The 57,671-nt window shown below is 33.4% G+C and carries 51 protein-coding genes, 10 pseudogenes and 1 other annotated feature (1 of these 62 running past the window's edge); of the genes and pseudogenes, 15 read left to right on the top strand and 46 right to left on the bottom strand.

All coding sequences use genetic code 11. From position 1 onward, the window contains the following. The 4 genes and pseudogenes from JCM7501_RS01240 to JCM7501_RS13550 form a co-directional block, all read right to left on the bottom strand. Positions 1 to 231 (bottom strand): annotated as a pseudogene (locus JCM7501_RS01240) (sigma 54-interacting transcriptional regulator) (it extends 2,473 nt beyond the left edge of the window). A gap of 216 nt (positions 232 to 447) precedes the next feature. After that, positions 448 to 1,062 carry a DUF47 domain-containing protein gene (locus JCM7501_RS01235; protein ID WP_028991611.1) on the bottom strand — a complete coding sequence of 205 codons (615 nt, stop codon included), beginning with the start codon at positions 1,060 to 1,062 and terminating at the stop codon, positions 448 to 450. Between the two features lie 14 nt (positions 1,063 to 1,076). Then, positions 1,077 to 1,460 carry an inorganic phosphate transporter gene (locus JCM7501_RS13555; RefSeq protein WP_256200980.1) on the bottom strand — a complete coding sequence of 128 codons (384 nt, stop codon included), beginning with the start codon at positions 1,458 to 1,460 and terminating at the stop codon, positions 1,077 to 1,079. An 11-nt stretch (positions 1,461 to 1,471) separates the two neighbouring features. Further along, on the bottom strand, positions 1,472 to 2,074 hold the full coding sequence (locus tag JCM7501_RS13550; RefSeq protein WP_256200978.1) for an inorganic phosphate transporter: 603 nt from the start codon (positions 2,072 to 2,074) through the stop codon (positions 1,472 to 1,474). Positions 2,075 to 2,293: 219 nt separating this feature from the next. Here JCM7501_RS13550 and tlp point away from each other — a divergent pair, with 219 nt between their 5' ends. After that, complete coding sequence (gene tlp / locus JCM7501_RS01225) at positions 2,294 to 2,545, top strand: small acid-soluble spore protein Tlp (protein WP_028991613.1); 252 nt, start codon at positions 2,294 to 2,296, stop codon at positions 2,543 to 2,545. Between the two features lie 21 nt (positions 2,546 to 2,566). On the opposite strand, the pseudogene JCM7501_RS01220 reads toward tlp, so the two are convergent. The 5 genes and pseudogenes from JCM7501_RS01220 to leuS form a co-directional block, all read right to left on the bottom strand. Further along, positions 2,567 to 3,489, bottom strand: a pseudogene (locus JCM7501_RS01220) (pseudouridine-5'-phosphate glycosidase). After that, complete coding sequence (locus JCM7501_RS01215; RefSeq protein WP_028991615.1) at positions 3,486 to 4,589, bottom strand: PfkB family carbohydrate kinase; 1,104 nt, start codon at positions 4,587 to 4,589, stop codon at positions 3,486 to 3,488. The pseudogene JCM7501_RS01220 and the gene JCM7501_RS01215 overlap by 4 nt, the downstream one beginning before the upstream one ends. 131 nt (positions 4,590 to 4,720) lie before the next feature. Continuing rightward, positions 4,721 to 5,044: an AzlD domain-containing protein gene (locus JCM7501_RS01210; RefSeq protein ID WP_028991616.1), complete on the bottom strand. Its 324-nt coding sequence runs from the start codon at positions 5,042 to 5,044 to the stop codon at positions 4,721 to 4,723. Further along, on the bottom strand, positions 5,026 to 5,727 hold the full coding sequence (locus JCM7501_RS01205) for an AzlC family ABC transporter permease (protein ID WP_028991617.1): 702 nt from the start codon (positions 5,725 to 5,727) through the stop codon (positions 5,026 to 5,028). Before JCM7501_RS01205 ends, JCM7501_RS01210 begins: the two co-directional genes overlap by 19 nt. A 65-nt stretch (positions 5,728 to 5,792) precedes the next feature. Then, positions 5,793 to 8,242: pseudogene (gene leuS / locus JCM7501_RS01200) on the bottom strand (leucine--tRNA ligase). A gap of 64 nt (positions 8,243 to 8,306) precedes the next feature. Further along, positions 8,307 to 8,514 (bottom strand) — a binding site (T-box leader). Between the two features lie 198 nt (positions 8,515 to 8,712). On the opposite strand from leuS, the gene JCM7501_RS01195 reads away from it, so the two are divergent. Genes JCM7501_RS01195 through JCM7501_RS01190 form a run of 3 tightly spaced genes read left to right on the top strand, consistent with a single transcriptional unit; the run spans position 8,713 to position 11,207 of the window. Next, entirely contained in the window at positions 8,713 to 9,201 is a 489-nt protein-coding gene (locus JCM7501_RS01195) for an RNA polymerase sigma factor (RefSeq protein WP_003869901.1), read from the top strand. A gap of 3 nt (positions 9,202 to 9,204) precedes the next feature. Next, positions 9,205 to 9,597, top strand: a complete 393-nt coding sequence (locus tag JCM7501_RS13545; protein ID WP_019907291.1) for a hypothetical protein — start codon at positions 9,205 to 9,207, stop codon at positions 9,595 to 9,597. 20 nt (positions 9,598 to 9,617) lie between these two features. Then, on the top strand, positions 9,618 to 11,207 hold the full coding sequence (locus JCM7501_RS01190; RefSeq protein ID WP_256200977.1) for a TolB family protein: 1,590 nt from the start codon (positions 9,618 to 9,620) through the stop codon (positions 11,205 to 11,207). Between the two features lie 41 nt (positions 11,208 to 11,248). Here the strand turns inward: JCM7501_RS01190 and JCM7501_RS01185 are convergent, their stop codons facing one another. Beyond that, positions 11,249 to 12,004: an ABC transporter permease gene (locus tag JCM7501_RS01185; protein WP_028991620.1), complete on the bottom strand. Its 756-nt coding sequence runs from the start codon at positions 12,002 to 12,004 to the stop codon at positions 11,249 to 11,251. Further along, positions 12,005 to 12,727: an ABC transporter ATP-binding protein gene (locus JCM7501_RS01180; RefSeq protein ID WP_028991621.1), complete on the bottom strand. Its 723-nt coding sequence runs from the start codon at positions 12,725 to 12,727 to the stop codon at positions 12,005 to 12,007. 232 nt (positions 12,728 to 12,959) lie between these two features. On the opposite strand from JCM7501_RS01180, the gene JCM7501_RS01175 reads away from it, so the two are divergent. Next, the gene (locus JCM7501_RS01175) at positions 12,960 to 13,448 is read left to right on the top strand and encodes an ECF transporter S component (RefSeq protein ID WP_028991622.1); all 489 of its coding nucleotides are present in this window, start codon (positions 12,960 to 12,962) and stop codon (positions 13,446 to 13,448) included. 221 nt (positions 13,449 to 13,669) lie between these two features. On the opposite strand, the gene JCM7501_RS01170 is transcribed toward JCM7501_RS01175, so the two are convergent. The 15 genes and pseudogenes from JCM7501_RS01170 to JCM7501_RS01110 form a co-directional block, all read right to left on the bottom strand. Then, on the bottom strand, positions 13,670 to 14,632 hold the full coding sequence (locus JCM7501_RS01170) for an acyl-CoA dehydratase activase (RefSeq protein ID WP_028991623.1): 963 nt from the start codon (positions 14,630 to 14,632) through the stop codon (positions 13,670 to 13,672). A 6-nt stretch (positions 14,633 to 14,638) separates the two neighbouring features. Beyond that, a pseudogene (locus tag JCM7501_RS01165) lies at positions 14,639 to 15,734 on the bottom strand (2-hydroxyacyl-CoA dehydratase). Continuing rightward, positions 15,735 to 16,733, bottom strand: a complete 999-nt coding sequence (locus JCM7501_RS01160) for an acyl-CoA dehydratase activase-related protein (protein WP_028991625.1) — start codon at positions 16,731 to 16,733, stop codon at positions 15,735 to 15,737. It abuts the pseudogene before it with no gap. A gap of 48 nt (positions 16,734 to 16,781) precedes the next feature. Continuing rightward, positions 16,782 to 17,365, bottom strand: a pseudogene (locus JCM7501_RS15685) (TetR/AcrR family transcriptional regulator). Between the two features lie 326 nt (positions 17,366 to 17,691). Further along, entirely contained in the window at positions 17,692 to 18,855 is a 1,164-nt protein-coding gene (locus JCM7501_RS01150; protein WP_028991627.1) for a M28 family metallopeptidase, read from the bottom strand. A gap of 217 nt (positions 18,856 to 19,072) precedes the next feature. After that, on the bottom strand, positions 19,073 to 21,595 hold the full coding sequence (locus JCM7501_RS01145) for a transglycosylase domain-containing protein (protein ID WP_054644766.1): 2,523 nt from the start codon (positions 21,593 to 21,595) through the stop codon (positions 19,073 to 19,075). A gap of 163 nt (positions 21,596 to 21,758) precedes the next feature. Beyond that, positions 21,759 to 22,926, bottom strand: a pseudogene (locus JCM7501_RS01140) (iron-containing alcohol dehydrogenase). A 174-nt stretch (positions 22,927 to 23,100) separates the two neighbouring features. Beyond that, positions 23,101 to 23,526 carry an EamA family transporter gene (locus JCM7501_RS01135; protein WP_028991630.1) on the bottom strand — a complete coding sequence of 142 codons (426 nt, stop codon included), beginning with the start codon at positions 23,524 to 23,526 and terminating at the stop codon, positions 23,101 to 23,103. Positions 23,527 to 23,531: 5 nt separating this feature from the next. Further along, entirely contained in the window at positions 23,532 to 26,177 is a 2,646-nt protein-coding gene (locus tag JCM7501_RS01130; RefSeq protein WP_038001992.1) for a glycoside hydrolase family 38 N-terminal domain-containing protein, read from the bottom strand. A 382-nt stretch (positions 26,178 to 26,559) separates the two neighbouring features. Beyond that, a complete protein-coding gene (locus JCM7501_RS01125) occupies positions 26,560 to 27,309 on the bottom strand; it encodes a PTS fructose transporter subunit IIC (protein ID WP_256200973.1) in 750 nt (249 codons plus the stop codon). After that, the gene (locus JCM7501_RS16385) at positions 27,303 to 27,608 is read right to left on the bottom strand and encodes a hypothetical protein (RefSeq protein WP_218184418.1); all 306 of its coding nucleotides are present in this window, start codon (positions 27,606 to 27,608) and stop codon (positions 27,303 to 27,305) included. The genes JCM7501_RS01125 and JCM7501_RS16385 overlap by 7 nt, the downstream gene beginning before the upstream one ends. 14 nt (positions 27,609 to 27,622) lie before the next feature. Next, the gene (locus JCM7501_RS01120; RefSeq protein WP_028991631.1) at positions 27,623 to 27,946 is read right to left on the bottom strand and encodes a PTS fructose transporter subunit IIB; all 324 of its coding nucleotides are present in this window, start codon (positions 27,944 to 27,946) and stop codon (positions 27,623 to 27,625) included. A gap of 18 nt (positions 27,947 to 27,964) precedes the next feature. After that, a complete protein-coding gene (locus JCM7501_RS13530; protein ID WP_256200991.1) occupies positions 27,965 to 28,048 on the bottom strand; it encodes a hypothetical protein in 84 nt (27 codons plus the stop codon). Between the two features lie 40 nt (positions 28,049 to 28,088). Beyond that, the gene (locus tag JCM7501_RS01115; protein WP_256200972.1) at positions 28,089 to 28,418 is read right to left on the bottom strand and encodes a PTS sugar transporter subunit IIA; all 330 of its coding nucleotides are present in this window, start codon (positions 28,416 to 28,418) and stop codon (positions 28,089 to 28,091) included. Beyond that, a complete protein-coding gene (locus tag JCM7501_RS01110; protein WP_028991633.1) occupies positions 28,415 to 30,376 on the bottom strand; it encodes a BglG family transcription antiterminator in 1,962 nt (653 codons plus the stop codon). The genes JCM7501_RS01115 and JCM7501_RS01110 overlap by 4 nt, the downstream gene beginning before the upstream one ends. A 642-nt stretch (positions 30,377 to 31,018) precedes the next feature. Between JCM7501_RS01110 and JCM7501_RS13525 the strand changes: the two genes are divergently transcribed. The 7 genes from JCM7501_RS13525 to JCM7501_RS01090 all read left to right on the top strand — a co-directional run bounded on the left by JCM7501_RS13525 (position 31,019) and on the right by JCM7501_RS01090 (position 36,633). Then, on the top strand, positions 31,019 to 31,216 hold the full coding sequence (locus JCM7501_RS13525) for a PAS domain S-box protein (RefSeq protein WP_256200971.1): 198 nt from the start codon (positions 31,019 to 31,021) through the stop codon (positions 31,214 to 31,216). Continuing rightward, positions 31,198 to 32,421: a sigma-54 interaction domain-containing protein gene (locus JCM7501_RS01105; protein ID WP_256200970.1), complete on the top strand. Its 1,224-nt coding sequence runs from the start codon at positions 31,198 to 31,200 to the stop codon at positions 32,419 to 32,421. Before JCM7501_RS13525 ends, JCM7501_RS01105 begins: the two co-directional genes overlap by 19 nt. A gap of 455 nt (positions 32,422 to 32,876) precedes the next feature. After that, positions 32,877 to 33,182 carry an oxidoreductase gene (locus tag JCM7501_RS16380; RefSeq protein WP_256200969.1) on the top strand — a complete coding sequence of 102 codons (306 nt, stop codon included), beginning with the start codon at positions 32,877 to 32,879 and terminating at the stop codon, positions 33,180 to 33,182. 40 nt (positions 33,183 to 33,222) lie between these two features. Beyond that, positions 33,223 to 34,446, top strand: coding sequence for an oxidoreductase (locus tag JCM7501_RS16375; RefSeq protein ID WP_256200968.1), 1,224 nt, complete (start codon positions 33,223 to 33,225; stop codon positions 34,444 to 34,446). A 14-nt stretch (positions 34,447 to 34,460) separates the two neighbouring features. After that, positions 34,461 to 34,871, top strand: a complete 411-nt coding sequence (locus JCM7501_RS16370; RefSeq protein WP_256200967.1) for an FAD-dependent oxidoreductase — start codon at positions 34,461 to 34,463, stop codon at positions 34,869 to 34,871. Between the two features lie 15 nt (positions 34,872 to 34,886). Further along, entirely contained in the window at positions 34,887 to 36,176 is a 1,290-nt protein-coding gene (locus JCM7501_RS01095; RefSeq protein WP_006569267.1) for an aconitase X, read from the top strand. 13 nt (positions 36,177 to 36,189) lie between these two features. Beyond that, positions 36,190 to 36,633 (top strand): aconitase X swivel domain-containing protein, encoded by a 444-nt coding sequence (locus tag JCM7501_RS01090; RefSeq protein ID WP_028991636.1) that lies wholly within the window; start codon positions 36,190 to 36,192, stop codon positions 36,631 to 36,633. Between the two features lie 95 nt (positions 36,634 to 36,728). On the opposite strand, the gene JCM7501_RS01085 is transcribed toward JCM7501_RS01090, so the two are convergent. From JCM7501_RS01085 to JCM7501_RS01075, 4 genes are all read right to left on the bottom strand, one after another. After that, complete coding sequence (locus JCM7501_RS01085) at positions 36,729 to 37,232, bottom strand: PTS sugar transporter subunit IIA (RefSeq protein ID WP_028991637.1); 504 nt, start codon at positions 37,230 to 37,232, stop codon at positions 36,729 to 36,731. Positions 37,233 to 37,247: 15 nt separating this feature from the next. Next, positions 37,248 to 38,645, bottom strand: coding sequence for a PTS transporter subunit EIIC (locus JCM7501_RS01080; protein WP_256200990.1), 1,398 nt, complete (start codon positions 38,643 to 38,645; stop codon positions 37,248 to 37,250). Continuing rightward, positions 38,639 to 38,857, bottom strand: a complete 219-nt coding sequence (locus JCM7501_RS13240) for a hypothetical protein (RefSeq protein ID WP_218184416.1) — start codon at positions 38,855 to 38,857, stop codon at positions 38,639 to 38,641. The genes JCM7501_RS01080 and JCM7501_RS13240 overlap by 7 nt, the downstream gene beginning before the upstream one ends. A 137-nt stretch (positions 38,858 to 38,994) precedes the next feature. Next, positions 38,995 to 40,317, bottom strand: a complete 1,323-nt coding sequence (locus JCM7501_RS01075) for a 6-phospho-alpha-glucosidase (RefSeq protein WP_038001995.1) — start codon at positions 40,315 to 40,317, stop codon at positions 38,995 to 38,997. A gap of 181 nt (positions 40,318 to 40,498) precedes the next feature. Here JCM7501_RS01075 and JCM7501_RS01070 point away from each other — a divergent pair, with 181 nt between their 5' ends. Together JCM7501_RS01070 and JCM7501_RS12465 are read left to right on the top strand one after the other, a co-directional pair. Further along, positions 40,499 to 41,248 (top strand): MurR/RpiR family transcriptional regulator, encoded by a 750-nt coding sequence (locus JCM7501_RS01070; RefSeq protein ID WP_054644765.1) that lies wholly within the window; start codon positions 40,499 to 40,501, stop codon positions 41,246 to 41,248. A gap of 386 nt (positions 41,249 to 41,634) precedes the next feature. Then, positions 41,635 to 41,996, top strand: a pseudogene (locus tag JCM7501_RS12465) (IS481 family transposase); the annotation flags it as partial. Between the two features lie 777 nt (positions 41,997 to 42,773). Here JCM7501_RS12465 and JCM7501_RS01065 read toward each other — a convergent pair. From JCM7501_RS01065 to JCM7501_RS01035, 7 genes are all read right to left on the bottom strand, one after another. Continuing rightward, the gene (locus tag JCM7501_RS01065) at positions 42,774 to 43,454 is read right to left on the bottom strand and encodes a transaldolase family protein (RefSeq protein ID WP_054644764.1); all 681 of its coding nucleotides are present in this window, start codon (positions 43,452 to 43,454) and stop codon (positions 42,774 to 42,776) included. 137 nt (positions 43,455 to 43,591) lie between these two features. Then, entirely contained in the window at positions 43,592 to 43,972 is a 381-nt protein-coding gene (locus JCM7501_RS01060) for a PTS glucitol/sorbitol transporter subunit IIA (RefSeq protein ID WP_028991642.1), read from the bottom strand. Positions 43,973 to 44,057: 85 nt separating this feature from the next. After that, positions 44,058 to 45,062, bottom strand: a complete 1,005-nt coding sequence (gene srlE, locus JCM7501_RS01055; protein WP_028991643.1) for a PTS glucitol/sorbitol transporter subunit IIB — start codon at positions 45,060 to 45,062, stop codon at positions 44,058 to 44,060. 127 nt (positions 45,063 to 45,189) lie between these two features. Then, positions 45,190 to 45,738: a PTS glucitol/sorbitol transporter subunit IIC gene (gene srlA, locus JCM7501_RS01050; protein ID WP_028991644.1), complete on the bottom strand. Its 549-nt coding sequence runs from the start codon at positions 45,736 to 45,738 to the stop codon at positions 45,190 to 45,192. A gap of 70 nt (positions 45,739 to 45,808) precedes the next feature. Next, positions 45,809 to 46,192 (bottom strand): transcriptional regulator GutM, encoded by a 384-nt coding sequence (locus JCM7501_RS01045; protein ID WP_003871420.1) that lies wholly within the window; start codon positions 46,190 to 46,192, stop codon positions 45,809 to 45,811. Positions 46,193 to 46,243: 51 nt separating this feature from the next. Beyond that, a complete protein-coding gene (locus JCM7501_RS01040; protein ID WP_028991645.1) occupies positions 46,244 to 47,203 on the bottom strand; it encodes a sugar-binding transcriptional regulator in 960 nt (319 codons plus the stop codon). A 133-nt stretch (positions 47,204 to 47,336) separates the two neighbouring features. After that, positions 47,337 to 48,161 (bottom strand): SDR family oxidoreductase, encoded by an 825-nt coding sequence (locus tag JCM7501_RS01035; protein ID WP_028991646.1) that lies wholly within the window; start codon positions 48,159 to 48,161, stop codon positions 47,337 to 47,339. A gap of 243 nt (positions 48,162 to 48,404) precedes the next feature. On the opposite strand from JCM7501_RS01035, the pseudogene JCM7501_RS01030 reads away from it, so the two are divergent. Next, a pseudogene (locus JCM7501_RS01030) lies at positions 48,405 to 49,090 on the top strand (transposase); the annotation flags it as partial. A 65-nt stretch (positions 49,091 to 49,155) separates the two neighbouring features. On the opposite strand, the gene JCM7501_RS01025 reads toward JCM7501_RS01030, so the two are convergent. The 9 genes and pseudogenes from JCM7501_RS01025 to JCM7501_RS00990 all read right to left on the bottom strand — a co-directional run bounded on the left by JCM7501_RS01025 (position 49,156) and on the right by JCM7501_RS00990 (position 57,643). Further along, complete coding sequence (locus JCM7501_RS01025; protein WP_028991648.1) at positions 49,156 to 49,794, bottom strand: bifunctional 4-hydroxy-2-oxoglutarate aldolase/2-dehydro-3-deoxy-phosphogluconate aldolase; 639 nt, start codon at positions 49,792 to 49,794, stop codon at positions 49,156 to 49,158. Between the two features lie 124 nt (positions 49,795 to 49,918). Continuing rightward, the gene (locus JCM7501_RS01020; RefSeq protein WP_028991649.1) at positions 49,919 to 50,653 is read right to left on the bottom strand and encodes a sugar isomerase domain-containing protein; all 735 of its coding nucleotides are present in this window, start codon (positions 50,651 to 50,653) and stop codon (positions 49,919 to 49,921) included. Between the two features lies 1 nt (position 50,654). Next, a complete protein-coding gene (locus JCM7501_RS01015; RefSeq protein WP_028991650.1) occupies positions 50,655 to 51,392 on the bottom strand; it encodes a creatininase family protein in 738 nt (245 codons plus the stop codon). 17 nt (positions 51,393 to 51,409) lie between these two features. After that, positions 51,410 to 52,246 carry a phosphotriesterase family protein gene (locus JCM7501_RS01010; protein WP_218184415.1) on the bottom strand — a complete coding sequence of 279 codons (837 nt, stop codon included), beginning with the start codon at positions 52,244 to 52,246 and terminating at the stop codon, positions 51,410 to 51,412. Continuing rightward, entirely contained in the window at positions 52,213 to 52,401 is a 189-nt protein-coding gene (locus JCM7501_RS16365) for a hypothetical protein (protein ID WP_218184414.1), read from the bottom strand. The genes JCM7501_RS01010 and JCM7501_RS16365 overlap by 34 nt, the downstream gene beginning before the upstream one ends. A 57-nt stretch (positions 52,402 to 52,458) precedes the next feature. Continuing rightward, positions 52,459 to 53,760 (bottom strand): PTS ascorbate transporter subunit IIC, encoded by a 1,302-nt coding sequence (locus JCM7501_RS01005; protein WP_028991652.1) that lies wholly within the window; start codon positions 53,758 to 53,760, stop codon positions 52,459 to 52,461. A gap of 27 nt (positions 53,761 to 53,787) precedes the next feature. After that, positions 53,788 to 54,063 (bottom strand): PTS sugar transporter subunit IIB, encoded by a 276-nt coding sequence (locus JCM7501_RS01000; protein ID WP_028991653.1) that lies wholly within the window; start codon positions 54,061 to 54,063, stop codon positions 53,788 to 53,790. Between the two features lie 155 nt (positions 54,064 to 54,218). After that, positions 54,219 to 56,344: pseudogene (locus JCM7501_RS00995) on the bottom strand (BglG family transcription antiterminator). A 134-nt stretch (positions 56,345 to 56,478) separates the two neighbouring features. Further along, positions 56,479 to 57,643 (bottom strand): annotated as a pseudogene (locus tag JCM7501_RS00990) (pyridoxal phosphate-dependent aminotransferase). Positions 57,644 to 57,671: the final 28 nt, after the last annotated feature.

The following is a 57,671-nucleotide window of genomic DNA, read 5'->3' as shown; positions in this document are numbered from 1 at the left end:
ATCAGAAACCATATCAAGTTCTTTAACCTTATACAAAACTGGTTTGCCTTCAACTTTTATAACTTTTCCTTCTCTAAAAAGGGTATTTAAATCGCTGGAAGCATTTGTTCTTTGTATATTAAGAGCATGTGCAATTTCCATAGCTGAAACTCCAATTATTTCTCCTCTTTCAGCAAATTGCTTGCTACATAATTCTTTTACACAATTATAAACTTTATCAATTCTTTTCACATCACTCGCCCCCTTTACGATACATTTTATCATAAAAGACAAAAAAATAATACACTTTAAAACACTTAATTTTTATCTTTACTTAGAGTATCTACTTAAATTTACAACCACCTTAAAAAAAGATGAATGAAAATAAAAGCGCCCCAATGAGCGCTTTCAATCCGCAACATTTCCATCACCTTCGTAAAAACTCGCCCTATAACTTTACATTACACTTTACATCATTTTTACATAAATATGCCCTAAAATATCTCCTGCAAGGTCTATTTTGTCAGCACAGTTGCTTAAATGCCTGAAAATCTCTCGCATTTTTAAAATATATTTTATGTCATCATCTTCGAATAATTTCGCTAAATTTTTTCTGTATAAATTTTCTACTTCGTTCTCATATTTTTTTGCCTTTAATGCCTGTTCCATACCTTCTTTTTTATCTCTGTTAAGATTACATACTGATTTATAAATGAGGTCTGTGCTGTACTTTATCACCGTCACAATTTCCTGAAGCTCACCAGTAGGTTGCAAATTATATGCTTCCATTTCCTTCACAGTAGTGTTAGAATAATCTAATATATCATCAATAGCTTTAGATAAATTGAATATATCTTCTCTATCAAATGGAGTAATAAAAGTTTTATCGAGTTCATCTATCAACTCTTCTCTTTTTCTGTCTGCAATTTTTTCTAATCTATTTACCTCATGTCCATCTTCTATATTCCCTGTCATCATATATTTTTCCAAAGCACAAACTCCTTGTAATGTGAGTCTTGATTGCTCTTCCAGCAATTTATAAAAATCTGTCTCTTTGAAAAATAACCATTTAAATACATTCACTCTTTTCACCTCCCTCATAAAAGCTTAGTCAAACCGTAAATCAAATAAGAGATTATAAAAGATACAGGAATTGTTATAAACCACGCCATAATTATTCCCCTAGCAAACTGCCACCTAACAGCAGTAGGTCTTTCTTTTGCCCCAATACCTAAAATTGAAGAATTAATTAACTGAGTACCGCTGATTGGTGCACCAATGATTGCTGCTATACTTACAACTAAAAGGGAAGAAAGCTGTGCATTAAAGGAATGAAAAGGCCTTACTCTGTATATTCCTGCTCCTACATTCTTGATTATTCTAAAACCTCCTAATATAAGTCCAAAAGAAATCATTAAAGCCGATATGTATTTTACATCAAATGGTACTTCAAAATTATGAGTTTGTCCCTTTATCATCATTAAAATAACGATTAAACCATCCCTTTTTGGGCATCATTTGACCCATGTACTGCATTGAGAAAAAAGAGAGTAAAATATTGCAGTTTTTTAAGTATATTATTCACTGCCGGCGTTTGATTTTTCAATATTTCTGATAAAAAAAACGTTATTAAATATCCCGTAATAAATCCTATTATAGGAGACAGAAACAAAGGAAGAATAGCTCTAAATAGTATACCTTGTACATTTATTGAGTTAAAACCGTATTCTAAGACAAAAGGTCCTAGCATTCCGCCAATTAACGCATGAGAAGAACTAGAAGGTATTCCAAAATACCAGGTAATAAAGTTCCATATCATGGCACCAATTAAACCGCATAATATCAACAGACTGATATTGTAACCGCTTTTAAATAAATACTCATATTTTACAATATCCTTTGCCACTGTCTTACTGACATTAGTACTTATTATTGCTGTACCCAAAAATTGTGCAACAGCCGCGAGAATAAAAGCTTTTTTTGCATCTATAGACCTTGAAAATATAATAGTAGCAACAAGATTTCCTTCGTCGTGAAAACCAGTTACAAATATATAAAAAAATATTACTATAACTGCAATAAAATAAAAATCCATGACATCACCTCGAGTAAAAAAGCCATATTTAACTTTTATTTTATGCACAAATACTTAAAACAATTATATAAGTTATTTATATATACTTCAAATTTTTGAAAAACAAAAAGCATGTTTTAAAATTTTCCGCACTTGAGAACATGCTTTTTCTACAATACATATAAATATTTTTTATGAACAAAATAAATATGAGAAACTTCAAAATTAGGAGTGAGATTTATGGCAAAGGAAAATGATAAATACACAAAACCTCCAAAGCCGGATGACCGCTCAGACAATGTAGAAAAATTACAACAAATGATACACGATACTATAGAAAATTATAGAGAAGCAGAAGATTACCTAAAATTACACGCAGAAGAACTTTCTACTGAAGAAATAGAAAGGATTAAGCAGAAGAACAAAAATAGGCTGACAAGTATACAGAACATGAGAGAAGAAATAATAGATGAAGTACACGACAACGACTAAAAGCAAGTATAAAGAGGCGGATTACGCCTCTTTATACAATTTATTTAGTTCAATAGCAATTTTTGCGCCAACAAAAGCATTGTTTTTAACAAGTTCAATATTAGCTTTTAAACTTTCACCCTGTGTCAAATCTTTTATTTTATCTAACAAAAAGGGCGTTATTTCTTTACCTTTTATATTGCGTTTTTCTGCCTCATAAAGGGCATCTTCTATTGCTTTATCTATATAAGCCTTATCCAAGGCATATTCCTCTGGAATAGGTTTGCAATCAAAACCCCACCTTTTAAGCCTAAATCCCATTTTGTCTTTATAATTTTTGCAGCCTCTATTTCGTCATCAACTTTGTAATCCACTTTAAGTCCGCTTTCTCTTGTGTAAAAAGCTGGAAATTCCCAAGTTTTAAACCCTACCACAGGAACCCCAAAGGTTTCAAGGTATTCAAGAGTACGAGAAAGGTCAAGTATTGCCTTCGCACCTGCGCATACAACTGCTACATCTGTATTTGCAAGTTCTTGTAAATCAGCTGATATATCAAAGGTTTGTTCTGCTCCTCTGTGGACACCTCCTATACCTCCTGTAACAAACACCTTTATGCCCGCAAGATTTGCACAAATCATTGTTGCGGAAACTGTAGTGGCTGCACTAAATCCTTTTGCTAAAACTGCTGGCAAATCTCTTCTGCTGGCTTTTAATATTTCTTTTGAGGTAGCCATAAATTCGAGTTCTTCTTTGCTTAAACCTATTTTTATTCTTCCATTTATAATTGCAATTGTCGCAGGTATAGCTCCATGTTCTCTTATAATATTCTCCAAAGTTTTAGCTGTCTCAATGTTTTCAGGATAAGGCATTCCGTGAGATATTATAGTGGATTCAAGTGCAACAACAGGTTTTCCTTCCTCCATTGCTTTTTTTACTTCTTTTGACATATCAATGAAATTATTCATTTTCCTATCTCCTTTACTATATTTTTTAACTGATTTTCATTTAAAAACGGATTTACGGTATAAGGTGAGGATATCGTAAGAGATGCTGCAGCAAGACCAAATTTTGCTGATACATCCAGAGGATAGCCATTAAAAATACCATAGACCAACCCAGCCGTCAAAGCATCTCCTGCACCTGTAGCATCAACAATTTCGGCTTGATATGGTTCTATAAATTTTTCAACTTCTTCTGAAGAAATATATACCCCTCTTTCACCTAAAGTTACTATGACATTTTTGATACCTTTTTGTCTTAAATATTTAACTCCCTTTTTCATATCCTCATCGTTTGCTATTTTAACTCCAGATATCGATTCAAGTTCTTCATTATTTGGAGTTACATAATCGATTTTGTCAAGTACACCTATTAATTTTTTTGCTTTGTCGATGGAAACGGGCTCTGCCACTACAGGAATATTATTATTGTAGCAAAGCTCCACAATATATTTGATACTATCTTCAGGAATATTGGTATCAAAAACTACAATCTCACTATTTTTTATAACTTCTATCTTTGACTCAAGATATTGTATATTTAACTCTTCTAAAATGTCCATTCCCGAAAGAGCCACATCCATATCACCAATTGCATTAAGAATGGCAAGATATATACCTGTACGCCTTGTATTTGAAATTACAATTTGTTCCACATTCACTCCTGCTTGCCTTGTCTCCTCAAGAAGCCTTCTTCCTTCATCATCATTCCCTACAACAGACAAAAGCGTAACAGGTAAACTAAGCTGTGCAAGGTTGTGAGCAATGTTTCGTCCTACACCACCAGGCGCTATGTTTATGTGTCCCGGATTTGAAGTATGCTGCTTAAGCTCTGAATAAGGTTTACCTTTTATATCTATATTTGCTCCTCCAATTACAGTAATACCTTTAAAGTCCCTCACTACATAGCCTCTTCCTAATATAAAGCCCTTTTTCATGAGGTTTGCTATGTGCCCTGCAACAGCTGACCTGCTAATACCCATAAGCTTCGCCAATTCTTCTTGGGAAATCATAGGATTTTTCTTGATTAATCTTAGTATCTCTTTTTCTCTTTGTGTTAATGCCACATTCACACACTCCCAAACAATTATTTGTTTATCAAACATTTGCAAGTATATTATATCACAAAAATGCAAACAAAAAAACTGCTTATTTTAAAAAGCAGTAAAAACATTATTATCCAGAAAGCATACCAATTTTACTTAATAATAAATGATAAAATCACATAGCTAACAATACCAACAACAACAGGTGTAAATAGCTTCCTCGTAAAATATGCAGCTATAAATGTCGGTATTGCTGAGAGTAAATATATATTTGACAAATCTAGAAATAACTTTCCATCTTTGATAAAAATTACTGGAAATAAAAGAGCTGAAAGAACTGCCACAGGCACATACTCAAGAAACGACTTTACAGCCTGAGGAAGTTCTATTTTAGTTAAGCCATAAACAGGCATAAATCGCGGAATATATGTCACTAAAAACATTCCAATAACACTTATTATAAATTTCGTACCCATTTGTCAAGCAATACCCCCATTCCTGCACCTATTAATGCGGCTACAATGACATTTGTATTTCCCGGTAATACAAACATCAAAGTTATAGACAACAGCCCCGAAAAGACACTTATAAAAACTTTTTTATAACCTGATATTTGCATAAATAGCAAGGCAATATACATTGCTGGAAGTGCAAAATCAAGCCCTATGTTTATAGAGCCTCCTATCAAAGTTGCTGATACAGCACCTAAAAATGAAGCAAATACCCAGGCAGTATATGAGGTTAAAAATAGTTGGTAGAAATAACCTTCAGTGTATTTAGAGTCATTTTGCAAATCTGTAATCGCAACCGCATAGGTCTCATCCGTAATAAAAAAAGATAGTATTGGTATGTGTTTTCTCGGTATGTATTTCATATACTGGGACAGCGATGTGCTATATAAAAAGTGCCTCAAATTTACTATAAATATTGTAGATACCAGTGTAACAATACTTGTTCCTGCACTAAGCAAACTTATAGCAATAAATTGTGCTGAACCAGCATACACAAAAAGAGACAATGCCACCACTTGTGAAATAGTAAAACCGCTTTTCACACCAACGAGTCCATAAGCAAAGCCTATTGGCAAATACCCTAACACAATAGGTAATGCACTTTTAACTCCATTTATACTCTTTTTAACATCACTATCTACTATCACAATTCCCTCACCATCACTAAAAAATATTTATTTTTTAAAAGCAGGAGTGAGCCTCCTGCCTTTAATTATTTCACAACAATATTTACAAGCCTGCCTTTAACAACTATGACCTTCTTTATCTCTTTTCCATCAAGGTAGGATTTTATTTTATCATCTGAAAGTGCAATCCTCTGTACTTCTTCGTCAGGAGCATTTGAAGGAACTTCAAGTCTTCCTCTTACCTTGCCGTTTACCTGCACAGCTATTTCTACAACATCTCTTTGTAGAGCTTTTTCATCCCACTTTGGCCATTTTTGATTGAAAACAGAATATTCATATCCAAGTTTTTCCCACATTTCTTCGGAAAAGTGAGGAGCAAATGGCGCCAAAAGCCTTATTAAATCTGCCACCACATCTTCATAAAATTCGATATTTTTAACTTCCACATCTGTGTCGTATTTATAAAGAGCGTTTACCAGTTCCATTATCCTCGCTATTGCAGTATTAAACTGAAATCTCTCTGCATCTTCTGTCACACTTTTTATAGCATAATGTCTCACATAGTTTAATTCATTTTCCTCTTTTCCCATTTCGTCTTTAGTCTTGCCAGGATTGTTTCTTGTCTCAATAAATTTATCTATAAATCTCTCCACTCTATTGACAAATCTGGAAATTGCCTTAATACCATCATCATTCCATGGCCCACCTTCAGAATAAGCAAATCCAAACATCAGATAGAGTCTGAATACATCAGAACCGTATTCTTTAATGTATTCGTCGGGCGAAATGACATTTCCTTTAGATTTACTCATTCTGCTTCCATCAGGGCCCAATATTGTACCTTGATGCACTAATGATTTAAACGGCTCATCAAAGTCAAGATATCCTAAGTCTCTCAAAGCCTTTGTAACAAACCTTGCGTACAAAAGATGCATTGTCGCATGCTCTGCTCCACCTACGTACTTGTCAACAGGCAACATTTTATTTATCCATTCTTTATTGAAAGGCTCTTTGTCGTTTTTGTTATCGGGATATCTTAAAAAGTACCAAGAAGAATCTACAAAAGTGTCAAGAGTATCGGGGTCTCTTAACGCTTTACCTCCACATTTAGGACAAGTTACATTCATAAAGCCCTCATGCTTTTTAAGTGGAGACTCACCTGTTGGAGCAAATTCCACATCATAAGGAAGTAATACTGGCAAATCTTCTTCTGGGACAGGGACTATGCCACACCGTTCACAGTGAATGACAGGTATTGGAGCACCCCAGTATCTCTGCCTTGAAACAAGCCAATCCCTCAATCTGTAATTTACTTTAAACTCTGCTCTACCTTCTTGCTTTAATTTTTCTACAATTTTTATCCTCGCTTCTTCTGATTTCAAACCTGTAAATTCTCCACTGTCTACAAGCTCTCCATATTCGACAAAAGGCAAACTATCGTCTATATCTCCTATTCCTTTTATCACTCTTTTTATAGGAAGGTTGTATTTTGTTGCAAACTCATAATCTCTTTCATCATGGGCAGGAACAGCATGACACATCCTGTTCCATATGTTGCAAGGACATAGTCTGCTATCCAAATAGGGAGTTTCTCTCCCGTCAGAGGATGAATTGCGTATGCTCCTGTAAATACCCCTGTCTTTTCTTTTTCAGTAGACAACCTTTCAATCTCACTCTGTTTTCTCGCGTATTCTTTATACTCTTCAACAGCTTGTTTATATTCTTCTGTAGTAATTAAATCTACAATTTCGTGTTCTGGCGCAATAACTACATACGTCGCTCCGTATAGCGTGTCAGCTCTTGTAGTAAATACCTTAAATGTCAGGTCTTTTCCGGCTACTTTAAATTCTATCTCTGCTCCATCCGACTTTCCAATCCAATTTCTCTGCATTATTTTTGTCTTCTCAGGCCAATCAAGTTCATCCAGTTTTTCAAGGAGTTCTTCTGCATAAGCAGTTATCTTAAAAAACCACTGAGTCAAATCTTTCTTTGTAACTTCAGTGCCGCACCTTTCACATTTCCCATCTATAACTTGTTCGTTTGCAAGAACAGTTTGACAACTGGGACACCAATTTACTGGAGCTTTTTTTCTATAGGCAAGGCCTGCCTCAAAAAGCTTCAAGAAAATCCACTGCGTCCATTTGTAGTATTCCGGTAAGCAAGTTATTACTTCATAGTCCCAATCAAAAGTCGCCCCCATTTCTTTAAGCTGCTTTTCCATCGTCCTTATATTTTCCATAGTAGAATCATAAGGATGTATTCCCGTCTTTATAGCATAGTTTTCTGCAGGAAGTCCAAAAGCGTCAAATCCCATCGGATGAAAAACTTCATATCCCTGCATTCTTTTCATACGCGCCCAAGAATCAGTAGGTCCATAATTGTACCAATGCCCTACGTGAAGCTTTGCACCCGAAGGATAAGAAAACATTTCAAGGCAATAAAGCTTTTTATCTGCATTTTCAGGATTAAATTTGTAAAGTTTTGTCTCCTCCCATTTTTTTTGCCATTTTCTATCAACATCCACTGAGTAAGCCATAAACCTCCACTCCTATCTATGATTTTTTAGCAAACTCGATTTTATTAAAAAAAGTCTTTCATCTTTAAGAGACGAAAGACTTGTACTTCCGTGGTACCACTCTTTTTGGCGTAAAGCCCACTTAAACCTGTAACGGCGGTAACCGTGCATACCTACTACACTTCAGTATGCCTGCTCCGTGGCGAGTTTCGGCATCTTAGGCTACCGTTTTGCACCCACCAACGGCTCTCTTAAAGCTTACAATGCCTACTGCTCCACTTCATTGCATTTACAAATAGATTTGTACATTATTTTATTACAAAAGAAAAATAAATGCAATATCTTTTGAAAATCTTTATAATTAAAGTAATTAAAACTGTTACTTTGCGCCTTATAATTCGTCTATGATTGTGGAAATTAAAAACAGCCGAGTTCCAAAAAGTTACTTATAAAATTTTGATGCGTCTATATAAGTGAAAGGAGGCCCATGGGTGAAAGATGGTTTTTTAAGCTTTTATGAAACTTTTTTTGACGATGTGTACCGGTACGTGTATTTTAAAGTAGGTAATAGCTGGGATGCCGATGACATCGTAAGTGAAATTTTTAAAAAAGCCTATGAAAATTATAGTACAATAAGAACCAATCCAAAGTCTTGGCTTTTCTCGATTGCAAGAAATACTGTCACAGACTTTTATAGAAAGAAGAAAGAAATTGTAACAAATGATGAACTTGAAAAATACTATTATCCGGATATTTGGGAGGACAAATTTAACAAAGAAGTAGAACTTAATTGCTTAAAAAAATCAATTTACAGCCTTCCAAAAAATGAAATTGAAATAATAAACTTAAAGTATTTTTCGGGAATGACCCATAAAGAAATATCACAGTTAATTGAAAAAACTGAAGATGCAGTAAAAATGAAAGCCCATAGGATTATTCAAAAATTAAAAAATCTTGTTATTAAATGTTTGGAGGGATGAATAATGAAAGAGAAAGATATAGAAAAAAATCTAGAAAAACTAAAAGAACACATCCCTGTAAATTATCAATTAAAAGAAAAATTAAAAAAAGAGTTTAAGAAAAATACTAAAAAAAGTTACAAGTTTATAGCCATTGCCGCTTCTTTACTTTTAATCGTAGGATTTGCCCTTGCAAGCTTTTTATCCCACAACAATTACAGTCCAAATTATATAACAAGCCCCAGTCCTTTCATCTCAAAAGCAAACGCTGCAGATTTAAAAATTGCCAATCAAATCTCCTTTTTTGACATTGGCAAGGGTAACACGGGAAGAATTGCTGAATACAATGGCACCCTTTATATAGCCATCCCCGAAAAAGGCTTTTTGAATATAATAAAAACGGCTTTAGACAGATAGTGGGTGAAAAAAGCAAAAACGTGCCCATTGGAGTAGGAGACGTAGCTGTATCTCCAGATGGAAAAAAACTTTTATATTCTTTAAACTACCAATACTATATAAAAGACCTTTCAATAGATAAAACAGAAAAAATTCGTGTAACAGGCAATGGTTTAGACATTTTCTATGAAAGCCCTTCTTTTTCTCCTGATGGAAATAAGATAATCTTTACTAAAAATGTATACACTCCAAGAGAAGGAGGTCATGGTTTTGAAAAAAAATCAACTTTATGGGAGTATGACCTCAAAACTTCACAGCTTACAGAAATAGCCGAAGGCTCTTATGGAAGCTATGTAAAAAATCAAAATGCCATTGTTTTTGAAAAAGACAATAAGATCATTTACAAAGACCTAAAGACAGGAGAAGAAAAAACAGTAGTTGAAGGCAGATTTCCTTCTGTATCTCCTGATGGAAACTATATAGCATATGTAAAATCAGAGATAAAAAACTCTACCATTGACGGAGTAGAGGTAACAGAGCATATAAGCAATGTGTGGGTCACTGATGCCGTAGGCTTTGCCACTAAAAAACAGGTTACAGAGAACTTTTCAAAGCCAAATTTGAAAAGTCTTGTAGAAAGTGTGAAAGAAAAAAATAAAAATTCGCCAATAAAATCCGACTTAGTTACAGGAGGAGAGTATGATTATTATCTGCCTTCCTGGAGCAATGATTCTAACAGTATATATGTTTTGAAAAATTTAAATGAAGATATAAGAGGAAATATGATGACTCTTATGAAAATAGATCTTTCAAAAGAAAAATTATCAGCTGACTACACTGTAAGAAGATTTTTACAGGCTTTAATAGCAAGGGATGACGATTTTGCAAAAATGCTTATGAAAAATCCTCCTTCTTTCCTGACAATATCAAATCCTCACCCTGTAGGATATAATATATTAGGGACTGGCAAAGAAGGTGAAAAGACATATGTGGATGCAGAGCTATACATGGGATATTGGGGAGATACCTATTATTCCATAGAAAAACAAAGATATTACGTTACACCCAGTGAAAATGGTTATATAATTGACAGCATAAAAGGCTTGGAAACATTAGAGTTTTATGATAAAAATAATACCTTTTATGAACGCATTAATAGAGAAAAAGGAAAGTCTCTTTTTAGAGAAACTGACATTCCAAAAGAATACCTTCCTGAAGGAAATTTTAGATTTACAGCTTCTGCTTTTGACGCCAAGACAAACACGCTATACTTTACAGTTTTGGGACTGGATAACCGTCAGTCAAAACTTTTAAGCTATAACTTAGACACAAAAACTTTTAAACTTGTTAACAGCATTGACAATGGAGCTTTTGCTGAACTTAAGCTTGATGGAAACGGGAACTTTTTGGCAGCGAACTTTTTCTCCGATGATGGAAAGCAAAAAGTGTACCTGTACAATCTAAAAACAGGAGAAAAAACTGATTTAGAAACATTATTTAAAGATACAAAAATTGATGAAATAGAGGCAAACTTCTGGAATCAAGATAAGCTAATGTTCAATATCTCCACTGATGGAATATCATTAATGTATGAATACAACCCAGTTAAATCACAAATATCTATTCCATAAAAAGGCAGGGTAATCCTGCCTTTTCTTTCCCATCTCGCCACTTAATTCCCTACCTCTTTTAACTGATGATTACTTGTAAAAAATTCTCTATATGTCAAGAAAGTTACACTAAAACAGGATATAGCAACAGTTGATGCCAGCATAAAAGTAACCATTATCTGGTACTTAACTGCCTCAATAGGGTCCACTCCTCCCAATATGAGACCTGTCATCATCCCTGGAAGTTGGACGATACCAAGAGTTTTCATACTGTCAACTGTAGGAATCATACCTGTCTTTATTGCAGTCTTTATCACTTTTTGTGCGGCTTGCCTTGAAGTTGCACCAAGTGACAAATACGCCTCTATTTCCTCTGACTTATTTTTTATTTCGTCTTTTAGCCTTGAAACAGCAAGTCCTGAAGCCACCATTGAATTTCCTATTATCATTCCTGATACAGGTATAACTTCCTGGGGTCTAAAGTGTATATTCCCAAACAAAATAAGCAGAGAAATTGTAATCGCGGCACTTAAGGCAATTGAAAAAGTGATAAAATAAAAAACATTCGGTATTCCCTTCCCTCTCTTTGAAGCATTATTTCCAGCAACTACTATCATTAAGCTTACCATTGCCAAGGTAAATAAAGCATTATCGGCAGCAAATATGTAGTGTAAAATGTATCCCACTATTGTAAGCTGCACAACCGCTCTTATAGTACCTATAACTATTTCCTTTTCAATCCCCAGTTTTTGGTAATAAGAAACAAAAATTGATATTAGTACAAGACTTGACGCCAATGTCAAAGACAATACACTCATTTAACCTTCCTCCTTTAACTTGCTTTGTATAAACAATTTTGTAATTTCATTTTGGGGATTTGTAAAAAAATCATAAGTTTTTGCATATTCTATTAATATCCCTTTGTTAAGCAGTGCTGTGTAATCCCCAATGCGCTTAGCCTGCTCCATGTTATGAGTTATCCAAATAACCGTCAGATTCATTTCTTCCTTCAGCTTAACTATTAATTCTTCTATTATTTCTGTAGAGGTAGGATCAAGGGCTGATGTAGGTTCATCAAGTAAAAGAGCTTCAGGATTATTTGCAAGAGTTCTCGCTATAGAAACTCTTTGCTGTTCCCCTCCTGATAAATTTTTCACATCTCTTGTAGCATACTCATTATTCAATCCTACAATGCTCAAATAATACTCCACGTTTACATTTTTTTCGCCTTTAAGCATTGGACCATACTCAATATTGTCTTTAACTGTTCCTTCAAAAAGATGAGGCTGCTGAAAAACCATTCCAATTCTTCTTCTTAAGTCTATCACATCTATTGTTTTAATATCCACGTCGTCTATTAAAATACTGCCATGGGTTGGATCTATCAATCGGTTTATCAGTTTAATCAGCGTCGATTTTCCAGCTCCAGAAGGGCCGACAATAGTATGTATTGCTCCACCTTCAAACTTTACAGAAATGTCTTTTAATATCTCTTTTCCAAAACTACCGTAGCTTACCTCTTTAAATTCTATTTTATTCACATAAATCACCTCTACTGTAACAACTGTTACATTTACATTTAAATTGTATCTCTATCTTCCATTAAAGTCAACAAAGTAAAAAATTCTTTGCAACTTTGATATTTATTTGACATTCTTTTGTTAAAGTAATAAAATATAATTGACAATATGAGGTAATTATTTCCCCATGCTATCCTGAACTGAACATTGCGAGGCAAGATTCTCAGACAATAAAGGAAAGGAGGCGATTTGTGTGAATGTAAAATTCTTAACAAGAACTGCTGTTTTACTCGCCATCACTTTAATATTTCAGTTCTTAAAAATGCCCCAACTAATAACAGGTTCTATCGTTAATGCAATGCTTTTAATCGCTGCTGGAACTGTAGGAATGTGGTCAGGAGTTATAATAGGACTTTTAACACCGGTAATTGCATTTTTGGTAGGCATAATGGGATTTCCTTTAATGATTCCTTTCATAATGATTGGCAATGGAGTATATGTAATACTTTTTTCAACGCAAAAAAACAAAGTAATAGGAATGATAGTAGGTGCTGTAGTTAAGTTTATATGGCTTGCTTTATCAGTAAAATATATAATGCAGCTGTTCAATGTAAAAGTTCCATTAAAAATTGTACAGGCTTTTACAACACCCCAGCTTATAACAGCACTCATAGGAGGTATACTGGGAATTATAGTAATTGCATTGCTTGAAAATTACTTCAAAAAAGCGAAAGAACAATAATAAAAACAAGGGGAGAAAGTTTTATTCTCCCCTTGTTTGGTAAACTAATCCGAGGCTTTTTATTTGCTGCAAGACCTATAGTAGCAACTACTATCATTAAAGCACCATCAATCGGTTCTGGTTTAAAAATTTTTATATATGCTTCTTTAAAAAGATATAAAGTTTTTCTTACCTATCTCGCCATGATCATGATGATGAGCCATATCTAAGCCTCCTTATGTTTATATAACAGAGTTTGACCATCTGCCACATCTGTCGCCCGTCATCGCAATTACTTTGCCATTTGCTTTAATTTGTATTATTTCACACTCGTTAGGACAAGCTTTGCAAATAAAGCTCGTTGTCTCAAACTTTTCCTCTGAAACCCCAAATCCTTTAAACTTAGTGTGATTGCCCGTTCGCTTCATTTCATCCTTTGCTAACATTGCGATACCTATCGCTCCCATAACATTGTAATACTTTGGAACAATTACCTCATGGCCTACTTCTTCTTCAAATGCTTTTTTTATCGCAATATTTGCCGCAACACCACCTTGGAATACAAAAACCGGTCTCAATTTTCTTCCTCTTACAAGGTTGTTCATATAATTTCTTACAAGCGCTTTTGAAAGACCTCTTAATATTTCCGCTTTACTAAAACCGTATTGCTGTTTCGAAATCATATCAGATTCTGCAAAGACTGTACATCTACCTGCGATTCTCACTTCTCGTTTTGCAGTCAACGCAATTTCTCCAAACTCCTCAATTTTTATTCCGAGTCTTTGCGCCTGGTGGTCAAGAAACGACCCTGTACCAGCAGCACAAACTGTATTCATAGCAAAATCAGCTATTGTCCCATCATTTATAATAATAAGTTTGGAGTCCTGTCCACCAATTTCAAAAATAGTACTAACATCTGGATGAAAGTGTAAGGTAGCAGTAGCATGGGCAGTGATCTCATTTTTTACTACATCGGCACCAAGGACATATCCAAGAAGCTGTCTACCACTTCCAGTTACGCCAACCCCACCTATTTCTTTATTTGCCAATTCATTGTGTAATTTTGCTAGCTCATCCTTTACAGTGTCAATTGGTTGCCCAACATTTCTTACGTACGACTTGAATAAGACCTCGTTATTTTCATCAATGGCTACAACATTTATACTTACTGACCCTACATCAACACCAATATATATTTTCTCCACTTTTGTCTACCTCGCTATCCTTTTTCTGTGTTTTTTTAGTTTTATAACATCTAAAAAAGCTTCTATTCTCGTTAATACATTGGCAATCGCCATTTGCTCATCTACAGAAAGTGACAAAATTGGATAGTCATACTCTCTCATTATTTTATCTATCACACTTTGAGAAATAAGTTCTGGTAAACATCCAAAGGGTTTCAAGTGAATAACTCCATCAAATCCTCTTTCCATAAAATCAATTATTGCACCGACAGATTGCTTAGCATGGCCTCCAATTATTATCTCTATGTATTTTTCAGCTTTTTTCAAAATCTCGTGCTCTTTCTCCTTGTAAGAAGGCAAAGGTATCAAATTAAAATCAATCCATTCAGAAATATAATGGGACCTTTCAACCTCTGCACCATAACTATTTAAAACTTCTTCTATATTGCCATTTATAGAAGGTTCCATAACCACATATATTTCTCCCACTATTCCTATTCTAATTCTTTCTTCTTCCGGAACTTCACAAGTTTTTATACTATTTAATCTTTTAATAGCTTTTTCCTCAATAACTTTCACATCTTCAGAAGTTTTTATCTTTCTATACTCTTCTGCAATCTCATGCCATGCTTTAGTAAATTCACCTTTATTGCATTCATAAGCTCTTTTAACTTCAACAATTTTTTCTACTTTGTCCATAGATTTAGCCATATCGTAAACAGTTTTTACAGTTTTGAGAACTTTTCCCCAAGAATTATTACCTTTTATTTTTTTCACATTATCCATAAATCCCTTTAAATCTCTTTTAGGTTCGTCAAATATTATAAATTCAATGTCATAACCCATATTTTTGAGTATTTTCTTTTGAGCTTCTCCATAATAACCCGCTCTGCAGGACCATTCCCGCCAGAAGTTACTATAGTATCTGCTCCTAATTCGATAGCTTCAAGATACGTGCCTAAAATAACTTTTAGAGGAAAACAAGCAAATTCAGGCTATATTTTACACCATAATTTATCGTTTTTTGAGACGGTCTCGGTGGCGTTACAACTTCGTGGCCAAGCAAACTAAACAATTTTTCATATATATAAGGCGAACCCATATAGGGAAATGTTATCTTCACTCAAATCACGCCTTCCTTAGACTTTTCTTCAGCTATAACAGAATCTTTATGCTTTTTTAACTTGATAAGGTCAGTAAAGGCCTCAACTCGTGTAATTATATGACTTTCACCTGTTTGTTCATCAATCCTTAAAGTCATAAAAGGTTTTTTATATTTTTCAGAATCTATAATTAAAAAAGGCTCAAGAATTGAATCAGGACCACAACCAAAGGCGGTAATATGAATAATACCGTCAATGTCGTCTCTTTCCATAAACTCATAAGCCGTACCTAAAAGCATATTAGTAAACTCCCAAAACATATTCTTTTTAAATTTTTTTAACTGACGTTGTATTACCTTTTCTTCCATCATATCAAAAGTCACAACTTTTATGTTGAGCTTGCGAAAAACATTAAGCAAATCCATATTAACAAATCTATCATAAATATTATATACATAACCAATTAGACCTATAGTAATATCGCCATCATATTTTTTTGGTTTATCACTCGTCAAAAGCTCATTTATATCATATCCTTGCCTATTTAAAGTTCTAAACTCAAGCCATTTACTTCGAGCTTTCTTTAAAGCATTTTTTAAATCTCTTCTACTCACCCCTAATTTGTCAATAAAGACTGTGTAATTATGAAATTCCGCTATATCCGTACTCTTTGCTACTATACTATGGGTTAGAATTTTATCCTCAATGCCATCAAAAAGCCCTTTGATCATATCAGGTAATCCCATAAATTTAGGGCACATAAAAATACCTCTTCTCAAACTTACAAACCTTGGAATATATATATAATCAACATTTTTATCTAGCAAGTTCAAAATATGTCCTGTATATACTTTCATAGGTACGCATATTTCAGCAACTGCCTCTTTCACACCGGCATCTAAAACACTCTTTGAAGTATCACCAGATGTGACCACCTCAAAACCGAGGCTTTCAAAAAGAGTTTTCCAGAAAGGATAATAAAAATAATACATTAAGGCTTTTGGAATACCAATTTTCATTATTTGTTCTCCTCTCCCAAAAACATCCTATATCATATTTTAACTACTTCAGTCACTCTTTTCTACTCCCCTTACAAAAATTTCTATGGTTTTTTTGACAAATTCACTATCTCCAAAGCCAATTAACTTGTTACCATAAGAAACATTCATTAAAATAAAGCCGAAATTCAGTGACATAAAAGCAAAGGCTAAAAGTTCAAAATTATCGGTATTTAATAATCCCTTCTCATACATTTTTTCAAAATATTTTATCAAAACTTCTTTAAAACCTTTTGGAATCTTCATCAAATATTCTTTCACTTCTTCAAAAATCTCTGGACTCCTCAGACCCATCATGATTTTAGCCTTTTCCTCTGTAAGTTTTTATGATATTCATGTGCCAGCATAATTAAGTCTTCTTTTAGATTCCATGTACATTTGTCCAATATTTTTTCATTTACAGGTTTTAATAATTCTAGCTCTTTTAATGCATAAAGCACTATATCTTTTTTGCTTCCAAAACATCTAAAAATTGTAACTTCATTTACTCCTGCTTCTTCTGCAATATTTCTTGTAGTTGTAGACTTATATCCTTTTTCAGAAATTAGTTTTAAAGTAGACATAACTATCTTTTCCTTCACCGAATCGCCCATCAAAACACCTCACAATATGTATGCAAGTAATTGCTTGCATACATATTATAACATATCTTTGTCATAAAACAAAATGCTCTTTATTTATCTTCTTTCCTTATCAATCCAACACTCATACATCTTTTCTTCTTTTCCCTTTGATTAACTAATTATTTCAACACTATAAACAATATATAAAAATATAACTTCGATTACCGCCAAATATTTAATTAAGCAGCAATCGAAGTTTATCATAGTTACTTTACTATACAAATCAACTTCCACTTTTCTCATCCTTCCATATAGATTATATTCGATTTTTCAAATATAGTTAAGATAATTTTTTGTCAATTTAATCTTTGGGCTACTTTAAGCAAATATTCCTTAAAAAATTCTTCTTCATAATCTAAAAGTTCTGTATCGACATTTTCTATTGTATCTGTATACCAGTGGTAATTTCCTAGTCTGCCCTTTTCATCTTTTGCAAGAAACGCTATTGCATCAAATCCAGCAGCCATTGCTGGAAGAGCATCTGTTGGAAGAAGCAAATTTTTCATCTTTTGAACTTTGTCAGCGTGACCTTTTGCCATGTCCTCTGCTACGTCAAGCAACAATTCACTCGCTCTTTTATAAAATACCATTCCTTCTCCCTCAAGATATGCAATTTTTCCACTTCCAAGATTGTCAAGTATTATAAATTGTGTATCTTTAGGAAGCTTTTTACCATACTTCTTTATAAAATTTTTCATCCCTCTTTCCCCAGCTTCTTCACTGCCAGTAAACAAGAATATTACATCCACATTGTCAGGAAATTTATCTTTGTTATTTATGTAACAATTAGCCAATGCCAAAGTAAGAGCTGTCCCTGTCCCATTGTCATTAGCCCCCTGTGTGTATCTACCTGTCACTTCACATATAGCCATAAATATTACAGTTACAAAAACAATAAAAAGCCCAAGATACAATGAGATATAAGCTATAACATTAAGTTTTAAGACTTTTAGCAAAATCCCAATAGGAACTAACCCAAATCCTACATAACAAATGTTATAAATAATACTCAGTTTATCTACAATTTTAGGATGAAACATAAGACTTCCTCTTTGCGTATCATAATGAGCTGATACAATTATTCTTTTGCTGCGGCTTTCATCAAAAGTTGTAAAAACATTTTGAGACAAATGCCTTGGCATTATGCTTGTTTCAATTGGCTTACCACTTACTTCTAATAGCAAAAGACTTATTGCAAATAAACTGAGTAAAAATGCTGCTATTTCTAAAGGTCTACTGTACATCAATGAGAATAAGCCACAAATAAATAGCAAAACACCCACTTGTAAAGGAAGCATATAGAGATTATCTCTTGTAGTTTTAAAAGTCTGGATTTCAACTTTATAACCCATCTTTTTTAATTCATTTAAAATATAGTCTGCAGCTTGCTTTTCATTTTTTGTTGCGGAGCCTCTATGTCCAAACTTAGTCAATTCTTTTAAATAGTAAATACTTTTCAAATTAAAAGCCCCCTTTCAATAGAATACTTATATTATGTATTTTTTACTGCGCTACATGCTCAATATATTATCACTCATTATAAAGCGCTTTACCCATATGCTATTTTAGCTATACTTTCAAAATATTGTTAATATCCGACCTCCATTTATCTCAATAATACCACATTTGTAAAAAAAGCACACTCGAAAGCCAGGCTTTCAAGTATGCTTTAATTTTTTATGGCCTCCCATTTCCTCTGTTCGGAAAAAGTTTTTGCAAAATATTCGAGTTCGAGTTGGTATCTTGTGTATTATCAGGATTTGTCTGAGTATTGCCATTATTAATAGGTGGTGTATTGGGTAATTGTTCATCAGGAGGCTGTGCGTTGTTGTTATTATTATCAGAAGACGGCTGCTGGCTATTATCAGGCGGCACAGTTTCATTAGTAGGTTCATTATTTTCTGGCAATATTGAAGTTGTGTCATCATATTCTGTCGGTACTACATACTTGCCATCTCGTGCCACCGCATTTTGCTCTGGTGTTCTTCCTGGTGGATCTATAAATACAGCATCTTTTACAAGGTCAGGAGGCGTTAAGTCAGTTGCAAGTTTTCCGTTTTGAGAATTTATTTTTACTGCAACATGAACACTGCAATAGGTGGTAGGCTGAGTACCCTGTGCAAAAATTTCAGTATAGGCTCTACCGCCTCTAGGATCCAAATGACATAAATCTGTAGGAAGTTCTCCTGAATCTTTACATACTGTGGCAGAAATAATTCCTGGTGGTCTTACAAAATCTTTATATGGCAAATCTTTGTGTATTTGAAGCATCACTGTCTTCCATAACTGGGCAGGGTAAGTGCCTCCTACTACGTTTCTACCCGTTCTACTATCGTATAGTGATATAGAATTGTTATCATACCCCATCCACACAGTAGCAACATAATAAGGTGTAAATCCTGAAAACCATGCATTAGTGTACTTATCAGTAGTACCAGTTTTGCCAGCAACAGGCATATTGGGAAGTTTTGCACGAGAACCTGTCCCGTATTTTACAACGTCTTGCATCATGCTTGTCAATATATAGGCACTTTGCTCGCTTAAAACTACATGTCGTAAGGGTTTATTTTCTAAAATTAAGTTCCCTTCAGAATCTGTGACTTTCGTAAAAGTAATAGGTGTTGTATATACTCCCCCATTTGCAATTGCTCCATAAGCAGCAGCCTCCTGAAGAGGCGTGATACCCTTGTAAAGTCCTCCAAGAGCAAGAGCAGGCAAATACATGTCGTTGTCAGTTATAGTAAGTCCAAATTTTTTACCGTAGTTTGCAGAAGTAGCTATACCTATCCTATCAACAACTTTGACAGCTGGGACGTTTAAGGAATCAGTCAAGGCTTCCCTCAACGTTACAAGTCCTCTATAGGTAGAACTTTCATAATTGTGAGGGGTCCAATTACCAAAACTCGTTGGAACATCATCAACTACTGTTGCTGCTGTAAGACCACTTTCCAAAGCCGGGCCATAAACCGTCAGAGGTTTTATTGAAGAACCCGGTTGTCTATAAGCTTGAGTTGCCCTATTGAATCCTCTAACTATATTTGAGGAATCCCGTCCTCCAACAATTCCCTTAACCTCTCCTGTTTTCCAATCCATTACAACCATTGCACTGAACTTCTTCTTTAATCTTTGAATTAACAGGAAAAAGTTCTGGTTTTTAAAAGCTTCTTCAATATAACTTTGTATTTTTAAATCCATTGTTGAATAAATTCTGAGTCCTCCATTGTATATTTTGTTTATTGCTTCGTCATGAGAAATACTGAGTTTTTTAGACAATTCCTCTGCTACATCATTTATAACTTGGTCTATAAAATATTTATGGTCATATGTGGTAAAATCCGTTTTCTTAAATTCCAATTTTTCTGCTATTGCTTCATCATACTGTTCTTTAGTAATATAACCTTGTTCAAGCATTTTCTGTAAAACAAGATGTTGTCTTCTTGTAGCAGCCTCTAAATTGGCATAAGGTGAATACAGCGACGGGTTATTAGTAATGCCAGCAATCATAGCACACTCGGCTAAACTTAACTGGCTTACATCTTTGCCAAAATAAGCTAATGCTGCTGCTTGAACGCCATAAGCATTTACGTCAGGTCCTCCAAGGTATATGGTGTTGAGATAAGCTTCAAGTATTTGCTGTTTCGAATATTTTTGTTCCAGTTGCCACGCAAGAATAGCCTCTTGTATTTTTCTTGTGAGCGTCTTCTCACTAGAAAGCATAGTATTTTTTACAAGCTGTTGCGTTATAGTACTTGCTCCTTGAACTGGTTTGCCTCCTGCTTTAATATCAGCAATAAGGGCTCCAATGATTCTTTTAGGATCAATCCCTAAATTATTTTTATAAAACCTTTGGTCTTCTATAGCAACAAAAGCATTCTGCAAATCTTTAGGTATTTTTTCTATAGGAACCCATAGCCTATTGTCAGCACCATGAAGTATTGCAACTCTCTGCCACTGACCATTGCTGTCCTTTGCATACACAATGGAGGATTGCCTTTGCGCTGTTAAAGCCTCTTGCGAAATCGGAGGAGTATTTTTAATTATAGCTAAAACTTTTCCTCCAATTGCCCCAATCCCAGCAAATATTAAAATTATGACAGCATATATTATAAACTTTAAAATGACCACTGCCGTACTTTTATTTTTCCCCTTTACTTTATCCTTTTTCCTTTCACTACGCTTTAAATTTGCGTTATTATTCATATTGATCCCCCATATTAAAAATTACTAATTTCTACTGTGCCATATTGATTATATCACAAATTATATCAATTTATGACCAATTTGTAACAAATTATTAATTAATCATAAAAAATATAAAAATCTATAAAAAAGCCAGTCAATAAATGACTGACTCTTTGAAAGATTACTTTGCTAATTTATATATATTAATGACATCTTCCTTTCCTAGCTTTACAAAATTACCAATCTTTTTGTTGCCATTGTCTGTACACTTATTGGCCATCTCTTCAAATCTGTCATCAGAAATGCCTGCTTCCTTGAGCATAACAGGAAGACCAATCTCTTTAAAAAATTCTGTCATTCGTCTTATACCCTCTAATGCTATGTCTTCGAGGTTTTCATAAGGTAGGTCCACATCCCATACTCTTACAGCAAATTGTACAAAGCGATTTATATTATGCTTGTATACGTACTTCATCCAGGCTGGAAAAACAATCGCAAGTCCTGCACCATGGGCAATATCGTAAATAGCACTTAATTCATGTTCAATTTTATGGGAAGCCCAATCTCCTATTCTTCCTGTGCTTAGTAAGTCATTGTGTGCAATGGTACCAGCACATAATTTCTGCCCTTGCATTATAATTTGTGGGATCTTTTAGTACTATACGCACATTATTTATAACAGTTTTTAAAGTAGCTTCACAAAGCCTATCAGTCAAATCAACATTTTTGACATTTGTAAAATACCTTTCCATTACGTGTGCCATAATGTCTGCAACACCACAGGCCGTTTGATAATTGGGTAATGTATATGTAAGCTCTGGATTCATAATTGCAAACTTAGGTCTTATCAAGTCATGGTGAAATCCTCTTTTGTACCATCCGTTTTCATTTGTAATAACTGTAGCATCACTCGCTTCACTTCCTGTTGCAGGAATAGTTAAAATTACACCTACAGGTAAGGCCCTCTCAAGCTTTGCCCTTCCTATAAAAAAGTCCCACACGTTGCCATCATAAGGCACACCCATTGCAATAGCCTTTGCAGTGTCAATGACACTTCCTCCACCAACAGCTAAGATAAAATTGAGATTATTTTCTCGACATAGTTTTATTCCTTCCTGCACAAGACCAAGCCTTGGATTAGGCTTTACACCTGACAGCTCTATAAACTCAATCCCAGCCTCTTTTAAAGAATCTACAACTTTATCATATAAACCACTCTTCTTTATGCTTCCTCCCCCATAACAAAGCAGCACTTTGCTGCTGTAATTTTTTACCTCTTCACCCACTTGATGTTCTGTTCCTTTACCAAAAATAATTTTTGTAGGGCTTGAAAAAACAAAGTTCTCCATAAAACCACTCCCCTGTGTGTTTTATCTTGCTACCATAGGTCAAATTACTAAGATGTCAATTTTTATAAGAAAATTATAACACAAGGGGAAAAAATAATGAAATGGGATGGTGGAAAACAAGGTATAAAAATCATGCAAAAACTGACACTATATCATTAAAATATCTAAATCTTTTTATAGTAATATGCTTCCTAGAAATATTAATATAATGCCAGTTATGGTCTTAAAATTAATACTTTCTTTGAAAAGTGCAATACCAAGCATAACCGCTATAAAAGTATTGGTATTTATTAGTGGAATAAGCTTAGAAACGTTTGTACTAGGCAATTTAAAAGCCAGTGTCGCAAAAAACGTACCTAGAGCCCATATGACCCCTGTAAAAATACCCCAAAAAATAATTGGCCAAGATATACTGATATTTGACTTCTTTGCAAAAAATAAAGATAATATTCCAACTAATAAAACACCTATACCAATTGATAATATTGTAATTTGAATTGGAGCATTCAAATACTTTTTATTAGAAAGTATTTTTAATGGTATTGCATATACACCATATGCTATAGATGCTAATATTCCATAAAAACTCCACGAATTCATTTTATTCACCCTATAATAAATTTTAAAGTAATTATTTCGTACGGATTAATATTTGGAATTATATAGATATCGCCATTTTTACTAATATTATTTTGATTATCTTCTTTTAAGTCAGTAACATATGCCTCTTTTACTCTGTCATCTTTTATTTTAATTTTTGCATTTGTTATAATGCCTTTAGTACTGTTGTATAGCCTTATAATTATTGCATTTTCTTTTTCGGCTTTTTTTATTGCACTTATTTCTAATCCCTTATCAAATAATTCTATAAAGCTTTGTTCGAATTTTAAATTTCCAGTTCCCTTTTTCGTAAGTTGAGCTGTAAATACAGGAGTAATAAATTCATGTGCTTCTTTTACAACCTCACCCTCAATATAATCTCCTTTATGGGGAATTATTGCATATTCAAAAGTATATTTTCCTAACATTTGTGAATCAGGTGTTTCCCGTTCTATTCCACTAACTCTCCCAGGTCTAATCGGCAAATTTGGTTTCCCTAAATAACCAATACATCTCAATAAAGTAATCGCAATAGTAGAATTATTTATAATTTCATACTCCGTTAAACCTTTATTGGCTATCGCAAGCCCAAAATCGCCATTATTAATATCAACAAAGGATTGTTGAGGATATATTGGTAAAGGTTTTTCACTATAATTTTCTTTTTCCCAGTTTATACTATTTTTTATTATATTCGGACGCTTTACAACACAAAACTGTTGCTCTGCGTACGAATAATCAGTTTTTATTGGTGACTTAAAAATAACCCTTAATCTATGATCTTTTGCATTATTTTCAATTGTTGTCTTTATTTCAATTCTTTTACTCTCTGCTTTTAGGCTAACTAATGATTTAATAGTACAAGTAACTTTTTCGTTAGATCTACAATCAGATTCATGATCTAATTGCATTGGTATATGAATATTGTTTATTATTAAAAATGTAGCTAAGTATGGTCCACTATGCACCAACCTAATTTTTGCATTATTGTTTTCTGTTGTTATACGTAAGTCTTCTTTGGGTGGCGAATAGTTGTATTCATCGCCGCTATCCCCCATATCCTCAAAAATATTTAATCCTTTATACCAGACATTTGTTCTCTTATCATGAATATCTAATGAACCATTATTATTTATTAGAACTTTGAAATACTTATTTTCCATCCCATTATACATTACTTTTAGGTCTGTTGAAAAATTTTCATTTGAAAAATTCTCATTCTTACCTTCCACTATTTGCAATAATTTATATCCACAAGAAGGAACATGTTCAGATTTAAATATTACTTTTGTTTCTTTCACCAATTTTTTTTTGCCTTCCATTGCTGTTTCAATATCTACAGAAGCTAAATCTATTTCCCTTTCACTCTTTATTTGGTAAGGTATTTTATTACCATCCTTATCTAAAAGACTAAATTCTCCATTTGTATAAACTGTAGCTTCAACCATATCGTTTCTTTTATAAGGCCGTGTATTGATGGCTAACAAGAGCTTTCCTTCCAATGATGATGTATTAAATCTTTTTGATATCTCCTTTAAAAATATCTTTAGAAAACCATTATATATTCGATTCACCTGCGATAATCTCCACTTAATATCATTATGAACTTCATCTGTACAACAACAACAAATACTATCATGCGAATGGTTTTGTAGAAGGATTTTCCATGCTTTATTAATAATTTCTTTTGGATATTCCATCCCAAGCAAATAGCCAAAAGTTGCTAAGGGTTCGAAATATTTTTCCATAATAATTTCTTGTTGTTTATTTAGGTATTTTATATCCATTCTTGTTGATGTAATACCAGCATGAATCCTCATGTCTTTCGGATTCCTTAATTCACCTTTCACAATTTTATATTGGCTTTCATCACTGTTAAATTTTTCAAAGAATTTTTCAAAATTACTTTGAATAATCCTTGCATTATAATTATTTTCCATTAATAGCTTGTTGATTCTTTCAAGAATTTTAGGCATAGATTCTTGCGCATGAGCATGATCAGAACCACTCATAAAAATTATATTATCGTTTTTAAATCTATTTTTTATGTTTTCAGTTGTTTTTATTATATATTCTAAAGCTTTATTAATATCTTCAGGTAAATAACGATTATAACCATAACCTAATGGTAAATGAAGAGTCAATATCCTACTTCCATCCTCACCTTCCCATAAAAATAATGCTTCATCTATTTCATCTCGGGATACTCCCCTCCATATAACAATTGAATTAATACCAAATCCTTTAATAAGTTGCGGTATTTGTGAAGATTGTCCAAAAGAATCGGGTAAGTAAGCTACGTTCATACATCTGCCAAATCTATTTGCTATATCACGCCCTATCAGCAGATTTCTTATTAATGACTCACCACTTACTAAAAATACATCAGGCTGAGTATACCATGGACCAACAAATATCCTTCCATCTTTTATTAATTTTATCAGTCTTTCTTTATTTTCTGGCTTAATTTCCAAATAATCTTCAAGAACTATAGTTTGTCCATCTAAAATAAAATACTTAAATTCATTATCTTTCTCCATAATATCAAGTAAATTGTCTATAACATATACTAATAACACCCGAAATTCCTGAAATGTCATATGCCATTCTCTATCCCAGTGAGTGTGAGAAATTAAATGAATTGTTTTCATATTTTACCCCCCAATATTTATTAGGTATTGTCAAAAGTTTGTATTGGCTTAGACGGTATTAAGCTTACCGCATCCTTGATTTTGTCAGATTTTAATTTTCGTCCTTTTAGAAGCTCCCAAAATCTCCATCTCAATTTATGTCAAGGCTGGCTTAAAGCCCGTTCATTTCAGCCTTGACATAAACTCAATGATAGATTTATAATAAGTTAACATCAGCTATTGTCGGCACCCTTACTCAACCTTTTTTGAAACTAGTTGTATAAATAAGAGGTTAATTGATTTTAAAACTGCTGACAATAGTTTTTACTATTCTATAACTATTCATAATAATATTAAAAAACCTTCGAATTGTAATTTCTTATCACTTAATACCCACTATTTTCTACATATCTTTAGTTTCATTTTTCCTTAATAAATTGGCTAATATAGCTATAAATAAACTCCCAACAGCAATTGATAATACATACCAATACCAACTTTTTACTGCAAACCATCCATAAAACCCACTTATGGGAGCTTCATTTATTGCTCCAAGTCCTACAGCCATTGCAGAGGCAATCGCACACCCTATTACATTAATTGGAATTAATCTTAAATCATCCATGACAAATGGAATTGCACCTTCGCTTATTCCAACTAAACCCATTATTAACGATGCTTTTCCTGCTTCTTTTAATTCATCATTATATTTATGTTTCCCAATAAATGTAGCAAGGCCCAATCCAATTGGAGGTACAATAATTGCTACTTGTGCAGCAGTATTCGGATCATATATGCCTGATGTTAATAATGCCATAGCTGTCGTTACAGCAGCTTTATTAACAGGACCACCAAGGTCAAACCCTACCATGCCTCCTATAATTGCAGCAACCAATATTTTGTTTGCTCCGGATAATGATTTTAACCAATTCTCTAAGCCCATGTTTAAACTAGCTAATGGTATTCCTAATACATAATTCATAATTATCGCTGTTATAAGCGTCCCAAATACTGGTAATATAAAAATTGGAACTACACTTGCTGCAACTGGCGGTAATTTAATATATTTTATAATTGCCAAACATATGTATCCTGCTATTAAGCCAGAAACCAAGGCTCCTAAAAAACCTGTATTTAAATTTTTTGCTAACATTCCTGCAACAAGGCCTGGGGCAATACCAGGTTTGTCTGCAATTGAATAGCTATATACGCTGATATTACAGGTAACATTAAACCTAATGCTACTCCGCCAAAACTATCAAAATCATGTAAAATTCTAATTAATGCATTGGCATTTTGAGCATATTTAGGATCCCATATGTCCTTTATGCCAAATGGTGTTGCACCGATTCTTGCAATAGCCATTATTACAGCACCTGCTATAACAAGTGGAATCATATAAGATATTCCTGTTAGAAGATGTTTTTTGAGTTGTTGTCCTATTTCTTTCATATTTTTACCCTCCTCTAATTTTTGTTATTACTGTTTAATTTTTTTATTGCATCATTTATTACTTTTTTAGCATCTTTTATTGGTTCTGTTACTCCTACTTCATAAATAAACTTTCCTTCAAATCGCTTTATTTCATTTACTTTTGTATCAACTGCAAAAATAACTAAATCAGCATTTTTAATATCATCCATTGTGAGTTTATTCTGCAGTCCAAAAGCTCCTTGAGTTTCTACTTTAATATCATGTCCCAAATCCTTTGCAGCTTTTTTTAGAGCTGTTGCACACATAAATGTATGAGCTACTCCTGTAGGACATGCTGTTACAGCAACTATCTTCATAGCATCCCACCTCCACACTTAATTTTTAATATTTAAAATTAGATTTAAAATTTTATTTTTTTCATTGGCATTAATTAAATTTTCTCTAAATTTATCTTCCATAAGCATTGAAGCTAATTGAGATAACAATTGCAAATGAAGATCATTTTATCGTCAGGTACTGCCAATAAAAAACCATTTTAACAGGATTATTATCTAAAGAGTTCCATTCAACAGGTTTGTGTAATTTTGCAATTGCTACACCCGTTCTTTTTACACTACTAGATTTTCCATGAGGTATTGCAATGCTCATTCCAACACCGGTTGTTCCTAATTTTTCTCTTTTTAATACCTCGTTAATATAATCTTCCTTTGAAGTTATTATGCCTTCTTTATAAAGCATATCTGTCATTTTTTCGATTACTTCCTCTTTTGTTTTTGCTACTAAATTTAACTCAATAAGATTTTCATTCAATACATCGTTTAATGTCATAATCGCTCCTCCTTCTTATTAAAAATATTGACAAATTCAGTAAAATTTTTTGCGTTTATTAATTTTAAAACCATTTCATAATCATTTACTATATCAAACAATTCATCAAATATACTCTGAAATTCATTATCGGTCATTTTTCCCAAAGCTAACATCATTACAAGTTGCACCTTATCATTTCCCCAATTTATCGGTTTTTCAAGTATACCTATCGCAATCCGAGAGCCTCTCGCATACCCTAAAATGGAATGAGGAATAGCTACAAGATTGCCAATGGAAGTAGAAGAAATTTTCTCCCTTTCCACGACTGATTTTTTAAATTCTTCCTTCACATACTTGTTTTTGTATAGTAAGTCACTAAGATACTCAATAATTTCAAATTTATCTTCGCCTTTAAGATTTTTAACGAATAGCTTTTCCTCAAATAAATTTATAAGCGTAAATCTATCATTTCTTATATTGCACCTACAATTAAGTACTTTACCTATTTTTTCAATATCATCTTTGCTTAAAACTGAACTTATCTGAATCACTGGTATATTTCCTATGTTTAGAGGGACTGTAGTTAATATTAAATCTGGCTTCCCTTTTATAATTTCTTCAAGTTTGTATGAAGGAAATATTCCTATCACATTAAGCCATGGAAAGGTTCTTCTGATTTTTGTTGCGAGAAGCTGTGCAGTTCCTATTCCCGATGCACATACTATAGCAACATTATTCATCTTTTTATTTTTTACTTTTAATCTCTCAATAGCTGCACCAAAGTACATCGCTATGTAGCCAATCTCGTTTTCATCTATACCAAGACCATATTCTTTTTCCAAGACCCGGGAAGCAACAATGCCCATTTCAAATGCCTCTGGATACTGATCCTTTATTTCGTTTAAAATTGGGTTTCGCAAATTCATATTATATTTAAGTCTATTTAATGTAGGTTTTAAATGAAGTGCCAATCCTGTTAATAGTTCTTCATCTTCTGAAAAATCTACATTAAATACTAAATTAACCTCTTCTATCATTTTTTTTACAATATTTGTTAATTCTTCTCCTACGATGTTTCTCATATCTCCTCTATCTACTTCATCTAAATTGCTATCTTTAAATGGCTTACTACCAAGCAGATGCATTGTTATATATATTTCTTCACCTACGGGCATATTTATATCAAAATTCTTTTCTATGGCTTTAACTATTCCTTGTGCAATCTTATATTCTTTTTTATCTTTCATATTTTTAAAAGCTTCATTAGAAACGTTTATTGTTTTATTTTGCTTTATTCTTTTAATTGCAATTGCTATATGAATTAGTAAGTTATAAAATGCAATATCTGAAAGTTTATAATCCATATCTTTTTGAGCATCAATTATGATATTTTTTATTTTTTCAAGACTAATATCTTTAAACATCTCTTTAAAAGCAGACACATCATATAATGCCGATTTATTATTTTGTTCATTAAGGTAGTCAGATATTGCAAATCTTAGATTCATTTCATTTCCTTCGATTTTAATGCCATAATTAGGCTTTCTAAAAAGTTTAAGGTTATGCTTTGTAAGCCATTCTTCTGCTTTATTTACATCATTTACTATCGTTGATTTACTTACATAAAGATCTCTCGCAAGTTCCTCAAATGTAATAAAGCGATCAGTATATAAAAGTTTCTTAATTATATACCTTACCCTTTCCTCTGGCATGGTAGGAACAACGTAGTTATCATCATCCAGCACTTCCTTTACAATACCTTTTTCTTTATCACCTTCAGTAAATCTAATGAAATATCCTACTCCCGGGAGTGAAATTATTTCTATTGATTTACCCTTCAGCTCTTCGTTTAATTCTTTTATATCATTCCGTATTGTTCTTGAAGACACACCAAGTAATTTTGATAGATATTCACTTGTAATCGGCTTTTTATTTTCAAGTAGCTTCTTGAGAATCTTCTTTTTGCGCGCATCCATTTGATGATCAACCTCTTAAGAGCTTACCCATCGTTTACAGTTGTATTATAACAAGTAAGTGTCTAAATTAAAATTCATTACTTTTCCATAATAAATGCGGAAATTTTAAATGTTTTATAATAAAATCCAATTCATCGATACAATAATATTTCTTCAAGATGATTTTGTATAGTGGTTATTTTTAGAATTATTCGTTTGGCGTATTTTATATACACTAATGCAATTTTACTTATTATGATTGTGTTATCATCTTGAAAAAAGTAAAGCAGCAAACAAAAAATTTTGCGATAAATATTTTGGACTTCTGAAGACTAGTGATTTTGGCATAATGTTTCTAACTATGAAAAGTCTATATATAGAATTCTAATAAACTAAGACTCTCAGATGTACTCCAAAAAAATTTTAAAGTTACAACTGCAAGACCAACGACATCATCTGCCATATTAAATAGCCTTCAGATGGACATTTAATTTGTTTGTCACTTGCCAAAAATTCACGTTTAATTTTTAACGAAAAGTTTTTGTTGTGATATAATAAAAAATAAAAAAGAAGATGTATTAATTAATAAAAACAGGTAGTATGATAATCCAGAAAAATTCCTGCATAAGGAAATAAAAATAGTTCCCTAGGAGGTACTATTTTATGACTAATAATGACAATGAATTACAATTTATAAAAGAACAACTTAACGCAATACTGGAATCAAGCTATGATGGGATTTATATTACTGACGGAGAAGGACGTTTTTTGAATATAAACAACAGACTACTGGAAATGACTGGTTATAAGAAAGAAGATGTAATTGGAACCCATGCCCAGGATTGGCCAAAACAGGAATAATTAATAAATCAATAGTAGAAATGGTTATAGAAAAAAAAGAGCGTATTACAATAAATCAAACTTTAAAAGGTAAAACCGTAAAAGAAATTATGGTAACAGCTACACCTATATTAGATGAGAATGGAAAAATAAAATACATTGTCGCAAATGTTAGAGACATGACAGATTTAATTTATCTAGAAAACGAATGCAATAAAGCTCAGTCTCTTTCAAAACAATACTATTCGGAGTTAATAAAAGAAAGGGGTTATTCAGGAAAAATAATTGCTGAAAGTGAAGAAATGAGAAAAATAATGCAATTAGCATATCGCGTAGCACAAGTGGATTCTAATGTTTTATTGGAAGGAGAATCTGGAACAGGGAAAGAAGTAATTGCAAGATTTATTCATGAAATGAGTCCCCGTAATAAAGCTCCTTTTATTTCCATAAATTGTGCTGGGATACCTGAGTCATTGCTGGATGCTGAATTATTCGGCTATGAAGAAGGTGCTTTCACTGGTGCAAGAAAAAGAGGAAAAGTGGGGTTAATAGAACTAGCTGATGGGGGAACACTTTTTCTAGATGAACTTAATTCACTTCCAATCGGCTTACAAGGAAAACTTTTAAGAGTCATTGAAACGTTTGAAATAAGAAGGTTGGGTTCCGAAAAATTAAAAAAAATCAATTTTAGATTAATTGCCTCGACTAATAAGAATTTGAAAGAATTGGTAGATAAAGGACTGTTTAGGAAAGATCTATATTTTAGAGTAAATACCGTTCCTATAATTTTGCCACCTCTTCGAGAAAGAAAAAAAGATATAATACCACTTGCAATTCACTATCTTCAGTATTTCAATAAAAAATATAATTCCCGCAAAGATTTGTCTATAAATACATTTAAATATCTTGAAGCATATAATTGGCCAGGTAATGTGAGAGAATTAAAAAATGTAATTGAAAGATTAGTCGTCATGACTGAAAATGATGTAATCACTGAAAAAGATCTCCCAACTGAACTTATAGATAGCTTAAGCAATGATAAATTTCAGATTATAATTAGAGACATTGTACCACTAAAAGAATTAATTGAGGAAGCTGAAACAAAGTTGATCAAACTTGCGATGGAACATTGTCATTCCACGAGGGAAGCTGCAAAAGCTTTAAAGATCAGCCAAACGTCAATTGTAAGAAAATATAAGAAGATACGAGAAAAATTAGGGAGTTGAACCAAAAACGCTTCAACTGAATCATTAATAAATCACAGCAAAAACGTCTAGACTAAAGTGTTTTAGCTAAGAAGAGTGATATATGAACCATAAATGATTCATATATCACTCTTCTTTTTCACTATTAAATCTTAGCAAGTTTAATAAATAAAAGTTAAATTAATATAGTATATAAATTTGGCACGCTTATTGCTAATATATTAACATGACAAATTTATTTTATTAATAACAGTGCTTTTCTATATATGGATAATTAGGTTAAAAATAATAAGTGCATAAAAGGAGTGTGATTTTTATGCTTAAAAATTTTTGAAAGGAGTAGACGCGACAAGTTTGTTTGATTATTAACAATCAAACTTTTTACCGCAAGTAGCGAAGTGACGCGGTAATGGCAGCACACTAGTATGTATTTGCAGGAAGTAAATTTATATTAATAATTTGAGGGGGTAATGAGGTTGGAAAAAAGATATTCTAACTTGTTTGAACCTTTTAAAATCGGAAAACTTGAAATTAAAAACAGGTTTGTGATGGCACCAATGGGACCCGGAGGATTGTCAACGCCTGATGGAGCTTTTAATGAAAAGGGCATTGAATATTATGTAGAGAGAGCAAAAGGCGGTACTGGTCTTATAATTACCGGCATATGCTACGTGGAAAATGAAATTGAAAAAAAAGCTATGCCTACAATGCCATGTCCTACCTTGAACCCTGTAAGCTTTATTAAAACCGCCAGTCAAATGACTGAAAGTACATGCTTATGATTCAAAAATATTTTTGCAATTAACAGCAGGATTTGGAAGAGTGGCAATACCAGCCATATTAAGAGGTGAAGCCGTAGCACCGTCGCCTATTGAGAACTTTTGGAATCCTAAAATAATGTGCAGGGAACTGACCACCGAAGAAGTTGAGACTATTGTAAAAAAGTTCGCTGAAGCTGCAGTTATAGCTAAAATGTCCGGCTTTGATGGTGTAGAGATTCATGCTGTACATGAGGGATATCTACTTGACCAGTTTACAATAGCACTATTTAACAAAAGGACTGATAAATATGGTGGAGATTTAATTGGAAGATTGAGATTCCCTATAGAAATAGTTCAGGCCATAAAAAAAGCCTGTGGAGACGATTTTCCTGTATCATTGAGGTATAGCGTAAAGAGTTATATAAAGGGTATAAGGCAGGGAGGACTTGCTGAAGAGGAATTTACTGAGCTTGGTCGCGATATTGATGAAGGGCTTGAAGCCGCTAAAATACTTGAAGAAGCAGGCTATGATGCATTCAATGCCGATGCAGGGACATATGATTCCTGGTATTGGAACCATCCGCCCATGTATCAAAAGAAGGGACTTTATTTGCCTTTGACCGAAAAACTAAAGAAGGTGGTAAATGTTCCGGTATTAGTGGCGGGAAGAATGGAGGATCCAGAGTTAGCAAGCAGTGCATTAGAGGAAGGAAAAGCCGATGCTATTGTTATTGGGCGGGGCCTTTTAGCAGATCCTCAATTGCCCAATAAGATAAAATCAGGAAAAGTAGACGATATTCGTCCATGCCTTGGTTGTCACGACGGTTGCATGGGAAGAATAGCTCAGGTAAAGCCACTATGCTGTGCTGTTAACCCACAAGTTGGCAGAGAAGCTGAATATGGGGTAAAACCTGCTGAAAAAACAAAAAATGTAATGGTTATAGGCGGTGGAGTAGCAGGCATGGAAGCTGCAAGAATTTGCGCATCAAGAGGACATAAAGTGAGTCTTTACGAAAAAGGCGATACTTTAGGCGGAGTACTTTTAGCAGCAGGGGTTCCTGATTTTAAAAAGGATGACATAAGATTGGTGCACTGGTATGAAAAGCAACTTAAAGATCTTAAAGTCGATGTGCATTTGAATACAGAAGTTACAAAAGAACTAGTAGATGAAATTAATCCAGATGTTGTTGTAGTGGCTACAGGCTCTACTCCAAAACAATTAAATATACCGGGTATTGAAAGAACTTTGCAAGCCACAGATGTACTGCTTGGGAAAAAGAAGTAGGAGATAAAGTAGTTGTGATCGGAGGTGGTCTTGTAGGATGCGAACTGGCACTGTGGCTTGCTAAACAAGGCAAGAAGGTTATTATTGTGGAAATATTGAAAGACATATTATCAGCTGGAATGCCGATACCGCATATGAATTCAGAAATGCTGAAGGATTTGTTAAAATTCTACAATGTTGAAATAAGAACTAATACTTCTATAGCTGCAGTAAATGATACAGGAGCTGTTGTAAAGACCGAAACTGGTGAAGAAATTATAGCAGCAGACAGCGTGATTATGGCAATAGGTTATGATCCTGATAACAGATTATATAAACAAATAGCACCGTATAAGGCCGAAACTTACCTTCTGGGTGATGCAAGAAAAGTACAAAATATCATGAATGCCATCTGGGATGCTTATGAAGTTGCTAGGAACATTTGAGGAGGTGAATAAGCCATGAAGCAGTATAAGATGGAACTTACCGATGAAGAAAAGGAGATACTGGAGGGAAAACATGGCGAAGTGATGAGAAAAGTATTGGAGTCTGTAGTGCTTTACGGAGAAGCCTTTGAAGCTAGAAGGCTTCTCCCTATTGATGGTCCAGTACATTTGGTTACATCATTTGCGCTGACAGGGATAGAAAGCGTATTTGATATGATGGATGAACTAATAAATGCAGGATTGAAAACAAAAGAACCTTTTACGGTAGATCCAAGGCCTATTGATTATGATAATGTAGAATGTACCGAAGCACAAAAAAAGATATTTAATGCTATGTATGAAAATCAGGAAAGATATGAGATACAGCTCAAAAAATTAGGCCTAAAGGATGATAGCGCATTTACATGCACATGTTACATGCCAGAAGTCGGGAACATTCCTAAAAAGGGGCAGATTCTCTCGTGGGCTGAATCTTCTGCTGTAGTATATGCAAATTCTATAATAGGTGCGAGAACTAATCGAATGTCTGCCCTTATAGAGCTTTTATGCGGTATCATTGGTAAAGTGCCAGAATTTGGACTGGTAACGGATGAGGGAAGACGGGCAACATGGCTTGTTGAAGTCAAAACTTCTACACTTCCAAACGCACAAGTTTTAGGAAGTGCAATAGGTATGAAAGTTATGGAGGATGTACCGTATATTGTGGGTCTTGATAGATTCCTTGGAAAAGGGATTAATAGTACTACTTTAGATTACCTTAAAGATATGGGTGCTGCTAGTGCATCAAATGGTGCTGTGGGTTTATATCATGTGGAAAATATAACTCCAGAAGCGGTTGAGCAAGGGAGATCTCTTTTGGTTGAAAACTACCGCATATATACTATAGATGATAATGAGATTAAAAGAGTAATTGATTCGTACCCGATACTCTGGAAAGATTTAGATGCAAAGCCTACTATGTGCTTTATAGGATGTCCCCATCTATCACTTGGACAAATTTATGGTTGGGTTGAAAAGATTTCTGATAGACTTTCAAAAGCAGGGAAAGATAAGGTTTCAATAAATACTGTATTATGCGCAGCTCCAGACGTTATTTCAAAGTTTAAATTAGATAATGAGGCATATAAAAAATTGGTTGACATGGGATTGCATCTAACTTATATATGCCCGCTTATGTACATGAGTAATCCTGAGTGTGCAAAGCAACCAATTATAACAAACTCAAATAAATTAAGAACTTATTCTACGGCCAGATTCTTCCTTGACGATGATATATTAGACATAATAGTAAATGGGAATATATAAGGGGGTGTGGAATTTGACAAGGACGTTTAAGGGAAGAGTTGTTCTGGGTGGAAATGTAAGCGGAGAAAGTATTGTAACTCGTCAAGGGTTAAATATACTCGCATCATATTTAAAAAGCCTTAATGATAGAAATGGAAAGGCAATTTGCTCTGATCAGAATAATAAAGATCTTTACAACAAGGATCTAGCAGGTAAAATTATTTGTCTTCCACAAACTATTGGTTCTACCACTGGAGGTATGATTTTACAGAGCGTTACAGAACTGGGTATAGGTCCAAAAGCAATGCTTTTTTCAAAGCATATAGATTCTCTTGCAGCTGCTGGGATTATACTTTGTTATGTATGGAACAATAAAAAGATTGTAACTATTGACCAATTAGGGGATGAATTTTTAGAATTTGTAAAAGATGGGCAGTATATTGAAATAAGAGAAGACGGTACTGTGATTGTAAGTTAGAATCTACGATAGCAGCGATGAAATGTCGGACTTACTCGGAAATTTAAGTCTCGAGTAAGTCCGACAAAATTCTTAAAATGTCTTCCTCTTTAAAATTATTTCAATAAAACTCTCATAATTGGTGTACCGCAAATAACCGTATTATCTAAATTTAACTTTTCCATTTTCGTTACCTTTTCATCCATATTCGTAATTACTACCGGTGATATCAGATTATATGATTTGCTACGTATTTTTTCAAGATCAAATGTTAACAATCTGTCGCCTTTCTTAACATCCTGGCCGTCCTTTACATACATTTCAAAACCTTCACCGTTTAATTCAACAGTCTCAAGGCCTATGTGAATCATAATTTCGACACCACATTTTGAACGGAGGCCGATAGCGTGCTTTGTTCTAAAAACATTTATGACAACACCATCTACAGGTGATACAACCACTCCATCAGTCGGCACTATAGCAATTCCGTCTCCCATCATTTTTTGTGAAAATACCGGGTCGGGAACATTTGTAATATCAACTAAATTGCCGGATATCGGAGATGTAATTATTTCTTCCTGGTTGTCACTTTTCTTTTTACCAAATAAATTTCTAAACACAATGAACACCCTCTTTTATTCAAGTCCGAGAATATCTTTTATTTTGCTCTTGTAGACATCTGCTTTTGTACCAAAAATAACCTGTACTCCATTTTCGACTTTTAAAAATCCACTAGCACCAAGTTCACGCCATATTTTTTCATCGCTGACGCGTGCTACATCTTTTACCTTTACTCTCAACCTCGTGAAGCAAGCATCTACATTAATTATATTTTCAGCGCCACCAAGTGCTGTTATTATTTCATTAATAATGTCATTTGAAACTGATTTCTTTTGCACCGATTGTATATTGTCATTAAGGGTATCTATAATACTGATTTCACGGCCAGGTGTTTGTAAATTATACCTTTCTATCATGAAACGAAAAACGAAATAATATACAAAGAAATACACAATACCGATTATTAATCCGTAGATCCAATTGGAACCTTTACCTTGCTGCATTATTCCATTGAATACAAAGCTTAAAAATGGTCCACCAAAAGCTGTAGAGCCCGGTATATTAACTTTAAATAAATATGTCAGAAAATATGCAAAACCTACTAATACCGCATGTATACCATATAGCAATGGTGCTACAAACAAAAATGTAAATTCAATAGGTTCAGTAATTCCTGTAAAAAACGCTGGAATGATAGCTGCTATCAGTAAAGTTTTTACTTTATTTTTATTTTCCGGTTTTGCTGTATGATACATAGCTAAAGCAGCACCTGGTAAGCCGAACATAGCAAATATAACTTTACCGTTCATCAGAAATCTTGTTACATTGATATCAAACATTGCTCTAGGTAAAGCTAATTGAGCCTGAAATATATTTATAGCCCCTTGAACAAGTTTCCCTCCTACCTCTATTGAACCTCCAAGGCTTGTGAAGAAGAACGGCAGATAAACGAAATGATGTAGTCCAAATGGCAATAATGCGCGTTCTGTAAAACCATATATAAATGAACCTACAACTCCCGTGCTTTTTATCACAGTGCTTAATGTTCCAAGTCCACTTTGAAATACAGGCCAAACAAAAGACATAACAAACCCGGTAACTATAGCCCCCAAAACAGAGACTACAGGCACAAACTTGGTACCGCTGAATATAGAAAATATCGGTGGCAGTAAAACGTTATAATATTTATTATGAAGATATGCGACTAAAAAGCCAATTATAATACCACCAAATACTCCCATATCTACAGATGGTATGCCAAGTACCATCGTTTGTCCTATGCCAAGTTTAGCTGGATTTAGCTTACCTAAGCTTATAAGGATTGTGCTTATTGTACCATGCATAACAGCAAAAGCTATGAAGGCACACAAACCCGCAATGCCTTTTTCTTTTTTAGCATACCCTATTGCAATGGATATTGCAAAAATTACGGAAATATTATTAAAAACGGTTGAACCTGCCGCCTTTAAAATATTGAAGAACGTTTGAATTGCATTATTTTGTAGGAATGTAGAAACTTTAAGTAATGTAGGCTGGTAAATGCTGATCCAATCCCCATTAGTATACCTACAATTGGTAAAATCATTACAGGTGTTATTAAAATCTTTGCCAATTGTTGAAAAGTAGTAAAATATTTACTGTCTTTTGTAGAAATATTATTTTTGTTTAATTCAACTCTTCCCACAAATATACCCCCTTTTTATTTTTAATTTATTTTTAATGTTTTTAATTCTGATATATTACATAAAATAGTAATTGTTTACTTAATAAACACATTTGCAAAAAATATTCTAAATCTTTGTACTTATTACTACAGTAAAACTACTTTAAATCTGGCCAATATTCTTTGTTCACTTCAATTAGAGCATCAAGTACTTTACGTGCTTTTATAGCTGAAACAACAGTTCTATTTAATGTCAACGCTTGCAATGCCTTTTGATAGGATCTTTCAAAATAAGCATCGACTGTCAGCTTTTCATATGCTAATTGGGATTCGATTAAGCCTTTATAAAATGTAGGAATCTTCCCGACAACGTATGGGCGTGGACCACTTGCAGTTAAAGATGCAGCAACTTCTACCATAGCATCATCCTGTATATTTGAAATTACGCCATTATTTTCAACAATAACTATAAAATTTCGTGCTTTGTTAAATGCAATTGATTCCGCTACTTCAATGATAAAATCACTATGTGCATCGTTATGAAAAATTTGAGCACCCTTAACAGTACCTCTTTCGATAACACGCCTGCATTCATCGAATATCCTTTTTTCTCTTCCATCCATTACTTCATTTGCTCGTGTATAATTCGGATTGGCTTTTGCTGTCATTTTATCCGGATAGAAATAATATTGTAAATACGTATTTGGCAGGTAGTCAGGAAAATCTATCAATATATCTCTTACTGTAGCATAAGTATCAAGCCATGATTTATCTCGCTGTTCAGCGTCAGCTGGTATAAATCCCTTTTCAAGTATAAGTTGTTTTATTTTTGGAAGTAAATCATTTCCATCTTTATCATAAATATGTGTAAACCATCCAAAGTGGTTTAATCCGAAATATACAGGGTCAAATTCATCTGCCTTCATGTTAAGGAGTCTTCCATAAGACCTCAACAAATTAACCGGCTGATCGCAGATATTTAATATCCTCTTATCATTAGGAAATTCTCTCCTTAATGCTTCCGCCACAATCGCTGCAGGATTAGTGTAATTTAAAATCCATGCTTTTTCAGAATATTTTCTTATGTCCTTTACAGTCTTTATCATATCGCCAATTGAACGCATCCCATATGCAAATCCTCCTGGTCCCACTGTCTCCTGTCCTACAATGCCCATGCTTAAAGGTATTTTTTCATCCTTCTCACGCATTTTAAGTCCACCGCTTCTCATTTGCACAAATACGAAGTCTACATCTTTATAAGCAGTTTCTGCATCCGTAGTATAGTTGAAATCTAAATCAGGATATTCTTCAGAAAATAATACTTTTGCGAATTCTCCAATTACTGCCTGTCTTTTAGCATTTATATCAAACAGAGTAAGCTTTTTTAAAGGAAATCTGTCTTTCATTTTACACAAACTCTTTAATATTCCTGGCGTCCAAGTACTTCCACCTCCAACAATTGTTATATTAAACTTTTTCATAACCATCCCTCCTATGCTATAATTAAATGTAAGATAGAATTGACAGCTATCAATTTTTAATTATAATTGCTTAGTAATTGGTTTTAAATAGTTTTCAAACATATTGTAACGATCATTTAAAACTTTAAACATTTTCACTTAGTAAAATTATTTTCATATCACTGCGAAAGAGGGTGGAATAATGAATTTTTTCGACATGATCGAAAAGAATAGAACAAACTTGAATAAAGATGAAAATAAATTGTTAAAATATATAATTGAACACGCCTCTGAAGTTAAAGATATGACTATAAAAGATTTATCAAAATTAACATTTACATCTCCAGCAGGAATAGTACGTTTTTGCAAAAAACTCGGTTTCCGAGGATATTCTGAACTTAAAAATAGTTTATATTTAACAGCAGTTAATGTTAGTATCAAACCTGATAAAAAATTTTCGGGTACGATATTCGATGATATCGAAAAAACTAAAGATTTGTTAAATTTTCAATTAATAGAAGAAATTCTCGAGCTAATCTATAAAGCACACCGCATTGATTTTTACGGTGAAGGTTCATCAAAAATGGTTTGTATAGAAATGGCAAGAAGATTTAGGTCTATTAATAAAATATCTTACTCTTATGATGATACAAGTATAATGTATGCATCTGCTGGAACTTTGACCGCTCATGACCTGGTATTTGCAGTTTCAATGACAGGTGAAACAAAACAAATAATAAAAGCAGTCAATATCGCGAAATCAAAGAAGGCAACAATTGTATCACTTACTAATTTAAGCAATAATACTTTATCAAATATTGCTGACAAATCTTTGTTTGTATTTTCCAATAAATACGTTATAAATGATGATATAGAAATTACATCAAGAGTACCAGCACTTGTTCTAATGGAGTATATATTACAATTATCTCAGAAAATATGTAAAAGATAAATGAATTAAGTATTTATAAAACAAATAAATTTTAAAAATTTTAAACCCTTATAGATTTAATCATAATTTTTTAATATGTATTTGAATCATTTTCTGCAAATTCAATCGTCTTGAGACTGTAAAAATTTTTGGGCAAAATGATTAAAAATCCCTTTCTTGGTAAGGAATTGATATATAAAAGAAATCAACAAGTCTCTCTATATTAAGACATAAAGTAAGTAGATATTTATTATGTTAAAAGGTCAGAAAAAGATTATTTATGTAAATAACCATAAAATGTTGGTAAAAGTATCTTAAAATTTTTTCTCTTACTAAAAAGCTGTGTTTTGAAAACTCATATCTTAGAGTTCCTAGATTTCATAACGGCAAGTTCACCACTGACCTCAGAGCTAAATCCTATCCCACCGAAAGCAAAACACTTGATGGGTATAATTGAAAATTCACATAGAGCGGATGATGAGTACTTTTTAATGATTCATTCTGAAAGATGCAAAGAAAAGAGGAATTTATCCAAAAAGCCCACAGATGGCAAGATACATGGAATTTCTTCAGACCTTATAATGGTAAAAGGATGAATGGGAGGACACCATTTAAAAAGTTTAGAGGCTTTAAAGCTCTGGTCTCCTCCCATGTTTTTCAGTTTCCTACTTTACTTCTTGAGAATATACTAAAAAATGTTGGTACTTTTTACTCTCTGTTCTTTAATAAATTGGGTAGTAAATATGTCTTCATCACGTACCAGTACTAAACAAGTATTAGAGAATATAGAAATAAAGCACCTATGACAATGGAAGTTTTAGAAGAGGGGTTTGAAAATGCAATACGGACTTTAGAACTTGCTGAACTTTACCAAAAGAGACCTCGCACTACTAATATGTTATAGCGGTTAAATGAAGTGATTTGCTGCCGTGAAAGAGTGATAAGGGTATTCCCCAGTTGAGAATCTGCTATTCTCCTAATCGGAACTTTACTAATGGAATAACAAGATGAAAAAATGGTCTTGTGGCAAAAAGTACTTGGATACGGCCGAGTATTTTAAATGGCAAAAAAACAAGAGAAAAGATAGTTAACCATTATCACCCCCGGTAGCTTTTAACAACTGCTGAAGACTCTTGTTGTCAAGGGCTGTCAAGGCCCGGTAATAGCGTATCTTTGATACCTACATGTCCGGAGACAATATAATAAGCCGGGCAGCGGTAATATGAACATCTGGTTGTATCCAGTGGAATTTTTATACAGAAATTTGGACTTGATCTATTCTGATGCCTCTTTTTTAAAAAGCTCCCTGTTTTAATAAAATATTCCTCATGCTGCTCTACTCGCCACGGTCTCTGTCATTTGCCCTCCCTTGTCATAGCAATTGATAAAACTCTTATTTAGTTTATATTAACAGAGTAACTCTCTTTTGTAATGTAGTCATCAAATTTCCTCTTTAAATATTTTAAAGCCGCAATCTCAATTTATTTATATTTATGTTATTTCACATTTTCGCATTATCCTAAATTTTACCTATTTGTAATTACTTCTAAATATAATTTCCTATGTTCGTATTTTTTATTACCATAAAATTTTCCCAATCTTTAACAAATTGCGACACACTCCAATCAGTCATTGGATGGAAAATCATTTGATTTATCATATCATAATTAACCGTAATAGCATGAGCTCCAGCCATACATACTCCATGAATTTGTTCGACATTTTTAAAACTTGCTGCAATAACTTTAGTATTAAAATTATATATATTTATAAGTTTCACAATATCTGATACAACTTTAATGCCATTTGCGGATATATTATCTAATCTGTTTACATAAGGCGCAACGAAATCGGCACCAGATTTAGCCGCTATAAGAGCCTGTTGAGGTGTAAATACAGCAGTTGCCGTTGTTTTTATTTCTCCATTAAGCATTTTTATGGCTTTTATTCCTTCAGGTATTACGGGTATTTTTATATATAAATTTCCTCCTATTTCTTTATTTATATATTTTGCTTCTTCTACAATTTCATCTGCTTTCTGGCTAATAACCTGTACATGAAGCATTTTATCATATCCTATTATATCTCTAATTTCCTTCAATAACTCAATAAAATCCCTTTTTTCCTTTGCTATTATAGAAGGATTTGTCGTTACACCATCTATCGGATACATTTCAATGCTTTGTTTAATTTCTTTTATGTTAGCTGTATCCATTAATAATAACATAATAATTTTCCTCCCTTCTTTCTGTTCTTGTATAACCTTAAATTTTTCATAAACTAAACAAAACGAAACGGAGAAAATCCATAAAAAGCAAAGTTAAACACACATCTCTACTTGGTTTTATGGTAAATTAATTATTATTATTCCCTCACAATTACTATTGCATCCCCTACATTTATAATTGGTATATTTTTATTTTCTACATGTAAAGTTCCGGGTAGTTCTGCTGTCGTACTTCCGTCAAATTTTATAGTAATGTGTCCTAGATTTCTAAGGTTAATATTGACCAATTCACCCACTGCTGTTATTTTAAATTTTTCTTCATTTATTTTAAGTATATCTCCAACTTCTATATTTTTATAATCTAAATGTACTTTATTTATGTTATTATCATGTAGTACACAATAATCAATTAGTTCATCCGGAACATTATCTCGAAATAATATAATAATTTTTTCTGAATAAAAATCTTGTACCTTTGCACCTATTTTAGTAACAATTGTTTCATAAATAGTATTCATTTTGCTCACCTCCGAATAAAATTCTTAATATATAATAAGGGAAGAAGATAGGTACACTATCTTCTTGCCCTACATTATTTACTACTCATTTTGAATAAAGGCCAAAACTTGCAAGCCATGCAATAAATACGGTGGTAGGACCAGTCAAGAATCTACTATACAATACAGATGGTACACCAACTTCTACTGTTTCCGGTTCTGCTTCTGCAAGTCCAAGCCCCACAGGTATAAAATCGCATGCCGCCTGTGAGTTTATTGCAAATAAAGCAGGCAAAGATAATTGTGGAGGAATATGGCCTTTTGCTATTTCAACACCAACTAATACACCTATAACCTGAGCTATTACCGCACCAGGTCCTAAAAACGGCGAAAGGAATGGAAAAGAACAAATTGCTGATAATAGTAACAATCCGGGTAATGTACCTGCAAGAGGTGTTAATAAGTGTGCTAATACATCGCCTATTCCAGATTTTAATATTATGCCAATCAGCATAGATACAAAAGCCATAAATGGAAGAATCGTCCTTAATACTGTATCTATAGTATCACGCCCTGCTTGATATAGTACCCCAACTAAGTATCCCATGCCTTTACCTATTTTAACCATTAAATTTCCTGTATTTGATTGTTCACTAATTTTTTTACTTGTATCATACTTTGGCTTTGTAGTTGCTGCTGCAACTTCTCCAATGTTAGCTTTTATCTCTTCTATAGGCCCATTAAATAGTTCTATGTTGTTCGTTTTAACTCCTGAGACATATATATCAGGTTTAATATATTGTGAAAGCGGACCGCTTGGACCAGCAGGTGTCAAATTTACTGTTGGTATATTTTTTTGAGGGTATATACCACACCTTAATGTTCCACCACAATCTATTATTACGCATGCAATTTCATCATCTGGTACTGTAGTTTTGAAACCGTCTATCAGTTCACAACCCGTTAACTCAGCAATCCTTTTCGCAACAGGTGAAATATCTCCTCCTGTAATGGTCACAACTTTGTTCCTTTTCTCTGTAGGCGTTATAATTAAAGGTCCACCAAATCCACCTGGCCCCGCAGTTATCTTTACACTCCTATATTTGCTCATTTTCCATCCTCCTTTATTATAAATTTTGTGTTATTAAAAGTATTTTAACCAAAAATTTCCTTAGTAAAGGCTTTATAAATATTTTTGTTTAACTTCATTTTTTCTGTTAAGTAATTTATCTAGGAGATTATTTAAGAGAAATTTCTGTCTTTAATTTAACATTTTGTTGCTTCTCAACCCAAGAAGTTGTGAAATCTGTTATCCAACCTCTAAAGAAATTCGTTACAACTCCTACCAAAAAATATCTTAAAGCCAAGTCACTTGTTGGCAAACCTAGTTGAGTAATACCATTCGCTATACCTAAAAACACAAAGAGTTCAGCTGGATTTACATGCGGAAACAGTCCATTCATGGTATGACATGAAAAGGATGCTGCTGCATAATAGCTAGGTTTGTATTTTTCTGGTAAAAATTTGCCTAATGATAATGTCATGGGATTGCAGAAAAAGAATGTTCCAACCACAGGTAGTATAAGATATCTTGTAAATACATTTCTTGAACTAGCTTTTGCTAATTTTTCAACCTTTTCAGGACCAACAAATTTTATTAATGCATTCATCGCAACAAGGAGCATTATTAATGTGGGGACTATCCCAGAAAGCATATTTACAAATGTTTTTCCACCTTCTTGAAATAAACCTATAAAAACTTCCGCCGCATGTGTCAATACTTCCATAAAATTGCCTCCTTTTTGTTCTTTTATTTAATTTTGCATAACTACTTATAAACTATTTAAAACATTTCTTCTATTCCTCACCTCCTTCACCAGAAAATTTTTTAAAATTTTCTATTGCATTCTCTATAGCTTTAGCTGTCAATTTGTCAAAATTTTTTAGTGTGTTATTATCTATGCTGAGAATATTTTTGTCTTCTAATCCTTTCACAGGTTTCATTCTGGCAAAGACCGAAACACCTTTCATCTTTTCAACTCGAATAATGTTACCATTTCCGTCGACCGCAATTAAAACAACTACCCCAGCTCTTATTTTGCCTTTGTTCTTCCCTATTGCAACTCTTCCTAATTCTCTCATTTTTTTAAAATGCTTATTGAAATGTTTTATTTGCAAATATCCCAAAATACTTTGTATAAACCATGCAGCTCCCAGCAATATAACTATATGCCAAACCATAAAATCCCTCTCTCGGGAAATTGTTTATGAAATTATCTAATAATACATCTTTTACATATTGTTGTTTAATTCAATTAATAATTTTGCAGTTCTTTCTGTAGTAATAAGCACATTTATAAATCTACCATTTAACGCTCCTAATATTGAGGGAACCTTTTCAAGAGATTCAGCAACTCCTATTGAATATTCAATATTTCGCAGTTTTTCTAAATCTATCGCTATTGTTCTATCATTTAAATCCGAATTTATAATATTACCATTTATGTCGTAAAATCTAGAACATATATCACCAACTGCATTTACCTTTTTCAAAAATTCAATATCTTCATTTCCAAAATAACCTGACCATATTAGATTAGAAGACTTAATAGGGGCGCCTATTCCTACCACTGCAATATTAACTTTATTCCATAATTCTAGTATTGATTTTAAATTATTATCATTCATAATAGCTTTTTTCGTTTCTTTTTCTGCAGTAATAGCCGGAGCATAGAGATAATGTCCTTTAGCCTTAAAGGCAGACGCAACTTTTGATACTATTGTATTAACATGGTATTCACTTTCTATGTTTCCTGGTCCACCTACAAGGGGAATAATATTAGCAGATATACTATTACAATCCGACAGTGCATTCGCAACTGCAGCCATGGTAGTACCCCATGCAAACCCTACTACGTCACCATCTTTAACAATTCTTTTTAAATATTCTGCTCCGGCTTTACCAAGCATTTGTTTTAATATTATTTCGTTTTGCTCATCTGTAGATGGTATAACAACAGCTTCTTTTAAAGAAAATTTACTCTCCAACAATTTTTCCAATTCTAAGCACTCACCAAAATCACTTTTGATCACGATTTCTACTATTCCCTTTTCTCTTGCCCTTTTCAAAAGTCTGCTTATAGTTGTCCGATAAATGCCTAATTTTTTGGATATCTCAGTTTGAGTTAAATTTTCAATATAATACATCTGAGCAATTTTAGCAAGAAGCCTTGTTTCTTCCCACTTACTCATAGCATCACCCTCATATTTTATTCTACTTTAGTAGTATAAACTTTTTAACACAAATGTGCAATAGTGTAATATTTGATTTATAAAACGCAAAACATGAGGGGTGATGAGAGTAGAAAATTATATGTTGAGCAACTTAACCACGAGATTTTCCACCTGAAATGTTGTAAGTAACTCCATGAATATAACTTGCTCTTTCTGAAGCCAAAAAGCAAACCAAATCTGCTATTTCACTAACTCTACCAGCTCTTCCTAAAGGTATCGAGTTATTTTCATAATTTTCTCTTAATTTTTCTACAGTAATACCTCTTGTATAAGCAAGAGCCTCTTCATATTCTAAAGTTCTTAATCCTGTATCTTCAATAATCCCTGGAGCAACTCCTACAACTCTTATTCCATATTTACCCAATTCCTTTGCCCATGACCTTGTAAAAGCATAAATAGCACCTTTTGTTCCTGCATAGCAACTCTGACCTTCTGAACCTTCAAGACCTGCTTCCGAGCTCATATTAATTATGACACCGTATCTATTTTTTATCATTTCTCGCGCTACTTCCTGGGTGCAGAAAAAAGTGCCCTTTTGATTTACTGCTACCATTAAGTCAAAGTCTTGCTCGTTTAACTCATATTTCCCATTTGGATCTTTAGGATCTACTAAAAGTCTTGGAATATTTATACCAGCATTATTAACCAATATATCAATTTTTCTAAATATCTTCATAACATTCTCTACCATCTTCCTAACACTATCTTTTTTAGCAACATCTGTTTGTAAAAATAGATGTCTTTTTCTTCCCCCTCTTAATTGATTTATGACCTCCTCACCATCAGAATTTATATCAGCTATAACTACTGATGCTCCTTGTTCTGCTAACTTAATTGCTATTTCTTTACCTATACCAGAAGCACCTCCTGTTATTATCGCAACTTTGTTTTCTAGATTTAACCACGAATTTTCCATCGTATCTACCTCCAACTATATTATTTTAATTGTCATCAAGCTTTTTATTTATCTTTTTGCTTCTTCTAACTTATTACTGCAATAATATACTTTAGTCGTATCTCAATTAAATTTTGCACATTTGTGCAGTATAATGTAATTTGTGCTTTAGTTTACATTATATATATTCGCTATAAATTTTAAATTCCTGCTTATGATAAAAATTTTTATTAGTCTTATCAATCTCTTATTCACTACAAAACCTATTCACTTCACACAGTCTACGATAAAAATAGATTTGTATTAGGAGTAAAAGTTGAAGCTGCAAATGTCCACGATAGCGTAATGTTTGAAGAAGTACTAAAAGAAGTTGAAAATATGGTAGGAAAACCGAAAGCAATAGCAGTAGATGCAGGATATAAAAATCCGTACATATCAAAGACAATATTTGATAGAGAAATAATACCAGCAGTGCCATACACAAGACCAAAAACAAAAGACGGTTTTATGAAGAAACATGAGTTTGTGTATGATGACTATTATGACTGTTACATATGTCCCCAAAATGAAATACTAACATATGTTACAACCAACAGAGAAGGATATAGAGTACAAATCAAATCCAGAAAAATGCAAGAATTGCCCTTTAAGAGAAAGGTGTACCCAAAGTAAAGACTACACAAAGATGATATTCAGGCACATATGGGAAGGATATGTAGAAGAAGCAGAACACCTAAGGCATGCACCTTACTGTAAAGAAGTATATGAGAGAAGGAAAGAGACAATGGGGTAAGGTCCCTTTTGGCGCTTTAAATTTTTACCCATTATTTGGAACTTTAATGACAATTTTATCCAGATATATACAGCCCCTGTTTTCGGGACTAAGAAAACAGGGGCTTAAATTTTGTTGTTTTGTTAACAAACTGGGACTATTGGATATTCTCCAATAGCCTTATTTCTACACTTCCTTATGTTGCCGCTTTGTCTCATAACAATATCTGTAGTAAACTTCTCTCTATTTATTGATATCATTCACTAATTTCACAAACTCAATAGCTCTTTCCGTTATTTTATCAAACATTCCATTTACAATAACATCTTTATCTATTAATGCTCCTCCTATCGATACTCCTTTTGCACCAGCTAAAATAAAGTCTTTAATATTATCTTTGTTGATTCCTCCAGTTACAAAAATAGGTACATGTTTGAGTGGTCCTAAAATTTCTCTTAAATATTGAGGACCAAATACACCAGCTGGAAAAACTTTGATAAAATCTGCCCCTGCCTCATAACCAGCCAAAATTTCGGTAGGTGTAGTAGCTCCGGGAATTACAGGTATACCATACCTATTACATAATCTTATTACATCAAGTCGCATAATAGGTGTAAATATAAATTTTGCCCCAGCTAAAATAGCAGCTCTTGCTGTTTCTGCATCTAAGATTGTCCCAGCTCCCACAAAATATTTGTCAGTTTTATTTAACTCCTTAATCACATCCAAAGCTCCAGGTGTTTCAACAGTTATCTCTAATGCTTCAATTCCACCTTTCTTTAAAGCATCAGCTAAAAAAAATACCGTATCAATATCACTGTTGCGAATTACAGCTGTAATTTTCTGTTGTTCAAGTTTCTCAATTATTTGTTGTTTTTTCATCGTAAATAATACCCCCAGTTACTGAAATACAGCTAAATTTAAAATTTCTTTTAATTTTTATCTTGCAAATTTTGTTCCTTTAGGTTTAAACCAGGAATTTTACAAACAAGTGAGCTAAATAGTACTAATAGTAATAAATAATTCTTTTTTTATACTTTTCTATTAATTTTTTGTTATGCATATCGGCACCATCTATATTTCCACTCAGTAAAATAGGAGGAATATAATCATTCTCAACCATTTTCTCAATAGCCATAGCCAATATCGATTGAATAATGAAAGAACCAGCTATTGTAGAACCTGGAAAATATGGCTCTTGAAGGCCCTCAAATTGAAACAGTGCGTCTCCAGGGGGACAATGATTATCAATGTATACGTCAACTACTTCGTATAATTTTTTACCCGAAACATGTCTCGAAGGATATTTTACACTATATTGCATTGACGTAACCCCTACTACAAATGCCTGTTTGTTTTTTGCATACAAAGCTACATCGATTGGTACCCCATTTCTTCCTGAATTCGAAAAAACAATAAATACCTCGCCTGGTTGTATATCTTGAGACTCCATAAAAGTATGAGCATAATTACTCATTCTTTCAAGATGCGAAGAACGAAGTGCTCCATTATGAAGCATCAAATTTTCATCAAAAATAGGATTAATGGGTACCAACCCCCCTGCACGATAAAAAACATCTTCTGATAATATATGTGAATGTCCTGCTCCAAAAAGATGTACAACGGCTCCTTTAGGAATTGTATCTGCAATTTTTTCAGCTACATATTTCAGTTTGTTTTGTTCATGTCGTGTTATTTCACCTAGTAATTCATTTATGGTTTTTAAATATCTTTCCATCATACTATACCCCTTCCTTAGTTGTTAACCGCTTTTTTAAAATTTTTACTATATTATCAATCGCAGCATTAATTATTTTTTCCCCTTTTTCTTTTGTAGCTAAAGCTGCGTTTCCCATAACTACTGTGGATGTGACTCTATCCCACGGGGTTGGAGTATATTCAAAATCTTCTGGCAAATTAGGTGTATCATTTATTGCTTTTTCCATTTGAACATGTTCTGGAGCAAGATATAGCATGTAAGAGGTTTCTATTTCACATGCATGGAAATATCCACCGGGAAGAGGCTCTGATTCTCTTACTTCATCTATAATATGAGATACTCCAGGATAGAAAAAATAATATACTTTTAATTCTGGAATCTTTTCATATAATTCTCTTGCTGCTTCTTTAATGGCAACATTATTTCCAAAATGCCCATTTATTATAACATAGTAACGTATTCCAAACTTGTAAATACTTGTTCCTATATCCACTAATATGGCTTTTAAATGTTCATTACTAATATTAATACTGCCCGCAACATTCCGAAGGCTCCAAACTTGACCATAAGCAAATGTTGGAAGAACAATCGCTTCAATTTTTTCTGCAACTTTTTGTGCCAATCTTTCAGCCAAGTAGTTATCCGTACCTAGAGGAAGATGTGGACCATGTGCTTCAAGTGCACCTATAGGTAAAATAGCAATTTTAGTTTTCTTTATTTGTTCTTCCAGTTCGACATAGGTCATTGAATTTAAGTCCATCTTTTATACCACCTTACTTATATTTTAAATGCAAAGCAACGCCTCGGATTATTGATAAAGAAATCTTTTATTAAACTTTCACCATCAAGACCAGCTTGATCAGCTTCCTCTATAAACCTTGGTATCCATTTTTTAATTATAAAATCCAAACCTAACCCGTGTTTATAATGTCTGTAATAACTTTTTCTTGCCATATCGCCACTAATCAAAATTTGATCTTTAAATCCTTGTTTAACTAAAAATATAATTTCGTTAATACGGTTGCTTTCAGGTCCATATTTAATTTTTCCTATACCGTCAAAGCACAAAAAAGCACCTGTTTTTGCAATTTGAACATGATAGTAAGGATCTAGGTTTCTGTCCATGTGCCCAAAAGAAACATATTCTAAGTTTATTCCTTCTTTTCTTAATAATTCAATTTGCTCGAGAGCCATAGTGCCTGCTTCTGTATGACAATGAATAGGAGCTTTTGTCTCTTTATGAGCTATTGCAATTGCTTTTATTACCTTTTCTTCTAAAGGGGAAATTGAATTATAACCTGTACCACACTTCAATTGTCCTGCGCGAACTTTTGTACCTTCTAACCCTTCTTCGACCTCACTTATAACATATTCAGCCAGTTCTTTTATCGGAGCTTTTTCAATCCACTCACCATAAGTTTCATAATTACCCACAATTTGTTTTACATTATCTTTAAGCTTTGCATTCCAAAGAAAACCTTTATTAAACCCTGCAGTGCCAATTATCTTTACTTGACTCTTTTCCGAAATCCTTTTTACCGCTTCTACTTCTCTGCCATAATCCACAGCTGTAGCATCAACTATAGTCTCGCCACCAGCTTTCTTAAAATCCAAAACATCTTGTAACGATTTGTTTCATCATCTAACAATAAATCTTCCTCATTTTTTTCTTTCCAGTAAGGAGGTATACAAACAATATGCTCATGAGAATATGTGAAGCCTAATTCGTCAGGATTAATATCACCATTAAATGTTCTAATAAAGCTCATTGTCCTCACTCCCAAAGATTGAAATTCTGCTCCATAATTTTTTGGAAAAATGCCATATCAAAATAGTAGTTTGCTTAATAAAGCAACTATAGGACCTAATATAAACATGTCAGAGTCTGCAGCCCACATCGCTGTATCAGGTATGGTACTACTTATCAAGTATGTGACCATAAAATACTGCCCCCATGCCACTATTGTAGCCGTCATAAAACCAGCTATAAGTGCTCCTCTAACACCACCCGTAGCATTCCCAAAAACACCTGCTGTAGCAGAATGGAAAAACAACACTATCATGGTAGGTACAAAAACATAACCAACAGTCTTACCTATAGCTAAGAGCCATATTAATGCACCCGCAAATGCCCCTACAAATCCCAATATCGAAGCAGTAGGAGCATAAGGATATACAATGGGACAATCTAAAGCAGGTTTTGCGTTAGGCACGATGGTATCGGCAATACCTTTGAAAGCCGGGACTATTTCGCCAATTAACATTCTAACACCAAATAAAACTATCGCAATACCAGCAGCAAACTGAAGAGCTTGTATAAATGAGAATACTATAAAATTCTGATCACTGGCCATTTTGAGCAATTTCTCAATCTCTGGAGTTTTGGGTTTAAGTAAGACAAGTAGTGCACCTAAAATATATAAAGTTCCCATAATTAGAGCTATAATCACGTTAGAATCTCGCAAAAATTCAAAACCCTTAGGTATTTTGAATGACTCTGAATCATTTTTTTTATTTCCAAGCAATTTACCTAATCCAGCACCAATTAAAGCAGCTGAAGCACTTGTATGCCCCAGTGCGACCTGATCTCCACCAGTAATCTTCCTCATGATAGGTTGAGTTAACGCAGGCTGGAGTGTCCAATACAAGCCTAAAAAAATTGATAAAAACAAAACCATTTTCCACATAGGTACAGAAGGACCTGCTACGTGTACAATTATCCCTGTAAAAATTACGGTAGTCCAAAACATCATATGTCCTGTTAAGTAAATATAATTCCACTTTGTTATTTTTGCTAAAAACACATTTACTAAAAATCCCAAAACCATAGAAAGAGTAATTATTGTCCCAAATTTCTGGTTGAATGCTGCTTGTCCCATGAATTGACCAAGTTTTTGAGCTTCCAAACCAAAAACTTCTTTCCACATAGGCTGAAATACATTCAAAGACCCTACAATTATACTTGAGCCTCCACCTATAATTAAAAACCCTATTATTGCTTTGAAAGTTCCACTTATAATTTGACTAAAATTTTTCCGCTGTAAAATTAATCCTAAAAGCACTACTAAACCTATCAAAATTGAGGGCTGACCTAAAATATTTGTAGCAATCCACATTATGGCACGCATTAACAATACCTCCTTCGATTTACGGGTTTATTCAGATTTTTTGAAATAATTAACTAATGCGTTTTGTATCTCATGTTTATCAAAATAGTTTTTTACTATCAAAATTGGAATGGGAGAATTTGCAAGGTTTTCAGCTAATTCTTTGTTAGTAATAATTAAGTCAGCTTTTTCAAACAACGCTGTACTTACATCACTATTTTCTACCTCTGCTGTAACACCTATATTTTTTAATACACTTTCAACATTCATTCTTAATATTAAACTTGTCCCCTGGCCTAAGCCACAAACTGTTAAAATTCTCATTACCTTTCACTCCTCAATAAGTTATTCCCATTTTTAATGCATCTCACTATTCCATAACTTAGACAAATTTTACCTATCATTTTATCCTTAACGTTACTCTAAACCATTCATTCTCCTTTTTATGGCTTTTTAAATCAAACAATATCATTTCTTCTTTATTTATCCACCCCAATATATTCCAAAACCTCCTCCTTTCTTTCGGCTGTTGCTAATAAAGACACAAATTTCTCATCCCCCAAAAGCTCCACCAATTCAGACAATGCTTTAAGGTGTGAAGAGTGGTCAATTGCACAAAGAGAAACTACAATTTTTACTGGATCGTTTTCTTTGTTTCCAAAGTTAACAGGATTTTTTAGTGTAATTAAGCTCATACCTATTTTTTTTGCACCTGCTTCTGGTCTCGCGTGAGGCATTGCTATACCTGGCGCAATTACAATATACGGTCCTATTTCTTTTACAGTGTTTATCATTGCATCAATATATCTTGGCTCAATTGCTCCGCTTTTCTCTAATAACTCACCTCCTATCCTCACTGCTTCTTCCCAATCTTTTGCTTCAACATTTAGTTTATAGTCTCCTTCGTCAAAAGGTCTTTTAACACTGGTTGTACAACTCCTCTCGCATTTTCATATGATGCTTTATTTAAAAATTTTGATAAATCTTCCATCAATTTTTCACGATTGTTTATGACACAATGCTTTTCTATTATTTTTATCAAATCGTCAATAACTGTATGTTGCACCTTAGGTTTAATAATAAGACTTTTTAATAATTCTATGTCTTTTTCTGTAAGAAGGGGATTTACTTCAATAGCTTTAATACCCTCATAAGGAATCGGGACAGTAGATACTATTAAATCTATATCTTTTTCTTTCAATATTTCTTTTACCTGATGGTATGCAACAGTATCTACTATATTTACATCAAAAACTGATTGTAATCTCGAAGAAAGAAGTTTCGCCGTACCTATTCCTGTACCACATACGACGAGTATATTAAGCTTTGGTGCTTTAGCAATGTTTAGCTTTTCAATCGCAGCGCCAAAATGTATTGTAAAATAACCTATTTCTTCGTCATTTAATTCTTTGCCTGTATAATCTTCTAAAGGTTTTAGACTTTCTTTTACTATCTCAAACAATTTTTTATAATTTGCCTTAATTTCATCCAAAATAGGATTTTTTAATTTAAGGCCGTGTCTTAACCGGTATACTGTCGGTCTTAAATGGTCTAAAAGCCCTTCAAAAAGCTGCCTATCTCCTGACAAATCTTGATTTACTTTGCTGCTAACATTCCTAATAATTTTTTCTGTTAATAGCTGATACTCAACCCAATTTTCATTAGCGTAAGGTCGCGTTTTTGTAACATTGCTTCCTAGAAGATGGACTGTAATATATCCAATTTCATCATGTGGAATAGAAACCTTAAAATGGTCCTCCAACATTTTTGCAATATTTGATGCTACAGCAAACTCTTTTGTAATTTCTAAAGCTTTTAATTCTTCTTTTGGCATAATTATGTCTTTCCCAAGTTGTATCCTTTTAATTGCTATTGCTATGTGAATTACAAGGCCAGAAAATGCAGCATCAGAAAAAACAGTTTCCAGTTCTCTTTCTGCTATTTGTATACATTCTTCGATATAAGGTATGTCTATATCCTCAAACAGCTTGGTAATTTGTTTATCAATTCCTACACTAGAACGAGTATAAATCGGAGATTTTACAATATCCAGCGCCTTATTAACGTCAATTACCTCTGTTAAAAGTTCTATCGCGGCTCGTCTTAATTGTTTTTCATCCCCCACAACTTTGATTCCATATTTCGGTGCAGACTTTAACTGAAGTCCATGACGTGTAAGCCACTCTCTTACATCCTTTAAATCTTTTATAATGGTACTTCTTGACACCATCAATTTATCTGCAATGCTATTGATAGTGATGTAGTCTTTTTGCTGTATAAGTTCACTTAATATGATATTTACTCTTTCTTTTTGAGATAAGTTGTAATAATAAATATTGAGATTATCAAGAAGAGATAAAACTTTATTTCTGTGTTCCAATAGTTCAGAAAATTTCACACCTACATTCGGTTTTCGCATCAATTGTGGCAAATTATTGTACTTTAAAAACTCATCAATTGTATCAAGGTCATATCTTATAGTTCTACTGCTTACATTAAATATTTTTGCAAGGTCAGAAATTTTAATAGGCGCATTAGAATTGATAAGTTTAACAAGAATTTGAGTACATCTTTCATTGAGTGTGATAATTATCACCTCTTTTATTTCAAATTATACTTTATTTCTACGATAATGAAAAGCTTAACATTTTGCAATTTAAATGTGGCAAAAGTAAACTAAATAAAAAAATAATAATAAAAATGCAGAAGGCATGCTATTCACCTTCCGCATTTTATTTTTTAAAACTTGGACATAAACTCTTTCATTCTTTTTACTGCTTCCTCTAGGTTTTCCATAGAGGTTGCATAAGCCATTCGAACATATCCTTCCCCATTTTCTCCAAAGGCGTTTCCTGGCACAACTGCAACTTTTGCCTCAAAAAGGAGTCTCTTAGCGAATTCTTCTGAGGTAAGACCTGTCTTTTTTATTGATGGGAATATATAAAAAGCACCTTTTGGTTCAAAACAATCAAGCCCCATTTCTCTCACACTTTGAAGTAAATACTTTCTTCTTCTGTCGTATTCTTCCCTCATCTTTAAAATATCTTCATCCCCATTTTTTATAGCCTCAATTCCAGCATACTGGCACATTGTAGCCGCCGCTGTTACACTATATTGGTGAACTTTTGTCATGTGTTTTACAAAATATTCCGGTGCAGCTATATATCCCAGACGCCATCCTGTCATCGCATATGACTTCGAGAAACCATTTATAGTAACTGTTCTTTCCCACATGTCTTTTAAAGAAGCAAAGCTTACGTGTTCAAAACCACTATATATTAGCTCAGAATAAATTTCATCAGTAACCACAATAAGGTCATGTTTTTTAACTACTTCAGCTATCTTTTCCATCGCTTCTTTTGGCATTACTGCGCCAGTTGGATTATTAGGATATGGTAAAATTAATACTTTTGATTTGTCCGTAATGTACTTTTCTAAAACATCTGCCCTTAATACAAAATCGTCCTCCTCATATGTGGGAACAAAAACGGATTTAGCACCTGCAAGAATCGTGCAAGGGTTATAGGCTACAAATGAGGGTTCTGGAATTAATACTTCATCTCCTTCTTCTGCCAAGTATTTAAAGCGACATATATAGCTTCTGTAGCCCCAATTGTAACTAAAATTTCAGTTTCCGGATTGTAAGAAAGGTTATATCGTTTCTTAAGATAATTCGAAATTTCTTGCCTCAATTCAATAAGTCCCGGATTCACAGTGTATCCTGTTTTACCTTCATCGAGGGCTTTTTTGCTGCCTCTCTTATGTGCTCGGGCGTCACAAAGTCTGGTTCTCCGATAGCAAGGGATATCGCTCCAGGCACCTCTTTCGCCATGTTAAAGAAATATCTTATGGTAGATATTTCTATAGATTTTGCTCTTTTTGCCACTCTGTCTTCAAAGTTCATCTCTAATCCTCCTAAAATAATAGTTTTT

It is taken from the genome of Thermoanaerobacter thermocopriae JCM 7501, assembly GCF_001310975.1.
GTDB lineage: Bacteria > Bacillota > Thermoanaerobacteria > Thermoanaerobacterales > Thermoanaerobacteraceae > Thermoanaerobacter > Thermoanaerobacter thermocopriae.
This window is presented reverse-complemented; position numbering and strand designations above follow the sequence as displayed.

What these genes read in the sequence shown, in the direction of transcription:
- JCM7501_RS01025 (WP_028991648.1), bottom strand. Translation starts at nt 49,794, where the DNA reads ATGAAAAAACAACAAATAATTGAGAAACTTGAACAACAGAAAATTACA.
- JCM7501_RS01115 (WP_256200972.1), bottom strand. Translation starts at nt 28,418, where the DNA reads ATGACATTAAACGATGTATTGAATGAAAATCTTATTGAGTTAAATTTA.
- JCM7501_RS13530 (WP_256200991.1), bottom strand. Translation starts at nt 28,048, where the DNA reads ATGGAAGATAAATTTAGAGAAAATTTAATTAATGCCAATGAAAAAAAT.
- JCM7501_RS01070 (WP_054644765.1), top strand. Translation starts at nt 40,499, where the DNA reads ATGAATTTTTTCGACATGATCGAAAAGAATAGAACAAACTTGAATAAA.
- JCM7501_RS01060 (WP_028991642.1), bottom strand. Translation starts at nt 43,972, where the DNA reads ATGAATACTATTTATGAAACAATTGTTACTAAAATAGGTGCAAAGGTA.
- tlp (WP_028991613.1), top strand. Translation starts at nt 2,294, where the DNA reads ATGGCAAAGGAAAATGATAAATACACAAAACCTCCAAAGCCGGATGAC.
- JCM7501_RS13550 (WP_256200978.1), bottom strand. Translation starts at nt 2,074, where the DNA reads ATGGATTTTTATTTTATTGCAGTTATAGTAATATTTTTTTATATATTT.
- JCM7501_RS01120 (WP_028991631.1), bottom strand. Translation starts at nt 27,946, where the DNA reads ATGAAGATAGTTGCTGTAACAGCATGTCCTACAGGAGTAGCTCATACA.
- JCM7501_RS01015 (WP_028991650.1), bottom strand. Translation starts at nt 51,392, where the DNA reads ATGGACTTAAATTCAATGACCTATGTCGAACTGGAAGAACAAATAAAG.
- JCM7501_RS01020 (WP_028991649.1), bottom strand. Translation starts at nt 50,653, where the DNA reads ATGATGGAAAGATATTTAAAAACCATAAATGAATTACTAGGTGAAATA.
- JCM7501_RS01095 (WP_006569267.1), top strand. Translation starts at nt 34,887, where the DNA reads ATGAAGCAGTATAAGATGGAACTTACCGATGAAGAAAAGGAGATACTG.
- JCM7501_RS01130 (WP_038001992.1), bottom strand. Translation starts at nt 26,177, where the DNA reads ATGAAAACAATTCATTTAATTTCTCACACTCACTGGGATAGAGAATGG.
- JCM7501_RS01185 (WP_028991620.1), bottom strand. Translation starts at nt 12,004, where the DNA reads ATGAGTGTATTGTCTTTGACATTGGCGTCAAGTCTTGTACTAATATCA.
- JCM7501_RS01040 (WP_028991645.1), bottom strand. Translation starts at nt 47,203, where the DNA reads ATGAGTAAGTGGGAAGAAACAAGGCTTCTTGCTAAAATTGCTCAGATG.
- JCM7501_RS01110 (WP_028991633.1), bottom strand. Translation starts at nt 30,376, where the DNA reads ATGGATGCGCGCAAAAAGAAGATTCTCAAGAAGCTACTTGAAAATAAA.
- JCM7501_RS01135 (WP_028991630.1), bottom strand. Translation starts at nt 23,526, where the DNA reads ATGAATTCGTGGAGTTTTTATGGAATATTAGCATCTATAGCATATGGT.
- JCM7501_RS01005 (WP_028991652.1), bottom strand. Translation starts at nt 53,760, where the DNA reads ATGCGTGCCATAATGTGGATTGCTACAAATATTTTAGGTCAGCCCTCA.
- JCM7501_RS01000 (WP_028991653.1), bottom strand. Translation starts at nt 54,063, where the DNA reads ATGAGAATTTTAACAGTTTGTGGCTTAGGCCAGGGGACAAGTTTAATA.
- JCM7501_RS01045 (WP_003871420.1), bottom strand. Translation starts at nt 46,192, where the DNA reads ATGGTTTGGCATATAGTTATATTGCTGGGAGCTGCATGGTTTATACAA.
- JCM7501_RS13555 (WP_256200980.1), bottom strand. Translation starts at nt 1,460, where the DNA reads ATGATGATAAAGGGACAAACTCATAATTTTGAAGTACCATTTGATGTA.
- JCM7501_RS01125 (WP_256200973.1), bottom strand. Translation starts at nt 27,309, where the DNA reads ATGTTAGCAAAAAATTTAAATACAGGTTTTTTAGGAGCCTTGGTTTCT.
- JCM7501_RS01145 (WP_054644766.1), bottom strand. Translation starts at nt 21,595, where the DNA reads ATGAATAATAACGCAAATTTAAAGCGTAGTGAAAGGAAAAAGGATAAA.
- JCM7501_RS13545 (WP_019907291.1), top strand. Translation starts at nt 9,205, where the DNA reads ATGAAAGAGAAAGATATAGAAAAAAATCTAGAAAAACTAAAAGAACAC.
- JCM7501_RS01065 (WP_054644764.1), bottom strand. Translation starts at nt 43,454, where the DNA reads ATGTTATTATTAATGGATACAGCTAACATAAAAGAAATTAAACAAAGC.
- JCM7501_RS01160 (WP_028991625.1), bottom strand. Translation starts at nt 16,733, where the DNA reads ATGAAAATTGGTATTCCAAAAGCCTTAATGTATTATTTTTATTATCCT.
- JCM7501_RS16385 (WP_218184418.1), bottom strand. Translation starts at nt 27,608, where the DNA reads ATGAAAGAAATAGGACAACAACTCAAAAAACATCTTCTAACAGGAATA.
- JCM7501_RS01035 (WP_028991646.1), bottom strand. Translation starts at nt 48,161, where the DNA reads ATGGAAAATTCGTGGTTAAATCTAGAAAACAAAGTTGCGATAATAACA.
- JCM7501_RS16365 (WP_218184414.1), bottom strand. Translation starts at nt 52,401, where the DNA reads ATGAGCTTTATTAGAACATTTAATGGTGATATTAATCCTGACGAATTA.
- srlA (WP_028991644.1), bottom strand. Translation starts at nt 45,738, where the DNA reads ATGGAAGTATTGACACATGCGGCGGAAGTTTTTATAGGTTTATTTCAA.
- JCM7501_RS01210 (WP_028991616.1), bottom strand. Translation starts at nt 5,044, where the DNA reads ATGGGTACGAAATTTATAATAAGTGTTATTGGAATGTTTTTAGTGACA.
- srlE (WP_028991643.1), bottom strand. Translation starts at nt 45,062, where the DNA reads ATGAGCAAATATAGGAGTGTAAAGATAACTGCGGGGCCAGGTGGATTT.
- JCM7501_RS13525 (WP_256200971.1), top strand. Translation starts at nt 31,019, where the DNA reads ATGACTAATAATGACAATGAATTACAATTTATAAAAGAACAACTTAAC.
- JCM7501_RS01075 (WP_038001995.1), bottom strand. Translation starts at nt 40,317, where the DNA reads ATGAAAAAGTTTAATATAACAATTGTTGGAGGTGGAAGTACTTGGACG.